The 50,750-nt window shown below is 49.2% G+C and carries 39 protein-coding genes and 1 tRNA gene; 25 read left to right on the top strand and 15 right to left on the bottom strand.

Annotation, left to right across the window (positions count from 1 at the left end; all coding sequences use genetic code 11):
* Positions 1-227: 227 nt before the first annotated feature.
* From P1P86_13025 to P1P86_13000, 6 genes are all read right to left on the bottom strand, one after another.
* On the bottom strand, positions 228-1,355 hold the full coding sequence (locus tag P1P86_13025) for an aminotransferase class I/II-fold pyridoxal phosphate-dependent enzyme (GenBank protein MDF1576103.1): 1,128 nt from the start codon (positions 1,353-1,355) through the stop codon (positions 228-230).
* Positions 1,348-3,258: an AMP-binding protein gene (locus P1P86_13020; GenBank protein MDF1576102.1), complete on the bottom strand. Its 1,911-nt coding sequence runs from the start codon at positions 3,256-3,258 to the stop codon at positions 1,348-1,350. The genes P1P86_13025 and P1P86_13020 overlap by 8 nt, the downstream gene beginning before the upstream one ends.
* 48 nt (positions 3,259-3,306) lie before the next feature.
* Positions 3,307-4,563 carry an adenylosuccinate synthase gene (locus P1P86_13015; protein ID MDF1576101.1) on the bottom strand — a complete coding sequence of 419 codons (1,257 nt, stop codon included), beginning with the start codon at positions 4,561-4,563 and terminating at the stop codon, positions 3,307-3,309.
* Positions 4,564-4,642: 79 nt separating this feature from the next.
* The gene (locus P1P86_13010) at positions 4,643-5,098 is read right to left on the bottom strand and encodes a transcriptional repressor (GenBank protein ID MDF1576100.1); all 456 of its coding nucleotides are present in this window, start codon (positions 5,096-5,098) and stop codon (positions 4,643-4,645) included.
* A 70-nt stretch (positions 5,099-5,168) separates the two neighbouring features.
* Positions 5,169-7,388 carry a RelA/SpoT family protein gene (locus P1P86_13005; GenBank protein ID MDF1576099.1) on the bottom strand — a complete coding sequence of 740 codons (2,220 nt, stop codon included), beginning with the start codon at positions 7,386-7,388 and terminating at the stop codon, positions 5,169-5,171.
* Between the two features lie 84 nt (positions 7,389-7,472).
* Positions 7,473-8,984: a gliding motility-associated C-terminal domain-containing protein gene (locus P1P86_13000; protein MDF1576098.1), complete on the bottom strand. Its 1,512-nt coding sequence runs from the start codon at positions 8,982-8,984 to the stop codon at positions 7,473-7,475.
* Between the two features lie 127 nt (positions 8,985-9,111).
* Here P1P86_13000 and P1P86_12995 point away from each other — a divergent pair, with 127 nt between their 5' ends.
* The 6 genes from P1P86_12995 to qmoC all read left to right on the top strand — a co-directional run bounded on the left by P1P86_12995 (position 9,112) and on the right by qmoC (position 17,757).
* Positions 9,112-10,884, top strand: a complete 1,773-nt coding sequence (locus P1P86_12995) for a chloride channel protein (GenBank protein ID MDF1576097.1) — start codon at positions 9,112-9,114, stop codon at positions 10,882-10,884.
* Positions 10,885-10,967: 83 nt separating this feature from the next.
* Positions 10,968-11,381, top strand: coding sequence for an adenylyl-sulfate reductase subunit beta (aprB, locus tag P1P86_12990; GenBank protein MDF1576096.1), 414 nt, complete (start codon positions 10,968-10,970; stop codon positions 11,379-11,381).
* 16 nt (positions 11,382-11,397) lie between these two features.
* Positions 11,398-13,275, top strand: a complete 1,878-nt coding sequence (gene aprA / locus P1P86_12985) for an adenylyl-sulfate reductase subunit alpha (GenBank protein MDF1576095.1) — start codon at positions 11,398-11,400, stop codon at positions 13,273-13,275.
* Between the two features lie 14 nt (positions 13,276-13,289).
* Positions 13,290-14,507 (top strand): FAD-dependent oxidoreductase, encoded by a 1,218-nt coding sequence (locus P1P86_12980; GenBank protein MDF1576094.1) that lies wholly within the window; start codon positions 13,290-13,292, stop codon positions 14,505-14,507.
* Positions 14,507-16,621, top strand: coding sequence for an FAD-dependent oxidoreductase (locus tag P1P86_12975; protein MDF1576093.1), 2,115 nt, complete (start codon positions 14,507-14,509; stop codon positions 16,619-16,621). The genes P1P86_12980 and P1P86_12975 overlap by 1 nt, the downstream gene beginning before the upstream one ends.
* Positions 16,622-16,656: 35 nt before the next feature.
* Entirely contained in the window at positions 16,657-17,757 is a 1,101-nt protein-coding gene (qmoC, locus tag P1P86_12970) for a quinone-interacting membrane-bound oxidoreductase complex subunit QmoC (protein ID MDF1576092.1), read from the top strand.
* Here qmoC and P1P86_12965 read toward each other — a convergent pair whose 3' ends face one another.
* Positions 17,758-18,570 (bottom strand): N-acetylmuramic acid 6-phosphate etherase, encoded by an 813-nt coding sequence (locus P1P86_12965; protein ID MDF1576091.1) that lies wholly within the window; start codon positions 18,568-18,570, stop codon positions 17,758-17,760.
* A gap of 924 nt (positions 18,571-19,494) precedes the next feature.
* On the opposite strand from P1P86_12965, the gene P1P86_12960 reads away from it, so the two are divergent.
* The 3 genes from P1P86_12960 (at position 19,495) to P1P86_12950 (ending at position 21,841) form a co-directional block, all read left to right on the top strand.
* Positions 19,495-20,223: a FadR/GntR family transcriptional regulator gene (locus tag P1P86_12960; protein MDF1576090.1), complete on the top strand. Its 729-nt coding sequence runs from the start codon at positions 19,495-19,497 to the stop codon at positions 20,221-20,223.
* A 163-nt stretch (positions 20,224-20,386) separates the two neighbouring features.
* A complete protein-coding gene (locus P1P86_12955; GenBank protein MDF1576089.1) occupies positions 20,387-21,103 on the top strand; it encodes a nucleotidyltransferase family protein in 717 nt (238 codons plus the stop codon).
* Positions 21,104-21,121: 18 nt separating this feature from the next.
* Positions 21,122-21,841 carry a phosphoadenylyl-sulfate reductase gene (locus P1P86_12950; protein MDF1576088.1) on the top strand — a complete coding sequence of 240 codons (720 nt, stop codon included), beginning with the start codon at positions 21,122-21,124 and terminating at the stop codon, positions 21,839-21,841.
* A 7-nt stretch (positions 21,842-21,848) separates the two neighbouring features.
* On the opposite strand, the gene mnmA is transcribed toward P1P86_12950, so the two are convergent.
* Positions 21,849-23,030: a tRNA 2-thiouridine(34) synthase MnmA gene (mnmA, locus tag P1P86_12945; protein MDF1576087.1), complete on the bottom strand. Its 1,182-nt coding sequence runs from the start codon at positions 23,028-23,030 to the stop codon at positions 21,849-21,851.
* A 60-nt stretch (positions 23,031-23,090) separates the two neighbouring features.
* Between mnmA and P1P86_12940 the strand changes: the two genes are divergently transcribed.
* From P1P86_12940 to P1P86_12930, 3 genes are read left to right on the top strand one after another with little or no spacing between them, the layout of a single operon-like run.
* Positions 23,091-26,303 (top strand): UvrD-helicase domain-containing protein, encoded by a 3,213-nt coding sequence (locus tag P1P86_12940; protein MDF1576086.1) that lies wholly within the window; start codon positions 23,091-23,093, stop codon positions 26,301-26,303.
* 3 nt (positions 26,304-26,306) lie between these two features.
* Positions 26,307-27,254: a TIGR01212 family radical SAM protein gene (locus P1P86_12935; protein MDF1576085.1), complete on the top strand. Its 948-nt coding sequence runs from the start codon at positions 26,307-26,309 to the stop codon at positions 27,252-27,254.
* Positions 27,254-30,121 (top strand): PD-(D/E)XK nuclease family protein, encoded by a 2,868-nt coding sequence (locus tag P1P86_12930; protein MDF1576084.1) that lies wholly within the window; start codon positions 27,254-27,256, stop codon positions 30,119-30,121. Before P1P86_12935 ends, P1P86_12930 begins: the two co-directional genes overlap by 1 nt.
* Before the next feature lie 27 nt (positions 30,122-30,148).
* On the opposite strand, the gene trmD is transcribed toward P1P86_12930, so the two are convergent.
* Positions 30,149-30,835, bottom strand: coding sequence for a tRNA (guanosine(37)-N1)-methyltransferase TrmD (trmD, locus tag P1P86_12925; GenBank protein MDF1576083.1), 687 nt, complete (start codon positions 30,833-30,835; stop codon positions 30,149-30,151).
* A 109-nt stretch (positions 30,836-30,944) separates the two neighbouring features.
* Between trmD and P1P86_12920 the strand changes: the two genes are divergently transcribed.
* From P1P86_12920 to yidC, 3 genes are all read left to right on the top strand, one after another.
* The gene (locus P1P86_12920; GenBank protein ID MDF1576082.1) at positions 30,945-32,924 is read left to right on the top strand and encodes a DUF349 domain-containing protein; all 1,980 of its coding nucleotides are present in this window, start codon (positions 30,945-30,947) and stop codon (positions 32,922-32,924) included.
* A 38-nt stretch (positions 32,925-32,962) separates the two neighbouring features.
* A complete protein-coding gene (locus P1P86_12915) occupies positions 32,963-34,573 on the top strand; it encodes a CTP synthase (GenBank protein ID MDF1576081.1) in 1,611 nt (536 codons plus the stop codon).
* A 111-nt stretch (positions 34,574-34,684) separates the two neighbouring features.
* Positions 34,685-36,586, top strand: coding sequence for a membrane protein insertase YidC (yidC, locus tag P1P86_12910; GenBank protein MDF1576080.1), 1,902 nt, complete (start codon positions 34,685-34,687; stop codon positions 36,584-36,586).
* A 75-nt stretch (positions 36,587-36,661) separates the two neighbouring features.
* Here the strand turns inward: yidC and ribH are convergent, their stop codons facing one another.
* A complete protein-coding gene (gene ribH / locus P1P86_12905; GenBank protein MDF1576079.1) occupies positions 36,662-37,156 on the bottom strand; it encodes a 6,7-dimethyl-8-ribityllumazine synthase in 495 nt (164 codons plus the stop codon).
* Positions 37,157-37,181: 25 nt separating this feature from the next.
* On the bottom strand, positions 37,182-37,877 hold the full coding sequence (locus tag P1P86_12900; protein ID MDF1576078.1) for a tetratricopeptide repeat protein: 696 nt from the start codon (positions 37,875-37,877) through the stop codon (positions 37,182-37,184).
* A 95-nt stretch (positions 37,878-37,972) separates the two neighbouring features.
* On the opposite strand from P1P86_12900, the gene recF reads away from it, so the two are divergent.
* Both recF and P1P86_12890 read left to right on the top strand, forming a co-directional pair.
* Positions 37,973-39,085, top strand: a complete 1,113-nt coding sequence (gene recF / locus P1P86_12895; protein ID MDF1576077.1) for a DNA replication and repair protein RecF — start codon at positions 37,973-37,975, stop codon at positions 39,083-39,085.
* Position 39,086: 1 nt separating this feature from the next.
* On the top strand, positions 39,087-39,377 hold the full coding sequence (locus P1P86_12890) for a DUF721 domain-containing protein (protein ID MDF1576076.1): 291 nt from the start codon (positions 39,087-39,089) through the stop codon (positions 39,375-39,377).
* Here P1P86_12890 and ndk read toward each other — a convergent pair whose 3' ends face one another.
* The gene (ndk, locus tag P1P86_12885; GenBank protein ID MDF1576075.1) at positions 39,378-39,797 is read right to left on the bottom strand and encodes a nucleoside-diphosphate kinase; all 420 of its coding nucleotides are present in this window, start codon (positions 39,795-39,797) and stop codon (positions 39,378-39,380) included.
* A gap of 100 nt (positions 39,798-39,897) precedes the next feature.
* Between ndk and P1P86_12880 the strand changes: the two genes are divergently transcribed.
* The 3 genes from P1P86_12880 (at position 39,898) to P1P86_12870 (ending at position 42,524) form a co-directional block, all read left to right on the top strand.
* A complete protein-coding gene (locus P1P86_12880; GenBank protein ID MDF1576074.1) occupies positions 39,898-40,917 on the top strand; it encodes a DHH family phosphoesterase in 1,020 nt (339 codons plus the stop codon).
* Positions 40,910-41,437, top strand: coding sequence for an FKBP-type peptidyl-prolyl cis-trans isomerase (locus P1P86_12875; protein MDF1576073.1), 528 nt, complete (start codon positions 40,910-40,912; stop codon positions 41,435-41,437). Before P1P86_12880 ends, P1P86_12875 begins: the two co-directional genes overlap by 8 nt.
* Before the next feature lie 91 nt (positions 41,438-41,528).
* Positions 41,529-42,524 carry an FKBP-type peptidyl-prolyl cis-trans isomerase gene (locus P1P86_12870; protein ID MDF1576072.1) on the top strand — a complete coding sequence of 332 codons (996 nt, stop codon included), beginning with the start codon at positions 41,529-41,531 and terminating at the stop codon, positions 42,522-42,524.
* A 4-nt stretch (positions 42,525-42,528) separates the two neighbouring features.
* On the opposite strand, the gene P1P86_12865 is transcribed toward P1P86_12870, so the two are convergent.
* Complete coding sequence (locus tag P1P86_12865; GenBank protein ID MDF1576071.1) at positions 42,529-43,233, bottom strand: SAM-dependent methyltransferase; 705 nt, start codon at positions 43,231-43,233, stop codon at positions 42,529-42,531.
* Positions 43,234-43,304: 71 nt separating this feature from the next.
* On the opposite strand from P1P86_12865, the gene P1P86_12860 reads away from it, so the two are divergent.
* Entirely contained in the window at positions 43,305-44,066 is a 762-nt protein-coding gene (locus P1P86_12860; GenBank protein MDF1576070.1) for an MBL fold metallo-hydrolase, read from the top strand.
* Here P1P86_12860 and P1P86_12855 read toward each other — a convergent pair.
* Positions 44,039-45,256 carry an MFS transporter gene (locus tag P1P86_12855; protein ID MDF1576069.1) on the bottom strand — a complete coding sequence of 406 codons (1,218 nt, stop codon included), beginning with the start codon at positions 45,254-45,256 and terminating at the stop codon, positions 44,039-44,041. The genes P1P86_12860 and P1P86_12855 overlap by 28 nt on opposite strands.
* A 111-nt stretch (positions 45,257-45,367) precedes the next feature.
* On the opposite strand from P1P86_12855, the gene P1P86_12850 reads away from it, so the two are divergent.
* The 4 genes from P1P86_12850 to P1P86_12835 all read left to right on the top strand — a co-directional run bounded on the left by P1P86_12850 (position 45,368) and on the right by P1P86_12835 (position 50,194).
* Positions 45,368-47,182 carry an aconitase/3-isopropylmalate dehydratase large subunit family protein gene (locus tag P1P86_12850; protein MDF1576068.1) on the top strand — a complete coding sequence of 605 codons (1,815 nt, stop codon included), beginning with the start codon at positions 45,368-45,370 and terminating at the stop codon, positions 47,180-47,182.
* 8 nt (positions 47,183-47,190) lie between these two features.
* The gene (gene asnA, locus P1P86_12845; protein MDF1576067.1) at positions 47,191-48,228 is read left to right on the top strand and encodes an aspartate--ammonia ligase; all 1,038 of its coding nucleotides are present in this window, start codon (positions 47,191-47,193) and stop codon (positions 48,226-48,228) included.
* A 49-nt stretch (positions 48,229-48,277) separates the two neighbouring features.
* Complete coding sequence (locus tag P1P86_12840) at positions 48,278-50,053, top strand: aconitase/3-isopropylmalate dehydratase large subunit family protein (GenBank protein MDF1576066.1); 1,776 nt, start codon at positions 48,278-48,280, stop codon at positions 50,051-50,053.
* A gap of 67 nt (positions 50,054-50,120) precedes the next feature.
* Positions 50,121-50,194: transfer RNA gene (locus tag P1P86_12835), tRNA-Arg, on the top strand.
* A gap of 220 nt (positions 50,195-50,414) precedes the next feature.
* On the opposite strand, the gene P1P86_12830 is transcribed toward P1P86_12835, so the two are convergent.
* The coding region (locus tag P1P86_12830; protein MDF1576065.1) for a hypothetical protein at positions 50,415-50,750 on the bottom strand (336 nt) is incomplete at its 5' end.

Raw genomic sequence — 50,750 nt, 5'->3', positions numbered from 1 at the left:
CGGGCAGAACCCAGGTCAGGATCATGGGCAGAACCCAGGTCAGGATCATGGGCAGAACCCAGGTCAGGATCCCGGGCAGAACCCAGGTCAGGATCCCGGGCAGAACCCAGGTCAGGATCATGGGCAGAACCCAGGTCAGGATCATGGGCAGAACCCAGGTCAGGATCCCGGGCTGAATCCCGCTAAAAGCCGCCCGGGGTGTCCCGATGAAGAAAACAGGTGCCGGTCTATTTCAATGCCTGCTCCAGGTCGGCCTTCAGATCCTCCACATCTTCAATGCCCACCGACAACCTGATCAGCTCTTCAGAGATTCCCTCTTCTTTTCGCCCTTCAGGCCCCAGGTGCCTGTGTGAGGTGTGGGCCGGGGAACTGCAGATGGACTCCAGTCCGCCGAGACTTATGGAGGGTTTGATCAGTTTCAGCCTCTTCTGATAGCCTGTTCCATCCTTACCACTGACTTCGAAGGAGAGCATTCCGCCAAAACCCGTCATCTGCCTGGCAGCAATTTCATGCCCCGGATGCCCGCTGAGGCCCGGATAGTTCACCTGACTGACGGCCTGGTGGGCTTCCAGGAAATGGGCCAGTTTCATCGCATTTTCATTGATCCGTTCCACGCGCAGGTACATGGTTTTCAGGCTGCGTTCCAGCAGGTACAGGGTTATGGCATTCAGAGATCCGCCAAAATTTAAGCCGGTTTGATGGACCTGCTTCATGAGATCTTCCCTTCCTGCCACGGCCCCGGCCTGGATATCGCTGTGTCCGCCCATGTACTTGGTGGCACTGTGAACCACCAGATCAATGCCCAATCCGGCAGGCTGCTGGTTCACCGGCGAAGCAAAGGTGTTATCAATGACCGATATCAGGCCCCGTTTTTTTGCCATCCGGGCCACGGCTAAAATATCTGTGATACGGAGCAGCGGATTGGAGGGGGTTTCGATATAAACCAGCCTGGTATTTTCCCGGATGCAGGACTCCAGGTCGACGGCCAATTGACTGGACGCTATGGTACATTCAATGCCAAAGCGTTCAAATTCCCTTTCCAGAAAATGGGTAGTGCCTCCGTAAAGACCTTTCTGGAAGACTGCATGATCACCCTTTCCCAGGAAGGAGAAGAGCACAGCGGAGATGGCCGCCATTCCGGAACTGAAAACCAGTGCACTATCCGTGTTTTCGAGCGAGGCAATCTTTTCGGCCACTGCCTTCTCATTGGGGGTGTTCAGATAACGGGGATAAATGGTATCCGGCTGATCGATATATCCGAATGAGGTGGAGGTATAAATGGGGGAGTTGATTCCCATATGGACCCCATCGGCTATGGTGCCTGCATGAACGCACCTGGTTGGGAATCTATCCACGGAGCAGTTTTTTCATGGCCGCCACATTACGCGGATTAATCACTTTCTTGGATTCAGCCGTGTAGAGGTACTCAAACAGCTCCTTATAATGCTCCTCCACCCTGGGTCGTATCACCTTGTAGGTGGGATTCATTAATTTGTTTTCAATGGTAAATCCTTCCTCCAGGATCCCGATATTGGCCGGAATCCAGCGCTGGGGAAACAGATCCCCGTATTTCCCGTTTTTCCGGTACTCCCTGATCTCCTTGTCCAACAAGGTGAGGCAGGCTTCAATGCCCTCCTCTGAATCAGCTGAGAGCCCTTTCCCTTTCAGGAACCTGAGCAGGGCATCTTTGCCGGGATGCACCAGCGCGGTGGTATAAGGGTTCTGATTGTTGTGCAGCAGTGCCTGGCTGATATATTCAGACTGGTCCGTAAAGGATTCCTCGATTCCCTCGGGACTGAATTTTTCCCCGTCATCGGCAATAAGAAGGCTCTTGTAGCGGCCCAGAACATAGAGAAAGCCATCCGGATCCAGGTAGCCCATATCGCCGGTAAAGAGCCAGCCGTCCCTGATGGTTTCCGCGGTGGCTTCTTCGTTTTTCCAGTAACCTTTCATTACATTTTCGCCTCTGACCACGATCTCTCCCTTTTCCCCCGGAGGAAGCTCAAGCCCTTCGTCATTACAAATCTTCACCTCCATGCTTTCCGGGATCTTTCCCGATGAGCCCATTTTGTAAGCATCCACGCTGTTGGCACTAATAATGGGACTGGCTTCGGTAAGCCCGTAACCCTGGTACATGGGGATCCCCAGGGCGTAATAGAAGCGCTGTAGTTCAATGTCAAGCAGTGCGCCTCCTCCAACAAAGAATTTCATGTTTCCACCCAGTCCTACCCTGACTTTTTTGAAGACCACGGCATCGAAGAGGGCGTAGAGGGGCTTGAGCAAAACTTTCATGCCCCGCCCCTTGTCCCAGGCAATGCCATTGTACCTGTAGGCAATTTTCATCCCGGTCTGGAACAGTTTCCAGGTGAAATCCCCCTTGGCCCTCACACCGCTTTCAATGTTGTTGCGAAAGTTCTTGGCAATGGTGGGTACGGAGAACATCAGGTCCGGTTTGATCTCTTTAATATTCTTTCCAATGTTCCTGGTGGTCTCGATGGCATTCTTACCCATTTCCAGGGCATACATGCTGGCTCCTACGGCCATGACTGTGAAGATGCCTGCGGTATGTGTGAAACTATGATCCCAGGGCAGGAAAAGAAAGAGCCGGTAATCCGACGGAATGCTGATAACAGTCAGCGCCTGCCCGGTATTGGAGGCATAGTTATTATGACTCAGCATAATTCCCTTTGGATCGGCGGTGGTGCCCGAAGTGTAGCAGATATTGGCCACATCATCTCCGCTCACGGATCCATACACTTTCTTAAAGGATTCCGGATCTTTTTCAAGGAGTTTCCTTCCCTGTTCCATGATGTCCCCCATATAAAGTTCATCCTTCCCGTACTCCTCTTTGGGGTCCATCAGAATGATCTTCTCCAGGAGTGGCAGCTCTTTTTTAATGGTCTCTATTTTCCTGGCCTGGCTGGCGGAAACCACCACCATTCTGGATTCGGAATGTTTGATCCGGAACTTCAGGTCTGCGGGTTCATTCAGCTGAATGGAAATGGGCACATTGATGGCGCCCAGATAGAACATGCCCATCTCGGCCACCACCCACCAGGTGCGTCCCTCAGCAAGCAGGGTTATGCGGTCTCCCTTTTCGATCCCCAGGCTCATCAAGCCGGCAGCGAACTGGTAAACCTGTTCCCGCATCTGGCCATAGGAAGTAGACCGGTAAGCTCCATCGTGTTTCTCCCACATATAAGGGCTATCGGTATATTTATCAACGTTTTCTTCAAAAAACTGAACGAGTGATTTCATAAGCAGATCATTGAAATGTATGAACAAGGAAAGATATGAAGATAGTTACTATAACTCGATAATCTGCTCCCGGTCGGGGCCTACGGATACATATTTCACAGGTACCTTCAGTTCCTTTTCCAGGAAGGCAATGTACTCCTTCAGCTCTCCGGGAAACTGTTCCTTGGAACGTACTCCCGTAAGGTCGGTATTCCATCCGGTCATCTCTGTGTATACAGGCAGGACTTCGGCATTCAGATCAAAGGGCATCTGGTCTGTCAGTTCACCATTAACCGAATAGGCCGTGGCTACTTTAATCACATCAAAGGTGTCCAGTACATCGGTTTTGGTCATAATCAGCTGGGTGACTCCGTTGAGCATCAGGGAATACTTAAGTGCTACCAGGTCAAGCCATCCGCATCTGCGCGGCCGCCCGGTGGTAGATCCAAACTCCTTTCCAAGGTCCCTCAGCCTTTCACCCTCCTCATCCAACAGTTCGGAGGGAAAAGGTCCGCTGCCCACCCGTGTGCAATAAGCCTTGAATATCCCATAAACCTCTCCAATGGCAGAAGGGGCTACACCCATGCCGGTACAGGCGCCTGCACAAATGGTATTGGAGGATGTCACAAAGGGATAGGATCCGAAATCAATATCAAGGAGGGTTCCCTGTGCACCTTCGGCCAGGATACTCTTCTCCTGTTCCATGAAGCGAAAAATCTCATATTCCGTGTCGACCCGTTTGAATTTCCGGATGACTTCAATAGCTTCGAAAAACTTTTCCTCATCGTCCAGGCTGTATTCATAATCGTAAAGCTTCAGCAATTGCATATGCTTGGCTTTAAGTGCTTCATATTTTTGCCTGAAGTTGAGCTCAATATCGCCTACCCTTAAGCCGTTACGTCCGGTTTTATCCATGTAGGTTGGTCCGATTCCCTTCAGGGTGGATCCAATTTTGGACGTGCCTTTGGCAGCTTCGGATGCCGCATCCAGGATTCTGTGGGTGGGCAGAATCAGGTGAGCCTTTTTTGAGATCCAGAGGTTTTTGGTCAGATCTACCCCCATGTTTTCCAGCGATTCGATTTCGCGCCTGAAAACAATGGGATCCAGTACCACTCCATTGGCAATAATATTCAGCTTATCTTCCCTGAAAATCCCGGACGGAATGTTGTGAAGGATATGCTTGATGTTGTTAAATTCCAGAGTGTGTCCTGCATTCGGGCCGCCCTGAAACCGGGTGATTACATCGTAGCGGGGGGTTAATACATCCACTATTTTACCTTTTCCTTCATCTCCCCACTGGAGACCTAAGAGAACATCAATTTTCATAAATTCCGAGATTTCTTTAGCACAAAATTGCCGGGTTGCCGGTATTAAACACGGATAAAATTAAGAAAAAAACCAGTACCTATTTGTTCCCGTCCTGGCCAAACTTGCTCCTTCCGTAGATATAAATCGAATGGTGACTGGGTGTAAAGTTATTGAGTTCGCATGCCGTCTTGATAATCTCTTCGATCCTGGGGTCGCAAAACTCAATCACATTTCCCGAGTCCATGTCGATCAGGTGATCGTGTTGCATGCAACGGTATGCCTTCTCGAACTGGGCAATATTTTTACCAAACTGGTGCTTCACTACCAGGCTGCAATCCAACAGTAATTCAATGGTGTTGTATAATGTGGCCCTGCTAACCCGGTAGTTTTTGTTCTTCATAAAGATATAGAGCGACTCTATATCAAAGTGACCGTCCCGGGAGTATATCTCATCCAGAATGGCATAGCGTTCGGGCGTTTTTCGGTGCCCTTTTCTTTCCAGGTAATCTGTGAAGATTTGTTTGACAGTCTCTTTGGTCTCCTCTTGCACCATACTTAGTCTAAGTATAAATTACATCGCAAGATAATAATAATTTTAATTTAGAACAGATAAAGGGAGAATTTTACTCATTCACATCAACCCGGTGCACCGATTCCACTCCACGAAGCTTTATAAGGTTTAAAATCAAGTTATTAAGGTCTTTAGTGTTGTGTACATAAAGGTCAATGGTGCCATTGAAAATCCCATCGTGCCCATGCAGGTTTATGGTTCGCATGCTGATGTTTAGTTCTTTGGTGATGGTGTTTGTGATGGAATTATAAACACCAAAACGATCCCAGCCATTTATCTGGATCCTGGCCAGGTAGGAGAGTACCTTGTGCTGGGTCCACTTGGCTGCCACCAGTTTGTCTCCCTGGCTCGACATAATCTTCACCGCTGTATTGCAGTCGGTCCGGTGAACCAGTACGGTGCCATCATCCTGACGCACTGCAACTACCTCATCGCCTGGAATGGGGCTGCAGCATTTGGCCAGATAATAGGAACTCTCTTCATTCCCAACACTTTCACGCAGGATCAGGGTCCCCCTGGAATCATATTTCTCTTTGTTCTCTGTTTTTTTCTGAGACCGGCCCACCGACAGGTCCCATACTCTCACCCATTTATTTTTGGTGTTCTTGCTGAGTATCTCCTTCAGATCGTCCAGGGTGATGATTCCGCTTCCTATTTTTGAGTAAAGTTCGTCCTTGTGTGTGGAGTCATAGGCTGGCACCAGCTTCTTCAGGATTCTTGAACTGGGGGTCAGATTGAGTTCTTTCAGCTTGTCGATCAGAATCTGTTTCCCCACCTCTGTGCGGTTTTTGGTCTCCGCTTTCAGAGCATTTTTTATGGAGCTTTTGGCTTTGACCGTGGTAACAAACTGATTCCACTCCATGGTAGGCTTCTGTACATCGGAGGAGAGAATCTCCACCTGGTCGCCACTGCTCAGAATGTGGCTGAGCGGGACCAGCCGGTGGTTGACTTTGGCTCCAATGGCTTTATTTCCGATTTCCGTGTGGATCTCGTAGGCAAAATCCAGGGCTGTGGCATCTTTCGGGAGAGTGATGATGTGGCCTTTGGGGGTAAAGACCATGATCTCCGACGAGAAGAGGTTCAGTTTAAAATCGTCCAGAAACTCCAGCGCATCTGCAGACGGGGTCTCCAGGGTCTCCCTGATTCGCTTGATCCATTTATCCAGTTCCGATTCCGGGGAGCTCTTGTCCTTGTATTTCCAGTGAGCTGCAAATCCCCTTTCGGCAATCTCATTCATTCGCCTGGAACGGATCTGCACCTCCATCCATTTCCCGTTAGACCCCATGACCGTAGTATGCAATGCCTCATATCCATTAGCCTTGGGCGTCGATACCCAGTCCCGGATCCGTTCCGGCTTGGGTGCATAGATATCCGTGATGATGGAGTAGATATTCCAGCATTGGGTCTTCTCCGGAACGTCTGGTTTAGGCTCGAAGACGATACGGATGGCGAAGAGGTCGTAAATCTCTTCGAAGGAGACATTTTTCTGGTGCATCTTCTGCCAGATCGAATAGATCGATTTGGGCCTTCCCGAAATATCGAAAGTAAAGTGGTTCTTATCCAGTGCATCAATGATGGGAAGGGAGAAGTGGTTGATCATGTGCAGCCGGCGCTCTTCGGTCAGTTTTATTTTTTCGGATACTTCGTTGTATACTTCCGGGTACCTGTACTTCAGACTGAGATCTTCCAGTTCTGTTTTTAGCATGTGAAGGCCCAGCCTGTGGGCCAGTGGAGCATACAGGTAGATCGTCTCACCGGCAATTTTGATCTGCTTATTCCGGGGGAGAGAGCCGAGGGTGCGCATATTGTGCAAACGGTCTGCCAGTTTAATAAAGATGACCCTCACATCATCGGAGAGAGTGAGCAGCATTTTCCGGAAATTTTCAGCCTGAAGCGAGTTGGATTCCTTGTCAAAGACTCCGGAAATCTTAGTGAGACCGTCAACGATGGATGCAATCTTCTTCCCAAAGGCATTCTCGATGTCCTCCATGGTCAGATCGGTATCTTCCACCACATCATGCAGGATGGCACATACGGTACTGGTGACTCCCAGCCCTATCTCCTGGCTCACAATAAGGGCTACCTGCAGGGGGTGTATGATAAAAGGCTCACCCGACTTTCTCCGTGTGCCCTTATGTGCCTCATTGGCCATCTTGAATGCCTTCCGGATCAATTTTTCATCTTTGGCCGACTTGCAGTTGGAACAGTTTTGAATTAACTCTTCAAGGAGCTTATTAATCTTTTGTTCTTCTATGAGTACCTGTTCTTCCATATGTGTCTTTCGTCCGGATGGACCTCCCCCGCAAAATTAGTGATTTAAGAGAAAGAGTATGATTAAGTGGATTTTTTTTTGGTATCAGGGATATAACACGGTCACGTTCCCGGTGAGTGTCCTGAACAATCCGGTATAATCGGTATACTGAATATAGTAGACGTAAACGGCTTCATTCACAAATTCGCCACCCTGGAACCGGCCGTCCCACCCATCGCCCGGGTCGGTCGTTTCAAACATCTTGCGGCCACCTCGGTCCATGATCATCATCAGATACTCCCGCGGGGCAAAGTCCATCTGTGGCTTAAATTCAAAATTCATATCATTACTGCCGGGGGTAAAGGCCGTGGGCACCTGCATATGGGTCTCCACAGTAGCCACTGTAATATTGGAATAACTGGCCTCTTCCACTCCCCATCCATCGGGATTACTCAGTGCGATAACCCGGTATTGCACCTCGCCGGGCTGAAATCCGTTCAGAAGCGACTCTACCGGTTCCTGCCACTGAGTGCTGAGTGGCCCGGTTGTTGCAACATCAACAAAATCCCCGTTGCCGTTTCTCCGCTGTATCATATAGGCTGCGAGCCCCGGCTCATAGCTTTCATAAGGGGTCCAGCTAAGGGTAAGCATCTGGTTGTGGATCTCATTAAGCAGTAATATACTATTCCCGGTATTGGATTCTGAAAGCACCAGAGGGGTGGTACATGATTCCGGCAGAAAGACAGACTGCAGGATGTACTGGTAACTCATGTTTGAAGTCGGAACTTCATCCAGAATAACTTGTTTGGATTCACTGATGTTCCAGAGGGTTTCCACCTCCATATACGGGGTGTTCGGATTGCTTCGCCTTAAAACCCTGAAACTTTTTACCGGTCCGCTGATATCTGCTGTAAACTGAAGCTCCACAGTGGCTTCATCCACCACAGTCACATGATCGACCGTCAGCGAGGAAGGGGCCTGGGGGAGGAGTGTTGCCACTGTTTCCAGAGCCGAGAGGGAGGTATCCTGACTGAGGGCATTGATCGTCTCAATGTAGTAGGTGTAGGAAGCATTCCCGGTCACCTGGGTATGTTCGAAAGTATTGGTGCTCGCCTGGACAGCATCGAGCAACTGGAAGGCTTCCCCCGAAATGGCGCCGTATATGTTGTATCCGGCAATCTCTCCTTCCCAGCCCTCATAGCTGGTCCATGTCAGTGTGTTGGTATGTGTACATAAATCAAACTTAATATACAGGTTTACAGCCTGGTGCACATTATCGCTAAAAATACTCCTTCTGCCATCGCTTGTTTCGGCAGTCACCGCATAGGCGAGATTGCTCAAGCCACTGTTCATGTGTTTGAATTCAAGGATATTGGAAGAGAATTCCAGGAGCTGGGAGAATGTTCTGTCGGGATTCCTCCTCCACAGTTGATAGAACTGGATACCGGTGTCGGCACTGGGCTCCCATTTAATAAGAACTCCATTGTCGGCGTGGTCAACGCTTACCACGATCAGATCCGGAATATCGGGCAGGATCTGAGCCCCGGACCGGACAGGAAAAATGAAGAAGAGTACAAGGAATAGTGCCTGAACCAGTTGGGCCGGATATGGTTTCAATCCCTTCATCTTTACAATAACGTAATACCCTTGTTCAATGTTTCGTGATACCCGTAAACAAAGATAATAGTTCTAAATTGAGCATTCCCCATTGTTCTGCAGGGTAAAATGTTAATTTTGTCAATCTATGGCCGAAAACAGCTTTTTTCAGAGGGTCAACAGATTTAGGATCAGGTATTTATCTGGTCATAGATTCCTTTACATTCTTTCCGCTGTTGTGGGCCTGGCTGTGGGTCTTGCCGCAGTGATTATCAAAAACCTGGTTCACTTCATCCACGAAGCATTGCAGAACGGTTTCCAGGGTGATTACAACAGGTATTATGTCTTTATTATTCCCATTGTCGGGATAACCCTGACCCTCCTGTTTATAAAGTATATCAACAAGCGTCCGGTGGGACACGGGATACCTGGTGTGCTATTCGCCATCTCAAAGAACAACGGAATCATCCGCTCGCACAACCTCTACTCCAGCATCATAACCAGTGCACTGACCGTGGGTTTTGGCGGATCGGTGGGACTGGAAGGGCCAACAGTGGCTACGGGGGGTGCCGTGGGTTCTAATATAGGCAGGGCCTTTAAACTGGGCTATAAAGAGGTTGCCTTGCTGATTTCCTGTGCTTCTGCCGGTGCCCTCTCTGCCATATTCAAGGCTCCAATTGCCGGGATCGTTTTTGCCCTGGAGGTGATTATGCTCGACCTCACCATGTGGGCCATCATTCCCTTGTTGATCGCTTCTGCCTCAGCTGCGGTGACTTCTTACCTTTTTCTGGGCCAGAATGTGCTGTATTCTTTTAAGCTCACCGAACCCTTTCATATAGGAGAGATCCATTTTTACCTTTTGCTGGGGATCCTCACAGGTCTGCTTTCCGTCTATTTTACAAAGAGTTATATAAGAATATCCGGGTTCTTTGAGAAAATTGTGAGCCCCTGGAAACGCTTGCTGCTGGGAGGTGGGATTCTGGGGATCATTATCCTGTTTTTCCCTCCCCTGTACGGAGAGGGCTACGAGGTGGTGAATCAGGAGCTCCGGGGAGAATTTTTCATTCTTTTTGAAAACAGTTTTTTTGAGGGCTGGCAGCACAGCTTTGCCCTGCTGACGGTATACATGTTATTAATAATCGCTTTGAAAGTGGTGGCTACCACCGTTACATTCTCTGCCGGCGGCATCGGTGGCATTTTTGCGCCAACACTGTTTATCGGAGCCAATACAGGCATGCTTTTCGGACTTTTACTGAATCAGTTTGGAATCGATGTTTCGGTGAGCAATATGGTGCTTGTGGGGATGGCCGGAATGATTGCCGGAGTGGTTCATGCGCCCCTGACCGCTATTTTCCTGATTGCAGAGATCACCGGGGGCTACGAACTCTTTTTCCCTCTGATGCTTGCCTCTACTATCTCCTTGGGCACCACCCGGTATTTTGTAAAGAATTCAGTCTATACGATACAGCTGGCCAAGCGGGGGGAGCTGATGACCCATCACAAGGACCGTAATATCCTGCTGATGATGAAGGTCTCGGATCTCCTGGAGACCAACTTCAGGACAGTCCGTGAAGAAGAAACGCTGAGGGACCTGGTCCAAATCATCACCAAGTCCAGCCGGAACATCTACCCGGTGGTGGATGAAAAGAATTATTTGAAAGGAATCGTCAAACTGGACGATATCCGTCACATCATGTTCAACCAGGAGATGTACGACAATACCCTGGTCAGAGATTTGATGCATACCCCCAAGTGGGTCATTGAAAGTACGGACCAGATGGAGGAGGTGGCCAGGCAGTTCTCAGAAAGTGGCCGGTTCAATCTCCCTGTCCTTCAAAACGGAAAGTATCTTGGATTTGTCTCCCGTGCCAGGGTTTTCTCCTCCTACCGGGAGATGCTGAAGCACTTCTCGGACGATTGACGCCGGGTCAGACCGGCACCCTGATTTTAAAATAATTCTAAAGTATTAATTAATTATGTTTGTGATTCAACAACGAACTACCGATGCCGAGTTTTGTAATCAATGAAAAGTGCGATGGCTGCAAGGCGCAGGATCGTACTGCCTGCCAGTACATCTGTCCCAACGATCTGATGGTTCTGGATAGAGAGACTAACAAGGCCTTCAACAGGGCTGTGGATATGTGCTGGGAATGCTACAGCTGCGTGAAGATCTGTCCGACCCAGGCCATTGAAATCAGGGGTTACGCCGATTTCATGCCCCTGGGAGGGGTGGTGCAGCCCTTAAGAAGCTCCGACTCCATCATGTGGGCGGTCCGCTTCAGGAACAAGGTAGTTAAACGTTTCAAATTCCCGATCCGGACAAAGCCTGAGGGATCCATTGATCCCGATGCCGGATTTACCACCGGAACAGAGGATCTGAAATCGCCGGTGCTGAGAACAGAACCCGATTCCCTCTAAATAATATTTCTGAACAATGAATGCAGATAATTTTAAGACCCTTGTGGTGGAAACCGACCTGTTGATTTTGGGTGGTGGCATGGCGGCCTGCGGGGCAGCTTATGAAGCATCTTACTGGGCAAAAAAGAATAAACAGCGTGTGACCCTGGTCGACAAAGCGGCCATGGAACGCAGCGGAGCTGTGGCTATGGGGCTGTCGGCCATCAACCTTTACCTGGGCTTGAGCAAGGGAAACAATACCGTGGACGATTATGTGAGTTATGTGAAGAACGACCTGATGGGAATTGCCCGGAAGGATTTGGTGGCCAATATTGCCCGTCATGTGGATTCTTCCGTTCATCTGTTTGAGAAGTGGGGCCTGCCCATCTGGAAGGATGAAGAGGGCAACTACGTGAATGAAGGCCGGTGGCAGATCATGATCCACGGGGAATCCTACAAAAATATTGTTTCCGAAGCAGCAAAAAGCGCCCTGAAGGAGCTTGGTGAGGATGGTGCCTATTACGAGCGAGTCTTTATCACCGAACCGGTGATGTATGAGGATCGCTGCGTGGGAGCTGTGGGCTTCAGTGTCAGGGAGAATGTTTTCTATGTATTCAAAGCCAAGGCGGTCCTGGATGTGATGGGGGGAGCGGTTCATGTATTCCGGCCCAGATCTGTGGGGGAAGGACTGGGAAGGTCGTGGTATCCTCCCTTTAACAGCGGGGCCAGCACTTACTTTACACTGAAAGCAGGGGCCGAGATGACCTGCCAGGAAGTTCGCTTTGTCCCGGTCCGCTTTAAGGACTCCTACGGACCTGTGGGAGCCTGGTTCCTTCTTTTTAAATCCAGGGCCACCAATGCCAAAGGAGAGGATTATATGGAAAAACGGTCGTCGGAGCTTGAAAACTGGGCCCCCTACGGGACCTCTAAACCAACGCCTGCAAATCTGCGGAATTATCTGATGTTGCTGGAACTGGAAGAAGGGAACGGGCCCATTTATATGCGTACCGATGAAGCGATTCAGAAGCTTGTAGCGGAGATACCCGATGAGAAAGAGTCCCGGAGAAAAATGAAGGAGCTGGAATCCGAAGCATGGGAAGATTTTCTGGATATGACTGTGAGCCAGGCTCTGAACTGGGCTTCCCATAATATCATGCCTGAGGAGACTCCTTCGGAAATATCAGCCTGTGAGCCCTACTTTATCAGCTCCCATTCAGGAGCCTCCGGGGCCTGGGTAAGTGGTCCGAAAGATCTGGCTCCCGGGGAACACCACTGGGGATATGATAATATGACCTCCGTGAAAGGATTGTTTGCGGCCGGTGACGCGGCCGGTGCATCCTCTCATAAGTTCTCATCCGGATCCTTCACCGAAGGCCGGATTGCCGGCAAAGCGGCTATAGCATTCTGCGTGGACCATCCCGAAGCATTCGAAATCAGTGAGGAGCAAACAGCCGCAATGAAAGAGAGGGTTCTGCAACCCTTGAAGACCTTCCAGGAGCACCATGCTTATACCAATGATGAGGATGTAAACCCTAACTACATTAAACCCAGGATGTTTATGTTCCGTCTCCAAAAGATCATGGACGAATATGCAGGGGGAGCTTCGGTGGGCTTTAAGACCTCCGGGGCGCTGCTGACCAGGGGACTGGAGTATTTGCAGTTTATGAAAGAAGATGCAGAGAAACTGGCGGCCGCCGATCTGAATGAGCTTATGCGATGCTGGGAGAATGTGCACCGGATGTGGCAGGCGGAATCTCATATCCGGACCATGCTTTTCCGGGAAGAGACCCGCTGGCCGGGCTACTATTTCCGGACGGACTATCCAAGAATGAAAGAGGACTGGGAAGCATTTGCCAATTGCCGCTGGGATCCTGAATCGGGCAAATGGGAGATGATCAAACGCGAAATATTATAAAAAGAGCATTTACTTTGGACTATCCAACCTTAGTTTTAGGAGGTGGAATAAGCGGAATCACCGCTGCTGTGGAGCTGGCGGAGGCCGGAAAGCAGGTAGTGCTGATTGAAAAGGAGAACTATCTGGGCGGCAACGTATCCCGCTTTAATAACTATTTTCCCAAGCTTTGTCCGCCGGCCTGTGGATTGGAGATCAACTACAGGCGAATCCGTTCTAATCCTCGTATCACTTATTATACCGGTGCGAGCCTGAAGGATCTGTGTGGCGCGGATGGCCGGTATATGGTGAACATCCGTCTGAAGCCCCGGTTAATCAATAACAATTGCACCTCCTGTGGCAAGTGTGCCGGGGTATGCCCGGAGGAAAGGCCTGCAAAGATTGGCCGGACCGCAGGGGAAAAAGCTGCCTATATAAACAACGGCCTGGCCTTTCCCATGAAGTACAGCATCGATCCGGATGTCTGTAAAGGGGAGGATTGCGGGAAGTGTCTGGAAGTTTGTGAATACGATGCCATCCAGCTGGATGCCTTGCCCGGAGAGGTGGGGATCCAGGTCGGGAAGATCATCGTAGCCACCGGATGGATCCTTTACGATGCAGCAAAACTGGAGAATTACCGGTACCGGGAAGAGGCTGATGTGGTGACCAACCAGGAGTTTGAACGAATGCTGGCCACCTGCACCAGGGAGCATGGCAAGCTGACCAGGCCATCGGATGGAAAGGTGCCATCGCGCATTGCATTTATCCAGTGTGCAGGATCGCGGGACATGAATCATCTGCCATACTGCTCGACTGTCTGCTGCCCGGCCTCGTTGAAACATGCCTTAAGCCTGGAAGCGGAGTATCCGGAGATGACTGCGGAGATTTTTTATATCGATATTAGACTTGCTGGCAGAAATGAAAAGCTGCTGAAGAAAGCGGAAGAAAAAGAGCGCATAATACTTACCAAGGGAAAGGTGGGACGGATTCTGCCTGCGGAAGGAGGGAGGGGAGTCGTTCTGGAACTGGAAGATATTTCACTTGGTACCAGGCGACGGGATTCATTCGATATGGTTGTGCTGGCTTTGGGATTAACACCTGCTCCTGTTTCAGCTGCATTAGAGATAAACGAATATGGATTTTATCTGCCCGGACAGTCTTCCGGGATAATTCCCGCAGCCTGTTGTAAACGGCCTATGGATGTTTCTTCGTCGGTAAAAGATGCCACGGCCGCGGCACTAAAAGCGATGCAGTAATGACTGGGAATGAAAGGAAAAATATGGCTCTGGCCGTATGCACCGGTTGCAGCATTGGTGAGAGCCTGGATGTGGATAAACTTCTGGATGCGGCCACAGAGGCATATCAGGGGCTTACCTGTATCAAACACCCTTCACTCTGTTCCGAACCGGGATTGGCAGAGCTGAAGGGGAAGGTTCTCGATATGGGGATCGTCCGACTGGCTGTGGCGGCCTGCTCCCCCCGGGTGAAAAGTGCAGAATTTAATATGGACGGGGTTCAGCTGGAGCGGATTAACCTGAGAGAGCAGGTGGCCTGGGTGATGGAGCCCGGGCAGGAGGATACACAGATGTGCGCAGAGGATCAGACACGGATGATCCTGGCCAAGCTGGAAGCCAGGAAAGAAAATACTCCCTATATTCCTGAAACTACCTCCCCGGAAATCCTGGTGGTGGGTGGGGGCATTGCCGGAATCACAGCGGCCCTGGAAGGGGCAAAAGCAGGTTACCGGGTTCACCTGGTGGAAAGATCCCGGAGGCTGGGTGGTTATGCCGGAAGGATCTTTAAAATGTTTCCGGAGCGTGAAGAAGCTTCCAGGCTGAAAGAGCCCGATATAGCTCAGAAGATAGAAGCGCTTGAGCAGCATCCCGGAGTGAAGATCTACCTGGACACCAGGATAGAATCCATCTCCGGGGAACCTGGAAATTTTCGCGTTTCACTGGATCATAAAGGGGCAGAGGAAGTGCAGGTTGGTGCTGTGGTTACTGCGACGGGCTGGAAACCATATAATACAGAGAAACTTGTGTCGCTGGGCTATGGCTCTCCACGGGTGAAAACACTGGAAGAATTTGAGCAATTTGTGCAGGAGCAAGAGCTTCCTGACCGGGTTCTGTTTATATTATGTGCCGGATCGAGGGACCCCGGGCATCTTTCATACTGTTCTTCCTACTGTTGTAGTGCTGCCCTGAAGCAGGCCCTCTATGTCAGGGAACTCAATCCTGGTGCCGAGGTCTATATCATATACCGGGATATCCGTACCATGGGGTTTCAGGAGGAGTTTTACAAAATGGTACAGGCCGATGATGCAATTTTTATGACCAAAGGGGTGGTCGGTACGGTCTCTGACCTGGGAAACGAGATGGAGCTTACAGTAAGCCAGTCGCTGCTGGGAAACCACATCCGGATTACCTGCGACATGGTGGTACTTGCTACAGGGATGGTTCCCAATACGACCACGGATCTTCAGCTGCAGTACCGCCTGGGAAAGGGACTTCCCGAACTGGAATATGATTTTTCCGACTCTCATTTTATCTGTTTTCCTTATGAGACCAGGCGTACCGGTATCTTTGCGGCTGGTACGGTCAGGGCACCTATGGATATGGAAATGAGCGGGGAGGATGGTGCAGGTGCCATGATGAAGGCCATCCAGAGTATCGAGTGTGTAAAGCGGGGAGAAGCGCTCCATCCCCGATCCGGGGATATGACCTGGCCGGAACTGTATATGGAGCGCTGTACCGATTGCAAGCGCTGCACGGAGGAGTGTCCCTTCGGTAGTTATGATGAGACCGAAAAAGGGACTCCGCTGCCTAATCCGGCACGTTGCCGGAGGTGTGGCATCTGTGTGGGCTCCTGTCCGGAGCGGGTCATAGGTTTTGCGGATTTCCATATCCATAGTGTTTCGGCCATGATCAAGGCTGTGCATATACCCGATGAGTTTGAGGAAAAACCCAGAATCCTGGTTTTCGTCTGTGAAAACGATGCCTACCCGGCACTGGATGAAGCAGGAATACACCGGCTTGGCTACAGCCCCTTCGTCAGGATTATCCCGGTACGCTGCCTGGGTTCCATCAACAAGGTCTGGATCTCCGATGCACTCTCCCACGGATACGATGGTATCCTGCAGATAGGTTGCAAGCCAGGTGATGATTACCAATGTCACTTTATTCATGGCAGTGAACTGACCGAACAGCGCGCTGCGAATCTGCAGGAGACCCTGGAGACCATGATGCTTGAACCCGAACGGATCCGGACTGAATTCGTGGAGATCACCGGGCACCACGAGATACGTGAGATCATAAACGATTATGTGGAAGAGATGGAGCTGATCGGCCCCAACCCATTTAAAAGTATGTAAGGTTAGATACAGAACTATGCCAGCTTAGAGCGGACATGAAAGAGACTATTACCATACAACCGGACCTGCTGTTTAAAAGGGAGTTGAGCCGCCTGAGCGGATCCCGGCTGAATCAGTGCATGCAATGCGGGAACTGCTCGGCAGTCTGTTCACTGGCACCCGCGGAACGCCCCTTTCCCCGAAAAGAGATGATCTGGTCCGGCTGGGGTCTGAAAGAAAAACTGATCGGGAACGTGGACATATGGCTCTGCTATCAGTGTGGCGATTGCAGCTCTTATTGCCCCCGGGGTGTAAAACCCGCCGACGTGATTTCCGCCATTCGTCAGAAGACCTACCTGCACTATGCCCGTCCTTCTTTCCTGGGCAGACTGGTAAGCGAACCCCGTTGGCTTCCTCTGGCCATTGCTGTTCCCGTGTTTGTGATTACTGCAATTCTTGTCCTGGGAGGTACTTTCAGGATACCCGAAGGAGCGGTCGATTACTCAGCTTTTTTTCCACACGGCCTGCTGAATATAAGTTTTTCTGCCCTGACCTTCTTCTTTTATCTGCTGGCATCCCTTGGTATCGGAAGGTTCTGGAAAGACATGAAACGGCAGACTCCTCCGGGTGAATCCGGGATGAAGAAACTTCCTGTTTTTAAAGTGCTGGGGGAGATTTTCTCCCATGTCTCTTTCTCTGCCTGCCAGTCGAGGAAATCCGGGAAGCTGGCCCATATGCTGCTCTTTTTCGGATTCAGCCTGTTGATCCTGGTCACCATCTACGCTATCTATGCCACTATTAGTCATAATTACCCCCTTCCCATCAGAAATCCCTTTAAAATCATGGGGAATCTGGCCTCGCTGATGATTTATACTGGATTGGGCCTTATGGTCGGGCAGAGGCTTTTTAATAAGAAAGTATTTGGGAAGAGCAGCTATTCCGATTGGCTCCTGCTGGTGGCCATCGGTCTTCTGACCCTGTCCGGGACTTTGGTGGAAGCCGCCCGTTTTGGCAACTGGAACTGTGCTTACCACCTCTATTTTTTTCACCTGGTGGCCGTATGGTTTGTGATTATGTACCTGCCTTTTACCAAGCTGGGGCATATCTTCTATCGCATTACAGCCCTGCTGTACGCACGCTCCATCGGAAGAAAATAGTCATTTGAAACTGTCCAGCACCTTCCTTACCGATCCGTGCAGCAGCAGGAGCCTTTTCGACTCATCCATATCGAGGCCCAGCTCCTCACTGATCATTCTCGAACCCCGTTCGACCAGTTTGGCATTGGTGAGCTGCATATCCACCATTTTATTGCCCTTCACCCGGCCCAGTTTGATCATGGTGGAGGTGGTGATCATGTTCAGGATCAATTTTTGTGAAGTTCCGGATTTCATCCGGGTGCTGCCTGTAACAAATTCCGGTCCCACCAGGGCTACCAGTGGAAAATCCACAGCAGCAGCCAGTTTGGTGTTGGGATTGTTGGTAATACAGGCGGTAAGCAAGCCGTGTTTCCCGGCATCCTGAACGGCCCCTATGACATAGGGAGTTCTGCCGGAAGCAGCGATCCCGATCACCACATCATTTTTGCCAGGTTTGAATTTAGCCAGATCGCGCCAGGCCCCATGAAAGTCATCCTCGGCCGATTCTACGGCCTTACGGATGGCTTTGTCGCCACCAGCAATAATACCGATTACTATATCATAGGGAACACCAAAAGTGGGCGGGATTTCAGACGCATCGACAATACCCAGTCGCCCGCTGGTCCCGGCCCCGACATAGAAAAGACGGCCTCCTTTCATGATTCTGGGTATTATACCTTCCACCAGCTTCTCTATTTTGGGGATGATGGTATGTACCGCCTTGTGTACCGTGCTGTCCTCCTGATTGATATTCTCCAGCAACTCCCGGACGCTCATCTGGTCCAGGTTATCGTACCGGGAGGCAGATTCGGTGATAGAGACCGTTCCATTCATCTCTGAGGTATGGACCTCTTTATGGTAGGATACCAGGCCTTCGATGGGTGAGGGGATCACCTGGCTGATTTTCAGATGATGCTTACCCATCACCTCGGTCAGGATCTCCTTAAAGTAGAAGGCTACAGATCCTGCAAAACCAATTTCCAGATCCTCGAATTCGCTGTACTTGGAAATATTCTTTTCGATAAAATCTTCAAAAGCCGCATAGACAATCTTCCTGATCTCCCCGTGCTCCATATACTTTGCAGCGATTTCACTTAAGGATGCCAGGTATCTGTTCGCATGCGGCTTGTTATAGACATTTTCAAGGATCTGGTCTATGGAGAGTCCCTCCTCCCTGATAATGGCCTCCCTCAGATCATCGCTCAGGTTTCTCTTATGCAGGGCATTTACCAGCCGTTTTCCGATATCGGCACCTCCCCCCTCATCACCCAGGGAGTAGCCCATGGCCGGAACCTTATCCGAGATCTTTCCATCCTTATACAGGCCTGAGTTGGATCCCGTTCCCAGGATGCAGGCAATGCCGCTTCTGTCCTGGAAAAGTGCGCGTGCCACCCCAAGCAGGTCATCCTGTACCTGGATGTAGGGGTGTACCCCAATGCGCTTTTGAAGAGAGCTGTGTATAATATCTTTCATCGCTTCATTGGCGACTCCCGATCCATAGAAATAGATCTCATGGATGTTAGGCTCATTACCCTGAAAATCGAGTTTATCAAGCTCCTCTTCAATTTCCTTCCTGCTCGAGTGGTAGGGATTGATGCCCCTGGTCGACATGCTGCGGATCTCCTCTCCCTTAATCAATCTCCAGTCGGTCTTGGTGGAACCGCTGTCTGCAATCAGTATCATGGTATAGTAATATGAATGATGTATGACAAATTACCTGAATAAATTTGTAAATTGCAACAATCTAAGCTGCTTGTGATGGATGATATTTTTCAAAATATTGGAAACAAGCTCACCCTGAGTCAGCGCATCGAACGAACGCTCGAGAATGCCATCAGGGAGAAAAAACTTCCGGTAGGTTCTAAACTGCCCACTGAGCGTGAGATGTGTGAATCTTTTGGGGTAAGCAGGACCGCTTTAAGGGAGGCATTAAGACGCCTGAGTGCCCGTGGATTGATAAGCATTCAGAAAGGAAGCGGGATGTATGTCAGCGAAATCCTTATTGAGGACGCCATCGATACACTGAATCTCTACTACGATTTGAAATTCGATAAGAACCTTCTCTCGCAGATCATTGAGGTGAGGTGTATTTTTGAACCGGAAATTGCCAGACTGGCAGCCCTGAACAGGACCAGCAGGGATATCGATGAGCTAAGCAGGAACCTGAAAGAGTTCGAACTCTGCGATCCCGATAACACACAAAAGGAGGCTGATCTGGACAATCACTTTCACCTGGCCATTACCAAGGCCACCCTGAATCCCATTGTCCAGATTACCATGGAACCTATCTACTCTTTACTCCCCCGGATGAGGAACTATATTTACGGGAATATTGAAGGGGAGAAGACTCATACCCTGAAATCGCACCAGGCTCTGGTCGATGCCCTCCGGAAAAAAGAGGGTAAGGAGGCCCATTCGATCATGAGAGAGCACCTGGAGCGGACCCGGGAGATTTATGATCTCCACCTGGACCCGGATTTTAACTGAGTTTAGCCAAAAACAATTTTATTCCTGCTGCGTTATTCTTTGCATAAGAGGAACGGATGAGTAAAAGAATGTGCAGGGAGGAGGATGGACTTGAGGAAAAGATACAGGACAGGCAGATGGAATATCGTTGTAAGAAATGTGACAGACAATCCCCAAAAGAGAAATGGTGCTGCAAGCCAAAGAAAATAAAGCGATGATTCTGGCTGCCGGGCTCGGAAGCAGACTGAGACCGATGACCGATCATAAACCCAAAGCCCTGCTGGAATGGGAGGGCAAACCCCTGCTCGAGCATCTTATACTGAAGTTAAAAGCGGCTGGCTTTACTTCCATCATCATCAATGTGCATCACTTTGCCGACATGATTTTGGAATTTGTAAAACAGAAGGATCACTTCGGGATTGGAATCGAGTTCTCCCATGAAAAGGACGAACTGCTCGACACCGGGGGCGGAATTGCCCATGCGTCCAGTTTTTTCGGTAAGGAACCTTTCCTGGTATATAATGTGGACATCCTTAGTAATATTGATCTCCGCGCTATGTACCGGTATCATCTTGCCAGCGGGGCTTTAGCGACCCTGGCGGTCAAGCAGCGGGTAACCTCCCGCAGCCTGTTGATGAGTGCGGATGGCCTGTTGAAGGGATGGCGCGATAACCGGACCGGGGAGACCATTCTTTCCGGAACCACGCCAGACGGACTTAAGCCCATCGCTTTCAGTGCCATTCATATCATGGATCCCGGGATTTTTGAGCTTTTCCCCAAAGAGAAACGCTTTCCCCTGATGCCTTTCTATCTGGAACTGGCAAATACGCATCCGGTACATCTGTACCGGCACGACCAGGATAGCTGGACTGATATGGGAAAAATGGAGTCTTATACCTGATATTTTTTATATAGCAGCATGGAATTAAGCGCTAAGTTGGAGGTGCAGATCGCACAATGGAATGAGGAGTTGAAGGAGAAAAGGCCTGCGGAAGTAATAGGCTTTTTCCTCCGGCATTTTGGGGAGCATCTTGTTCTTTCAACCAGTCTCGGACTGGAAGATCAGGTCCTTACAGAGATGGTACTTCGTCAGAAGAAAGACACGGAGATTTTTACTCTGGATACCGGGAGGCTCTTTCCGGAGACCTATGACCTGATTGCCCGCACCAATAAGCATTTTGGAATTCGCATGAAGATCTATTTCCCGGAGGCAATAAAGGTGGAGAAGATGGTGGCAGAAAACGGGATCAACCTGTTTTATGACAGTGTGGAGAAGAGGAAACTTTGCTGTTCCATCCGGAAGGTGGCGCAATTGCCCCGGGCTTTCGAAGATAAGCTGGCCTGGATATGCGGACTGCGGAAAGACCAGTCGGTTTCCAGATTTTTCAACAAGCTGGTGGAATGGGATGCGGCAAACGGACTGGTGAAGATCAACCCCCTGATTAACTGGACCGAAAAGGAGGTCCGGGACTATATCAAAGAGCATAATATTCCCTATAATCTGCTGCACGACCAGGGATTTCCCAGCATAGGCTGTGAACCCTGTACCCGGGCTGTTGAACCCGGGGAGGATATCCGTTCCGGCCGCTGGTGGTGGGAAAACGAGCTGCATAAAGAGTGCGGCCTTCATAAAAAGTAGACGCTTTCTATTCATTGATCACTCCCGATCCGAGCAGTTCATTCCCATCGTACCAGGCGGCAAACTGTCCGGGAGCAATTCCCCTCTGGGGCTCTTTAAAGGTGATGTACAGACCTGCATCTGTTCTGTGCAGGGTGCCCTTCTGGAGGGCCTGCCTGTAACGGATGCGCACCAGGTAATCACGGCTCTCCCCGGCCTGCATCTCCAGGTCGCGCCGGACCCAGTGGATTTCTTCAGGCAGGATCTTTAGTCCACGACGATAGAGTCCCGGGTGGGATTGGCCCTGACCCACATAAATGCGGTTGGCCTTCACATCGGTAGCAATTACAAAAAGAGGCTCCTTTTTTCCGCCTACATTCAGGCCTTTACGTTGCCCCACCGTGAAGAAGTGAGCGCCCTGGTGCTTGCCCGTCCAGATTCCGTCCTCTTTGGCATAAAGCCAGGGAGCACTGATGGCTTCCAGGTCCGCGAAATCCTGTTTCTCCGCAGTATATTGAGCCAGTCCGGCCGGGATCTCAAAAATATTGCCTTCCCTGGCTTTTAGTTTCTGCTGCAGAAAGACCGGAAGGTGCACCTTACCCACAAAACAGATTCCCTGCGAGTCTTTTTTTCCGGCAGAGGCAAGCCCCTGTTCTTTTGCAATCCGCCTGACCTTTGGCTTATGCAGGTGACCAATGGGAAACAGGGTTCTGGCGAGCTGTTCCTGCGAGAGCTGGCAGAGAAAGTAACTCTGGTCCTTGTTGGGATCCGCTCCGGCCAGGAGATGCTGGATCTCCACTCCCTCCCGAATACTGGTCATCTTTCTGCAGTAGTGACCAGTAGCCACGTAATCGGGTTTATAAGCCTCAGCTGCTTCCAGAAAGGCATCAAACTTAATCTCCCGGTTACAGAGTACATCCGGATTTGGGGTCCGGCCTTTCTGGTATTCAGAAAACATATAATCAATCACCCGTTCCCGGTAAGGCTCACTCAGGTCTACCACATGGAAGGGAATATCCAGTTTCCTGGCCACCAGTTCGGCAAAGACCACATCCTCATCCCAGGGGCAATCGGCATCTATCACTCCGGTCTTATCGTGCCAGTTGATCATAAATAGCCCGATAACTTCGTAAGCCTCTTTCTTTAACAGGTAAGCGGCCACACTGGAATCCACTCCTCCCGATAATCCAACAACAACGCGTAGTGCCAAGGTCTGTAATTTGGTACAAAAATATGAAATTCTAAGGAATCCAATTTCTATCTTTACATAATGCCTCCCCTGAACATATATAAAGCATCTGCAGGATCGGGTAAGACCTTTGCCCTGACTATGGAGTATTTGAAATTGCTCTTTCAGCGGGAAGGCATTCACAGGCATATTCTGGCCGTTACCTTTACCAATAAGGCAGCGGGGGAGATGAAGCACCGGATTCTGAGCAGGCTTTCCAAACTTTCGAATTACCGGGAGGACGAGCCTATGGAAGAGATGAGGCAGCTTGTTAAGGCAAGCGGACTGGATGAAGCCTCCATCAGCAGGAGGGCGGGAGAACTGCTGGAAACCATACTGAATGACTACTCCGGATTTTCCGTGGGGACCATCGATAAATTTTTCCAGTCCGTGATCCGGGCTTTCACTAAAGAGATTGGTATTCAGCCTGGCTATAACCTGGAGCTGGACCACTCCCGGGTACTCTCCCTGGCGGTGGACCGTCTTTTTCAGGATCTGGGTAATCGCCCGGAATTACAGGCCTGGTTGATCCGTTTTGCCGAGGAGCGGATGGAGGAGTCCAGATCCTGGAATTTCAGGGAGGAGATCATCCAGCTTGGCATGCAGCTTTTCAAGGAGTCGTTCCAGAATCTTTTTCTGAAATATGACATCTCACTCCTTAGCAAGGAGAACCTCGATTTTTTTTACCGGGAGCTGAATCAAATGGAAGAGCAAACCCGTCGTGAAATGTCGGCCATTGGAAACAGGGCCCTTCAGCAAATGGAGAGCCTGGGCCTGGGACCAGAGGACTTCTATTTAAAAAGTAAATCTCCGTCGAGCCTTTTTGTGATTGCAGGAAAGGGGGAAGACGTTCCCTTCAGCGAATCGAAATTACAGGCTCTGGAACTATCTGAGAAATGGCTTAAAAAGGACTCATCTTCTGCCATGAGGGCCCTTACGGAAGATCAGCTGATGCCCCTGCTGAATGAGGTATATCGCCTGCAGGTGGATTTAAATACCGTGGCCATGGTCCGTGACAGTTTCTATACCCTGGGAATCCTGGCTGATACCTGGGAGTATGTACGTGAATATACCCGGGAAAGAAATCTTTTCCTGATTGCCGATTCGAGTCGTTTTCTCCGGGGGATCATCGGGGGAAACCAGGTTCCCTTCGTGTATGAGAGAACAGGCAGCCGTTATAATCATATTATGCTGGACGAGTTTCAGGATACTTCTTTGTTTCAATACGATAACTTCAGGCCTTTGCTGGACAACTCTCTGGCTGCAGGGCAGCAGAACCTGGTGGTCGGGGATGTGAAGCAGTCCATTTACCGCTGGAGGAATTCAGACTGGAAGATTCTTGCAACGGAGCTGGAGAGAGATTTTGCCCACCAGGAAGTTCGTATTGATACACTGAAGAGGAACTATCGCAGCCGGGAACAGATCATCCGCTTTAACAATACGGTTTTCCGGCTTTCCTCACAGTTGCTTGCTGAAATGATTGAAAGGGAGCTGCTTGCCTCACCCATTTCCAGGGATGAGGCGATGCTGGAGGTAGAACGCTTCAGGCTGGCATATAAGGACGTGGTTCAGGAGATTCCGGAACAGAGCCGGGAGACAGGCGGATTTGTCAGGGGACTGTTGTTTGATGATGAGGAGCTTTCCTTCCGGGACCAGGTCCTGGAAGCCCTGCCGGGCTGGGTAGAGGAGATCCGTCAAACAGGTATAGAGCCGGGAGAAACAGCTATCCTGGTTCGCACCCGCAAAGAGGGGGTGGCTGTGGCAAACAGACTGCTGGAACATGCCAGGCAGAGCGGGAATGCAGGAGAATTCAGGCTGATCTCCAATGAGTCCCTGCTATTGGTCCAGAACAGTTCGGTGACCATTCTTGTTTCCCTGCTGCGATACCTGGTGCAGCCCGATCACCGGATCAATAACCTGCTGCTAAAATACCAATGTTCCCTGTTGGGAATGGGAGCTGAGATTGATACGGATCAGCTTTACCAGGCGGATACCCCAACTGAGCTCTTTTTTCCGGAGACTTTCATGAAGGAGAGGGAATTGTTGAAACAATTGCCCCTGTATGAGCTTATTGAATCGCTGATCAGTCTGTTTTCACTGGGAGATCGTGCGGAGGATCTTCCCTATATCCAGGCATTTCAGGACACCGTCATCGATCTGCACCGCAGAGAACCGGTTGGCATCAAGGATTTCCTGGATTACTGGGAGCAGCATGGGAGCAAACGAGCGATTTCTGTCTCCGAAGAGTCCAATGCCCTCAGGATCCTGACCATACATAAATCCAAAGGACTGGAGTTTAAGGCGGTCATTGTTCCCTTTTGTGACTGGGAAGTAACGACGGTGCACCGCAACTCGGAAGTCCTATGGTGCGAAACGGAAGGGACCCCCCTGGACAGAATACCCATCGTTCCGGTAAAATTCATCTCCAGAATGATCCATACTCGATTTTCCCGATCGTACTACCGGGAAAGAATGAAGGGTTATATGGACAAGCTAAATCTCATGTATGTGGCTTTTACCAGGGCCAGGGACCTGCTTTATATCGGCATTCCCAAACGGGAAGTTCACGGAGTCAAAAGCACCGGGGACCTTTTGCAGGCGATATTGAACAAGAATCCTGGAGAAGAGCCCTGTACGGCTCCCCTTCACACCTGCGTGGATGCCAATGTACTGACCATTGGGGAACTTCCTGCTTATTCCCGGAAGCGCGCTGAGAAGGACCCCTGGCTCTTCCGTAGCTATCCGGTGAACAGGGATAAGCGTGCCGTGAAAGTGAGGCTCAGAAGTGATCAGTATTTTGTGGATGAGGAAGGGGTGTTCCGGACGGGGCGTATGTATGGCAATATGATGCACCTGATCTTTTCCAGGATTGTATATGGCAGGGATCTCGCCGGAGTACTGGATGCCATGCAGAGAGAAGGACAGATACCCGGAAATGAGCGGAATGAACTGGAGAGGTTGATACGCCGGAAACTATCGGGACCACTGGTCAAAGAGTGGTTCTCCGAAGGGGAGAACAAGCGAGTGTTTAATGAGCGCACCCTCCTGTGCGGGGACGAGAGTATTCTCCGTCCCGACCGGGTCATCCTTGAGGGGAACCGGCTTACGGTGATTGATTTTAAATTTGGTGACCTTGAAAAAAGCGCTTATAAGAGTCAGGTCAGCAATTACATGGAGAAACTGGAAGAAATGGGTTTTGAGCATATGGAGGGATACATCTGGTATGTGATGCTGGATAAAACTGTTAAAATCTAAGTTATGGCGTATCCCTGGGGAACCGAGAGAAGATTGAATGCGTACAGCGACTATTTCAGGACGCATTTCGGGGAGCGTGTCCAGAAGATAACTATTGACGCAGGTTTTACCTGTCCCAACAGAGACGGGACCTGTGGAACGGGGGGCTGCACCTTCTGCGACAACCGGGCCTTTAATCCATCCTATAATCGGCCTGAAAAGTCTGTAGCTGAGCAGATCAGGCAGGGCATGGCCTTCCACAAAAGGCGATACCGGAAAGCAAGCCGCTACCTGGCCTATTTTCAGGCCTATACAAATACATATGCTGATCCGGAGGTACTGAGTTCTCTCTATGATCAGGCCCTCGCTGTTCCCGGAGTGATCGGAATTGTGGTAGGCACCAGGCCCGATTGCGTGGATGGGGCTATCCTGGATTATTTCAGGGAGTTATCGAAACGGGTCTATGTGGTGGTTGAATACGGGATTGAATCGGTGTTCAACAGGACCCTTCTGCGGGTTAACCGGGGCCACGATGTGCAAAAAAGCCGCTGGGCGGTTGAAGAGACCGCTGCACGCGGAGTACGGGTCGGAGGGCATGTCATTATCGGCCTTCCCGGCGAGGACCGGGATGATTTTCTGGCTATGGCCTCCGAACTGTCAGCTTGGCCTCTTAATAATATTAAATTTCATCAGTTACAGCTTATCCGGGGAACGGCCATGGCCCGGGAGTTTGTCGAAAAAGCGGAGGATTTCCAGTTCTTTTCCCTGGAGGAATATCTTCACCTGATCATGGAAATTCTGGAACGGCTTAATCCGGCATTTGTGGTGGAGCGGATTGCCGGAGAGGTGACCCCGGGAATGGGGGTCCGGGAGGGCTGGGGGCTCCGTTACGACGGCGTTTTACGGGCTTTTGAAGAGCTGCTGCTCAAGCACGACAGCTGGCAGGGGAAAAACTATAAACCGGGAAGATAATGAAGCCCCTGCTCGAAACACTGGCCATACATCTTGTTAAAACAGCTTCCGATAAGCTGGGTGATACCCGCATCATTTTGCCAAACAGACGTGCTGGGCTTTTTCTGCAAAGGCATCTCTCCAGGCATATTTCCAATACCGGGTGGGCACCGCGGATCTATTCCATCAGTGATTTTATTGATGAAACGAGCTCTCTGGAACGGTCCGATCCCCTGGATCTGTTTTTTACCCTTTACGATATTTACTCCGGATTTGCAGAGCAGCCCGATTCACTGGATGAATTTTATCTCTGGGGAGAAATGATGCTCAGGGATTTCGATGAGCTGGATAAATACCTGGTGGATGCGGACATGTTGTTCCGTAACATGGTCGACCTGAAGGCGCTTGAAGAGCCTTTGGCGGGACTGGAACCTGAGCAGCTTGAGTTTATCAGGCAATTCTGGACCGGGTTTCACTGGGGCGGGCAGACCCCCGAAAAGGAGCAGTTTATCAGAAGCTGGGTCCTGCTTCCTGAATTATACAAGCGTTTAAGGAGCGTCCTTACGGCGAGAGGGGAGGGGTATCAGGGGATGCAGTACCGGCAGATCGCGGAGCGGATAGCCGGGGGAGAGATGGAATTTGGCTGGGAAGGACCTACCGTGATTGCAGGATTTAATGCCCTGAATCAATGTGAAAAGCGGATTTTTTCCTGGATGCAGAAGCACGGAGCGGAGTTTTTCTGGGATTATGACCATCTCTACACGGATACGGCCGGAAAAGAGGCCGGAAGGTTTTTAAGAGACAATATGGAGCACTTCCCTGCGTCCGAAAGCCTGGAGGATTTCCGCGGTTTGGAAAAGGATAAGGAAATAAGGATTTTTGAGCTCCCCACAGATGTTCTGCAGGCCAAAACGCTGCACAGGATTCTGGAGTCAAAAGGGCCGGATACACGGCACGATTGCACAGATACGGCTGTGATTCTCTGTGATGAAGAGTTGTTGTTACCGGTCATGATGTCACTTCCGGAGGGAAGCGGGGAGATCAATGTGACCATGGGCTATCCCATGAAAAATACTCCGGTCTACAGTTTTATAGATCAGCTGCTGCGCATGCAGCATAACACCCGCAAAGCTTCCGGCGGGAAAGTCCGCTTTTATCACAGGGATGTGATGGCAGTCCTGTTGCATCCCTATTACAGGAAGATGAAGCCTGATTCAACGGAAGACCTGAGCCTTCATATGGTGCGGAACAACCTCATCCTGGTGGATCAGGAAGTATTCAGCGGGGAGCTGGAAAAGGTCATATTCAAACAGGTGGGTGGATCGGCCGGCTTGATTCGCTACCTGAGAACTCTTTTCAATCATATACTGGAAGCCCTCTCCGGGAGGGAAGAAACCATGCAGGATGCTCTGGACCGGGCATTTATCTTTCAGCTCCTGACCTACCTGAATAAATTTGAAGGGATGATCACCCGGCGCCCCGGCATTTCTGAGATGATCTTCGAACGCTTGCTGAAAAAGTCTCTGGGGGCCCTCCGGATTCCTTTCGAAGGCGAGCCCTTGTCAGGACTGCAGCTAATGGGAATTCTGGAGACCCGCCTGCTTGATTTCAGACATGTGATTCTGCTTTCCATGAATGAAGAGCTTATGCCGGCCGCCCACGAGACAAACTCCAATATTCCCTATTCCCTGCGATTGGCATTCAGAATGCCTGCCAGGGAGGATATGGATGCCATTTATGCCTATTATTTCTATCGTTTGCTTCAAAGAGCAGAGCGGGTTGACCTTTTGTTCAACGGGGGTACAGAAGGAATTCGTACCGGAGAAATGAGCCGTTACCTCCACCAGTTGGTTTTTAACAGGAAGCTGGAGATAATCAGGCCCGGGCTGGAGGTGAAGGCCCGAAAAATTCCGGACCTGGAGATACCGCATACCCGGATGGCGGATATAAAGCTGGAGCGTTATCTGAAAGACGGGGAAGAGGGACGATTTTTATCTCCCTCTGCGGTAAACACCTATATGGATTGTTCCCTGAAGTTTTATCTCAGGTATATCGCCGGCATCGGGGAAGCGGATGAGATCAGTGAGGAGCTCGATCCGGCTGGATTTGGTACTGTGGTGCATGATACGCTGAAAGAACTGTATAGAGAGATAGCCGATCTGGGCGGAGCTCAGCTGACCCGGAACGGTCTGACAGGACTTTTGGAATCGGACAGGCCCGGGAAGGTTCTCCTCCGGGTCTTCAGGGATCACCATTATAAGGGAAGGAGGCAGGAAGTGCTTGAAGGCAGGAATATTATTATTTTCCGGGTGATGCTCCGCTATCTGGAAAAGATTATCCGGACCGACCTGGCCATAGCTCCTTTTGAACTGGTAAGTGCCGAGATGAACTACCAGCGTAAACTGAATATTAAGGTGAAGCAGGATCATCTGGAGGTCCGCCTTGGCGGGAAAATTGACCGGATCGACCGGGTGAACGGCCTGCTCCGGGTTATTGACTACAAAACGGGTCAGAGCAGTCAGAAGTTTTCTACGCTTGAATCTCTCTTCGACAGAGACCATGTAAGCCGCAACAGCGCAGCCATGCAAACCCTGTTTTATGCCTGGCTGGTAGGAGAAGTCTATGCCGAAGAGAAGGTGATGCCCGGACTCTATGCCATGAAAGAGCTTTTTGAGGAGCACTTCGATCCTGCTCTGATCATGACAAGCCTTAAGAAGGAGGGGAGAATTGAGTCGTTTGAGGTCCTGGAAGAGCCATTCCTCAGGCTTTTGAAAGAGGTCCTGCAGCGATTGTTCGATCCGGATGTCCCGTATGTGCAAAGAAATAATGATAAGAAATGCTCTTATTGCGATTTTGCATCGCTTTGCCAGAGACAAATCATAGAATGAGCTTGTAGTCCGGCAAGTTTCCGGTAACTACTCCTTCTGTCCTTTCAGAAGGTCGGGCCTTAGTTTGCGGGTGCGTTCCAGGGACTGTTCGTGTTTCCATTGGTCAATTCTGGCCGCATGACCCGACAGAAGTATTTCGGGAACCTTCCATCCTTTGTATTCTGCCGGCCGTGTATAAATAGGAGGAGCCAGCAGACCGTCCTGAAAGGAGTCGCTCAGAGCAGAGGTTTCATCGGAGATGGCTCCCGGAAGAAGACGGATGACGCTATCAGTAATTACAGCGGCAGCAAGCTCTCCACCGGTTAGCACATAATCCCCTATGGAGAGCTCCCGGCTTATCAGGTGATCCCTGATTCGCTGATCAATCCCTTTGTAGTGACCACACAGGATGATCAGGTTTTCAGTCAGGGCCAGTCGGTTGGCTTCCGGCTGATCGAACCGGATTCCATCGGGAGAAGTGTAAATAACTTCGTCATATTCCCGTTGTGAAGTGAGTTGAGTAATGGCCCTGTGGATGGGCTCGATACTCATGACCATGCCTGCATCGCCCCCAAAGGCATAATCATCCACTCTCCGGTGTTTGTCAGTAGAAAAGTCCCTCAGATCGTGAACATGGATCTCAACAAGCCCTTTTTCCCTGGCTCTTTTCACAATGGAGTGATTGAGGGGGCCTTCCATTAAGGGAGGTAACACCGTGATAATATCGATGCGCATGTGGCTTTGCATTTACACGAAGATAAAACAGTTTTTTTCTGAAATGGACCCTGTTTCATGAAAAATCATTAATTTGTAGCTTAGGCGACCTACTAATCCTCTACCTGTTATGAAAAATTCTGAATCGAAAGACCCTCTTAAGGAGCACTTAAGTGAAAATAAAGAATCAGAAATCAGGCATCCAAAACCTCCGGATGAGGAAATACAGAAAGATTTAGATAATCATTCTGATACCCCCGCCCCAAAATCTTCCAGGGGCAAACCCAGAACTGAAGCCCTGATCGATGACAGCGAAGAAGAGCTGAAAAACGCTTCTTATGATCATGATTTTAATATGGAGGATGATGAACCCGGAGAGGAGGAGGTCAACTACGCACTGTTAAGTAAAGAGGTCCTGATCAAACTCCTGAAAGAAAAGCTGGATAAACCCGGCACAGGGAACATCAGGAAAGAGGTGGAAGATATCAGGCAGGTTTTTTATGAAAAGGTGGATGCTGTGCTGGAGGAAAAGAAGAAAAACTTTCTGGACGAGGGCGGAAATCTGGAAGATTTTAAACCTGCCGAGGAGCCCGTGGAGACGGAAATGAAAGAGTTGTTGTACAAGTACAAAGGATTGAAGGCAGAGTTTACTCGGCAGCTTGAGAAATCCAAGAAGGAGAATCTTCAGAAAAAACAGGAGGTGCTGGAAGGATTCAGGATATTGATGGAGGGTCAGGAAAGTTTTGATACAACCTTTAAAAAGTTCAAGGAACTTCAGAAACAATGGTTTTCTGCAGGTGTGGTACCTCATCAGAACCTGAAGGACCTGTGGGACTCATACAATTATTTTGTTGAAAAATTCAACGATTACGTTCGAATTAACCGGGACCTTCGCGCCCTGGATCTGAAAAAAAACCTGGAACTCAAAATCCAGCTCTGTAAGCGAAGCGAAGATCTTGATAAGGATCCCAACATTGTTCATGCCTTTAAACTACTCCAGAAGAATCATACGCGCTGGAGGGAGATTGGTCCCGTTCCCCGTGAAAACAGAGATGAGATCTGGGAGCGCTTCAAGCAGGCCACCTCAGTAATTAACAAAAAACACCAGGAATATCATTCCAGGCTGAAAGAGTCTTTGCAGGAAAATCTGGATAAAAAGTTGATGCTGTGCGGGAAGGTCGAACAAATTGCAGCCAGGGAGTATGATACTCATGCTGACTGGATAGATAAGACCAACCAGGTTCTGGAAATTCAGAAAACGTGGAAGACCATTGGATATGCTCCCAAGAAAGACAACAATGCCATTTATTCCAGGTTTCGGACAGCATGTGATGTTTTTTTTGGAAACAAAGCCAAATTTTATGCTGCAGTCTATGAGGATCAGAAGGAGAACCTCAGGCTGAAGCTGGAGATTGCGGAGCGGGCAGAAGCACTTAGTAAAAGCCAGGAGTGGAAGGAGACAACCAACGAGCTGATACAGCTTCAGAAGCGATGGAAAGAGATCGGACCGGTACCCAGAAAGGATTCCGACAGATTATGGAGGAGGTTCAGAGCCGCGTGTGATACATTCTTTCATAAAAAATCCAGGTATTTCGAAGATATTGATTCCACTTTTGAAGAGAATATGAAGGCCAAGGAGGCTATTGTGGCTGAAATGGATGCATTTACCGTTCACAAGGACCATAAGAAGAATCTGGAGGCTCTGAGTGAATTCCAGACAAGATTTAATGCCATTGGATATGTGCCAAGCGGAAAGAAGGAGTGGATCAAGGATCAGTTCAGGCAGTCTCAGGACAAGCTGCTGGAGAGATTCGGCATGGACGAGTCGCAGCGCAGTCTGTTCCGGTTTCGTTACCGGATTACCAGTATTGCTAATGCTTCAAGGGCCGAAATGAAATTGAGTTTTGAAAGGGATAAACTGCTTAACAAGCTTCAACAGCTTCGGAATGATATGAGTTTATGGGAAAACAATATAGGCTTCTTCAAGCAATCCGACAGTTCGGAAGAGACCATTCAGGGATTCCAGGAAAAAATTGACGCCGCTCATAAGCGCATCGAAGTTCTTGAGGAGAAAATCCGTATCCTGGATGATATGGAAAATGAAAATTAAATCTTTACTTTTATCCCCGAAACTAAATCTGAAACATTTTGGGTAGTACAAAGTATGTATTCGTAACAGGAGGAGTTACCTCTTCCCTGGGTAAAGGTATTGTTTCTGCTTCACTGGGACGACTTTTGCAAGCCAGGGGATACAAGGTGACCATTCAAAAACTGGACCCGTATATCAACGTGGATCCGGGAACCCTGAATCCATACGAACACGGGGAGTGCTATGTAACGGACGATGGTGCTGAAACAGACCTGGATCTGGGACATTATGAGCGTTTCCTGGATATCCAGACTTCCCAGGCCAATAATGTCACCACCGGCAGGATTTATCAGTCGGTGATCAATAAAGAGCGAAGAGGTGATTATCTCGGGAAAACCGTTCAGGTTATTCCGCATATTACGGACGAGATCAAGCGGAGGATCACCCTGCTGGGAGAAAGTAATAAGTATGATATTATTATCACCGAAATCGGTGGAACCGTGGGTGATATTGAATCTCTTCCCTACATTGAAGCGGTCAGGCAGTTGCGCTGGGACCTGGGGCTTGGGAACACTGTGTTTATCCACCTGACCCTGGTTCCCTACCTGTCTGCATCCGGTGAGCTGAAGACCAAGCCCACCCAGCATTCGGTCAAGGTTCTTCTGGAGAACGGGATTCAGCCTGATGTGCTGGTGCTTCGTTCCGAGCACGTGCTGGACAGGGACCTCAGATCGAAAGTGGCTCTTTTCTGCAACGTGGAACTGGAAGCGGTTATTCAGTCGATAGATGTGAAAACCATTTACGAAGTGCCTCTGCTGATGAAAGAGGAGGGACTTGATGTGATGGTCATGAAGAAATTGCATATTACACCTAAGGAGTCGCCCGATCTGGAGGAATGGAAAAGCTTTGTTGAGAGGTTAAAGAGTTCTGAAAAAGAGATCAGGATCGCGCTGGTTGGCAAATACGTGGAACTTTATGATTCCTACAAATCTATTATTGAATCATTGTCCCATGCAGGGGCGAGGAACCAGGTAAAGGTGGTGGTGGTTTGCTTGCACTCTGAGGAGATTTCTGACCAGAATGTCTCTGAAATGTTACAGGGTTATGATGGTATCCTGGTAGCGCCGGGATTTGGAGACAGGGGGATAGAGGGTAAGATTTCATCGGTGACTTTCGCCCGGGAGAACAAGGTGCCTTTTCTGGGAATTTGTCTGGGACTGCAATGTGCAATTATTGAATTTGCCCGTCATGTTCTGAATTATAAGGACGCCCATTCTACCGAGATGGACAGTCGCACCAGTCACCCGGTCATCGATTTAATGGAGGAACAGAAAGGGGTCACGGAGAAAGGCGGAACCATGCGTCTGGGAGGTTATGCCTGTGCACTTGAAAAGAATTCGCTGGTGCATTTGGCCTATCAGGAGGATCTGGTCAGGGAACGACACCGTCACCGGTACGAGTTTAATAACCATTACCTGGAAGCCTTTAAGGAACACGGGATGGTCCCAACCGGGATTAACCCGGAGAGCGGACTGGTGGAGATCATGGAACAACCCGGACATCCCTGGTTCGTAGGAACACAGTTTCACCCTGAATACCGGAGCACCGCACTGAACCCCCATCCCCTGTTTATCGCTTTCATCCGGGCAGCCATTAATTACAGTAAGTAACTGTTTGTACCCATCCTCTGTTTATTCACCAATATCTGGCGGATTTTCCTTGAAATTATATTGATTTCAAGGTGAAACCATTACTTTTGTGCCTGAATTTAAAAGCTGAAAATGGACAGAAATACAATTATAGGTCTGGGTATTATCGGGCTGCTTCTTGTGGGCTACAGTATCTTTACCAAACCCCAGCGGGAGGCCCAGATGGCCGAACGCCAGAGACTCGATTCCATTGCCCGTGTTGAGCAGGTAAGGGCCATGGAGGCAAGCCGCCAGGCTCAGGCTCAGATTACAGCCGGTGATACAGGAGCCCTGGTGGATAGTGATTCGCTGTCGATCGAGAGATTAACCGGTGAGCTTGGCGATTTTGCGAACGCCGCATCCGGAACGGAGGAGAAGGTGGTACTTGAAAATGATATTCTGAAGCTCACCTTCTCGACTTTCGGGGGCCGTCCCTATACCGCTCAGCTGAAAAAGTATCAGACACATGATTCCCTTCCACTTTACCTTTTCGATGGAGACTCCACCATCTTTGCCCTGCAGTTTTTTGCAGATAATAGGGGTATCAACACCGGTGAGCTCTATTTCCGGCCAAGCATCGAGAAACTTACCAGTGATGAGGGTCGTTCCTACCAGCAGCTTACCATGAAGATGGATGTCTCTGAAACGGCTTCCATCTCCTATATATACAGACTGTTTGACGAGGATTACATGCTCGATTTTGATATGCATTTCGAAGGGTTGGATCAGTATCGTACCGACAGGATGGAGTTCAATTTCGATTTCTATACGCCTTCCCAGGAGAAGGGTTACCAGAATGAGGCCATGTACACCACTCTTTACTATAAGTACCATGGCGGCGATGTGGAGAGTTTTAAATCGCGGTCCAAGAAGGAGCTGGAAGAGGTAACCGAGACTACCCGCATCAGCTGGATTGCCTTCAGCCATCAGTTCTTCTCCACCATCCTGGTCGCCGATGAGTACTTCGACGGGGCCTTCATGTTGCAGGAGCGTTTTAGTGAGCCGGGTAAATATGTGCGCCGTTATTCCAGCTCTATCGATATGCCCTACGATCGTACCGGAGACCAGCTTATCGGGATGCAACTCTATCTCGGGCCAAATAAATTCAAGTCGCTTAAAAGTTATGGCGACCTGGGCCTTGAAAATGTGGTAACAGTTGGCGGCTCCATGATCCGTTGGATCAATGCCTTTGTGGTTATCCCGATCTTTGACTGGCTGGATAATTATTTCGTGAATTTCGGGATCATTATCCTCTTGCTGACCCTGATCATTAAAATGGCGCTTTTCCCTCTTACTTACCGTTCCTTTAAGTCGCAGGCGGTAATGCGATTACTGAAACCTCAGGTAGATGAGATCGGCGAACGTTACCCCAGGAAGGAGGATGCCATGAAGAAGCAGCAGGCAACCATGGATCTTTATAAAAAGGCCGGAGCCAACCCGATGGGCGGATGTCTCCCCATGTTGCTGCAGTTCCCCATCCTGTATGCCATGTTCCGCTTCTTTCCAACCTCCATCGAATTACGCCAGGAGGGATTCCTTTGGGCACATGACCTTTCTACCTATGATTCTATTCTGGACCTGCCCTGGAATATCCCCATGTATGGGGACCATGTAAGTCTTTTCACGCTTCTGATGACAGTGACCACCATGCTTTCCATGCGTTATAATAACCAGGCAGGTGCAGGAAGCAGTCAGATGCCGGGTATGAAGACCATGATGTATATTATGCCGGTGATGTTTATGTTTATTCTGAATAATTTCTCGGCAGGACTGACCTACTATTACTTCCTGGCCAACGTGATTACCCTGGGGCAAAACCTGATCTTTAAAAGGTTTATCGATGAAGATAAGATCATGAGGAAAATTGCTTCAAAGCAGAATAAGCCGGTCAAAAAATCGAAGTTTGCACAGCGCCTTGAAGCGATACAGAAACAGCAACAGAACCAGCAGTCGTTGGGTGGGCGAAAACCGCAGCCAAAGAAAAAGAGCCGCTAATACAGGCGAACGGAAACAACAAAGGGGCGTTTCTCATTTCCAGAAACGTCCCTTTGTTATATAGTATTCAGACAGTTAGTGCAAAAGAACATTTCTTAATGCGGCCATTTTCAGTGCGGTAACCGCAGCCTCAACCCCTTTGTTACCATGCTTACCGCCTGCCCGGTCCAGGGCCTGCTGTTTATTTTCTGTGGTCAATATCCCGAATATAAAGGGGATATCATAGTCCAGATTCAACTCGGTAATTCCCTGGGTGACCCCCTGGCAGATATAATCAAAATGACTGGTTTCGCCCCGAATTACACAACCCAGGCAAATGACTGCATGAGGAGAGAATTGTTCTGCCACAATCCGGGACCCATAGGGCAGTTCAAAACTCCCGGGGACAGCTCTCGTACTTATATTCTCCTCTCTTACACCATGTTTTTTCAAGGTCTTCAGGGTGCCTTCAAGCAGTGCTGCCGTAATCTCCTCATTCCATTCGGAGACAACAATACCAAACTTCATGAACGATCCGTCGGGGACGGAAGCCGGATCATGATCGGACAGATTCTTCAGGCTGGATGACATTACAGGTGATAATGTAAACGTTGTTTTACAGGGACATCTTTGATTCTACCCTTCCGATGTATTTTTTGATCTCATTACCTTCAGGAGTTTCCGGATACCTGGATTCAATCCTCCGGTAGGTGATCAGAGCCTCCTCCAGCTTGCCAAGCTCCTCGTAAACGATACCCAGTTTCTTCAGTATAATAGGAGTGGAGAAATTATTTTCGTAATTGTCAATGCCATTATTATAAGAAGAAATTGCGTTTTGCAGGTCGCCCAGCTCCACGTAGGCATCACCCAGAGTGCTGTATTTAGCAGCTCCCACAAGCAGGTCATCCGTTTTAAATTTCCGTAAAAGCTCTATCGCAGCTTCGTGATCGCCCAGCTGGTGGTAACATACACCCGCATAATACCTTGAAAGTTTGGCCGATTTACTGACACCGTAATCATCCATTACATTCAGGAAACCAGGGTAGGTTCCATAGCCGTTTAAAGCCAGATTGAAAGAGTCCATCTCGAAAAAACGCTCTGCGTAATACATATCGGCAGCTGCTTCCTCGTTGAGTGGCTTCAAATAGTACCTGTTTCCGCCTATGATGATGAGCAGTATAACAATAAGACCGCCCAGGAGTAAAGTGAGGGTTTTCTGATTATCTTCAATGAACTGCTCGGAACGGGTTAATGCTTGTTCAATACCTTCCAGATTCTTATCGCTCTGCTTCACATTTTTTTTCTTCGACATCACTCTAATTTTGTTGGTTTTCAAAAACTTCCGCAAAAGTAACCCTTTTTTGGAAAAATGTCGTTTGTAGCGCTACAAAAATAGTAATTTTGTATATGCATCTGAAAACACTTTCCCTGGTCAATTTTAAGAATTATGAACAGGCAGATCTCCCGCTTTCAGCAAAGATCAACTGTTTTGTGGGGGAGAATGGAGTTGGGAAGACCAATCTCCTCGATGCGATCCATTACCTGTCGCTCTGCAAAAGCAATCTGAATCCTGTCGATAGTCAGAATGTAAAGTATGAGGAGGAGTTTCTGGTGGTACAGGGTGTATTTGAGAGGATGGGTAAAGAGGAGAATATTTATTGCGGTATCAGAAAGCAGAAAAAAAAGCAGTTCAAACGGAATCAGAAAGAGTATACCAAGCTTTCCGATCACATCGGACTGATCCCACTTGTTATGATCTCTCCGGCCGATGCCATCCTGATCAACGGGGGAAGCGAGGAGCGAAGGAAATTCATGAATGGAGTGATCGCTCAGTACAGCCGGGTATACCTGGAAAACCTGATCCAGTATAACCGGGCTCTGAGCCAACGGAACAGTCTGCTCAAAGATTTTTCTGCAAGCCGGAATTTTGATCCTGGCATGATCGAGGTATGGGACGAACAACTGATCCGTTACGGAGAACCGATTTTTGAGGAGCGAATTCGCTTCGTGAATGAGCTTCTGCCCGTTTTTAACTCTTTTCACGCTTATATTTCAGGTAAGCGGGAGCAGGTAAACCTTACATACGAGGCCCATCTGAAGACGGAAGACTTCAGGGAGGGCCTCAGGGCATCCCTGAACAAGGATCGCATCATCCAGTATACCACTTTTGGCATTCATAAAGATGATCTGGGTATGGACCTGGGGGGGCACAGTCTGAAGAAGAGTGGTTCCCAGGGTCAGCAGAAGACCTTTCTGGTGGCGCTGAAGCTTGCCGAATTTGAGTTTATCCGAAAACTGACAGGCTTACCCCCTATTCTCCTTCTGGATGATATTTTTGATAAATTTGATGCTGTCAGAGTTAAACAGATCATCAGCCTGGTGGCAGAAAACCAGTTCGGACAGATATTTATAACTGATACCAATGAGCAGCGTTTGCAGGGAATCCTGCAGGAAATACCGGCCGATCATAAGGTTTTCAGGATTAACACTGAAGCCAGGCTGGAAGAGATGCATAGCTAAGATGGAGAGAAAAGAGGTCCGGAAAATTGATACGCTGCTTCAGCAGTTTGTGAAGTCGAACCGCCTGGAAAAGGGGCTTGCTGAGTACAGGCTGATGAAATCATGGAAAGATCTGCTGGGTATCTCTGTGGCCAAAAAAACCAAGACCCTCCGGATACAAAACCGGAAACTTTATGTGACTCTGCACTCCTCGGTGGTCAGAAACGAGTTGAGTATGATCAAAGAATCTCTGATCCCAAAACTCAATGAGGCAGCGGGAATGGATGTAATTGACGATGTCGTGCTCAGATAATCAGAATCTTTGCAGGCCTGAGAAAAAGAAGGAGGCTTCCACATTTGCATTCTCATCCGAATCCGAGCCATGTACCGCATTTTCACGCATGCTCCTTGCAAATTCCTTCCGGATGGTGCCTTCTTCCGCTTTTTCGGGATCCGTGTCACCGATTAACTTCCTGTAATCTGCCACGGCATTCTCTTTTTGCAGGATTGCAACCACAATGGGACCGGAGGTCATGAATTCAACCAGGTCGTTGTAGAAGGGACGCTCCTTATGGACTTCGTAAAAACGTTCTGCCTCTCCCCTGGTCAGCCAGAGCATCCTCATGGCGGAGATTCTGAATCCGGCAGCATGAATCTTGTTCAGGATCGGTCCGATGTGCCCTTCGGAGACAGCATAGGGCTTGATGATGGTGAATGTGATGTTTCCAGACATAAATTTCAGATTTAACAATGCATATTAACAAATAATATTGGGCTTTGTTAAGCCCCTTTCAATATTTTTTAACTTTGGTCTCTCAAACAATGCAGGAACTATGGTAGAAGAGGGAGTTGCAGCAAGCATTCGTGATTGGATCGGGTCGTCCACCCATGTTGCAGTGCTTACCCACGCCAATCCGGATGGAGATGCCATTGGCTCGAGTCTGGCCCTGGCGCTGACCCTGGTCAAGCTGGGGATTAATGCGCAGGTGGTTATCCCCGATGGATTGCCCGACTTCCTGCGTTGGCTCCCCGGAATAGAATACTCCACCACTTTTGCCTATAAACGGGAGAAAGCCATTGAAATCCTGGAGAGTGCGGATTTGATTTTTTGTCTGGATTTTAACGATCCGAAACGTCTTAACGGCGTAGAAGAGCACCTTCATAAATCACAGGCAAAAAAAGTACTGATCGATCACCACCAGGACCCGCATAATTTTACTGATATCTTAATTTCTGAAACCTGGCGAGGATCCGTTGGCGAAATGATCTACGTGTTCCTCCGGGAGGTATTTGAAGAAAATCTGATGGACAAAGATATTGCCACCTGTCTTTATGTGGCCATCATGACAGATACAGGCAATTTTAATTATGCCAGCAGCTATCCTGAGATTTTTCATATCGTCGGTGAACTGATGCAGTATGATATTGAGAAAGACAGGATCTATTCCAATGTATACGATGCTTTTTCGGAAGACCGGATTCGCCTGCAGGGTTATTGCATGCAGGAAAAGATGGTGGTGCTTCCTCAGTTTCATACTGCCTACATCAGCCTGACCGATGAGGAACTGAAAAGATTTAATCACCGGAAGGGGGATACAGAAGGTTTTGTAAATATTCCATTTTCGGTAAAGGGTGTGAAGTTTACGGCCCTCTTTATCGAGAAAAAGGACAGGATCAAAATATCTTTCCGGTCACGCGGCAATTTCCCTGTGAACCGGGTGGCTTCGGAACATTATCAGGGAGGGGGGCATATCAATGCGGCCGGGGGGGACTCCTTTCTGAGCATGAAGGAGACTCTGGCCGGATTCGAATCTTTGCTTCCGGGGTATTCAAAGTTACTTAAGGATGTGTAGACTTTGCAGGGAAACCTTTGTAGTAATGATCGCTCTCATGCTCGCTGCCTGCGATCCACCCGTACAGGAACCCGCTGAGGTAGCGGACAACCGGGTTTCTGAACAATTTATCCGGGTCAATCAGTATATGCACCAAAGGCACCAGGATCAGATATCGGCCTTCCTGGAGAGGGTGGGATGGAAGGCTGAAGTGACACCCTCGGGCCTGTGGATTGTGGTGGAAAACCCCGGAGAGGGGAGACGGATTACTGAAAATATGCGCGTTCGCTATGCTTTTGAATCCATGTTGCTGGACGGCACCCCCTGTTACGAAGCCAGTGTCAGTCGGCCCAAAGAGATCGTGGTGGGTAAGGGAGGAGTGGAGTCTGGTGTCGAGCAGGGCCTGCAACTTTTGTCTGAAGGTGCAGAGGCCATATTTATCATTCCTCCGCACCTGGCTCACGGAAATTTCGGGGATCGTGAAAAAATTCCCGGGAATATGGTCCTGATTTATCATGTGCAGGTTCTGAAGGTTGATTAGGGTTCATTAATTATATTAATTTTGCACAATATTTTAAATGCAGTGAGGTTTGAATTGATAAAGCACAGCTGTTTGAAGAGGAGAAGATAAAATGAAGAATCTAAGAAAAATACAATCCGTTCTGTTATTGGCAGCAGGCCTTCTTGTGTTGACTTCCTGCACGGAGGAAACTGAGGATCAGGACGCTTTGGAGCAGGAACAGCGATTTTTCAGCATCTTTATGGCGGCTAACTATCCCGATGCTGTTCGTCAGCCAAGCGGTCTCTATTATATCGAGAATAAGGAAGGCACCGGCGATATGCCCGGAGACAGTGCCTGGCTTCTGGTAAATCATGTAGCCTATACCATCCCTGATGAGGTGGTTTACGAAACATACATTGAGAATGTGGCCTATGACAATTTCCTGGGGGATGATGATGCCCTGTACGGACCCTATAAGATCAGGAATGGTTTGCACAATGAAGGATTTACCGAAGGGTTGACAATGATGCGGGAGGGGGGAGAAGCCACTTTCCTGTTTACCAGTGAACTGGGTTACGGTTCCAAGAATGCTGGAAGCGTGGGGGCATACAGGTCTTTGAAATATGAAGTGATTCTTCTGGAAGTTTTGGGTGATGATATCGAGGAATATGAAGCGGCTAAAATAGTGGCTTATACCGATACCATTCCGGGAGTGGATACGGTTTACAATGCGGAAAATGATATCACCATGTATTATGTGGTGGATGAACCCACGGATGGACCTCCTGTTGCGATGGATTCAACCATAGCGGTAGCCTACAGGGGATACCTGACCGATGGAAGGGTCTTTGATGAATCCCCGGAGGATAGTTATTACCAGTTCAAAGTGGGGGATTATGAAGCAGAAACCTCTCCCATCATAGGGTGGCATCTGGGACTGGAAAGATTTAAAGAGGGAGAAAAGGGTCGCCTGATTATTCCCTATAAATTTGCCTATGGGGAGACAGGAAACTATTCCAGTAAGGGGAATGTCTCTATACCTCCTTATGAAACCCTGGTATTTGAAGTGGAGGTGATTAGCGTGGATCCGGATACCGATGAGGAGGATCCGGGACAGGAGCAGTAGCCTTTCACTTTCCTATGAGAAACAGAACCGGTCTTTTATGCAGGGCCGGTTTTTTCTTTTTCCATGCGCCCGCCGTCATGGTACAGATGAATTCAGAGTCCAGGGTAATATCAGCTGCAATACAGAGGAGTGTGGAGGGGTGGCAGGTTTCCAGAATATCGGACAGAAGAGCATCGTTGCGGTAAGGGGCTTCAATAAACATCTGAGTTTCATTCTTGTGTAAAACGGACTGCTCCAACTCCCTGATTTTTCTGATCCGCTCCGCTCTTTTAACCGGCAGATAGCCATGAAAACAGAACGACTGTCCGTTCAATCCGGAAGCCATCAATGCCAGCAGAATTGAGGAGGGTCCTGTTAAAGGAACCACCCGGATTCCCCTCTCATGTGCAACCCGGACCACTACCGCTCCCGGATCTGCCACACCAGGAACGCCAGCTTCGGAGATGATGGCTGCATCCAGGCCCTTCTCGACCTGATCCAGAAAACAGGGAATATCTTCAGGCGGTGTATGTTCATTCAGTTCAAAAAAGGTCAGGGAATCAATATCCATCTTCCGGTTCAGGCTTTTTAAATAGCGCCTTGCGTTTCGCAGATTTTCCACAATAAACAGGCTGATATGGTTTACCCGTTCCTTGATTCCTTCGGGAATGGTTACAGCGGTATCCGGATTTCCCAGGGTATTTGGGACCAGGTACAGAACTCCTTTCATGGGCGGCATTTAGAATGAATTAATAAAAATAGTTATAACTTCGTGATTAGCGTCATGCAATAACTTAGCATTTGAAAATTACTTTTCTTGGTACCGGCACTTCCCAGGGAGTTCCGGTGATCGGATGCAGATGTGCCAGCTGCATGTCTGAAGATGAACATGATAAGCGCCTGCGATCCTCTGTACTTATTGAACAGGATGGGCAGGTGGTGGTGATCGATACAGGTCCGGACTTCAGGCAACAGATGCTCCGGGCAGGAGTTTCTAAACTGGATGCTGTTCTTTATACCCATGAGCACCGCGACCATATAGCCGGACTGGATGACATACGTGCCTTTAATTATATTCAGAAGAGTCCCATGGATGTGTATGCGGAAGACCGGGTAAAGCGTGCATTAAAAAATGGATTCCCTTATGTTTTTGCCGAGAAAAAGTACCCTGGAGTGCCCCAGGTGATGATGCATGCCCTGTCAAAGGATCCCTTTAAAATCGGAGACTTGGAGATTGTACCGATCCGCTTGATGCACTACCGCCTTCCTGTACTGGGATTTCGCATAGGGCATTTTGCCTACCTGACGGATGGGAATTATATTTCCGAGGCTGAAAAGGAGAAGTTATACGGGGTTAAATATCTGGTGGTTAATGCCTTAAGAAAGGAACCGCATATCTCCCATTTCACACTTTCGGAAGCTGTCAGATTAATGGAAGAATTAAGTCCCCGAATGGGCTACCTGACCCACATTTCTCACCAGATGGGCCCGGCTTTGGAACTGGAAAGGGAACTTCCTCCGCAGATACGGCCCGCCTATGATGGACTGGTTCTGGAAGTATAGTTTCTCTCCCGGTTCATTTCCTTTCCTGAGCTGATAAACAGAATAGCGGTAAGTCCGCTGAATATCAGGAAGATGATTCCTGCAAGCATAAGAGCCTGAGGCAGGGAATAGACATCTTTTATCCAGCCCAGAAGTGGTCCGGTCAATGCAAAGAGCAGGCGGATAATAAAATTTCTCACCGAAAGTACAGTGGCTCTGATATGGGAAGCAGTAATCCGGTTGATATAATCTTTAAGAACGGGTGTGGCATAGCCCCGTACCAGGTAAAACAGATAGAGCACCACCAGACCGGTGGGGAGATTAAACCTGCTCAATGCCAGATATCCCATTGGAATCAGGGTGGCTATGAGCAGAATGGAACCTTTCTGTCCCAGTCTTTTTTCAAGCCTGTGTGCCGTGTAAGAAGTGATAGCCACCGTCAGGTTCAGAGTCGTCCAGAGTATCCCGAACCACGCGATATCGATCTTTGTATATTCGAAGAAGGGTTGAGCAAACCACGCCATGGTCAGGGTGGCAGTTCCGGTTATGGCGCTGAAAAGGATGTTGCGCCTGAGGGGGCGGTCTGTAAAAAGGGCAAACCTGGTAATTTGCAGGATTTCTCCAATCCTGGCCTTGATCAGTGGTATTTTGCGTGTGGGTTCCACTAGCGTAATGGCAGCAGGAAGTGCTATAAATGCCACAAAAATCTGAGCCATATAGGGGGTCCTGATCGTGATGCCGGCCAGAAAGCCCCCCGCAATTCCTGCCAGGGCCTCGGCTACATTGCCCAGGGCCGTGATCCTGCCTTCAAACCGGGTGTATTTCTTTTCTTGTCCCTTGTCCAGCAATGAATCATATAACATGGCCGAATCGGCTCCCGAAATACAACTCTGGCCAAAACCCAGTATGATTTCAGCAAGGAGAAATCCCATAAATCCATAGCTTAGCGAATAGGTGGTGAATCCAAGTGTGCCGAATACTGCGCCGATGATCAAGGTCTTTCTGCGCCCGATCACATCGGCCAGATAGCCTGAAGGCACTTCCAGTACCACTATGGCAATGGAGTAAACGGCCTGCAGGATCATTATGTCTTTCATAGAAAGGCCGTTACTTTCGTAGAATGGAACTACAATGGGCATGTAGAGCATGAACCATTTAGCGGTTTTGATCAGGTAAAGCCGGATGATGTTTGGATGGATCGATTCAGGCAATTGCAGGAATTTGGAGTAAAACTATAAAAAGAGGTGAAATCACACAGAGATGTTTTAGAAAATATTTAATCAAATAGCTTTGTAGCTATCTTTGGAAATAAACAGCAGTATATGGGTATGACGGTTATTGAGAAGATTCTTGCAGCTCATTCCGGACGGGATCAGGTGCATCCCGGAGAAATTGTGGATGTGAGGATAGATGCACGTGCAGCACGTGATTTTGGAGGGGCCAATGTGGTCAGGCATCTGGAGGAGCATCACCTGACCATTGATGATCCTTCTTCCACCTTTTTCACATTTGACTGCAATCCTACGGGATCGGATCAGAAATATGCTGCAAATCAGCACAGATGCAGGCAGTTTGCCCGGAAAGAGGGGATTAAGGTCTATGATATTGATAAGGGTATCGGTACCCATATTCTGATGGAGGAGGGCCTTTCCTATCCTGGATCTACTGCGGTTTCGACCGATTCTCATGCCAATATCCTGGGCGCCGTGGGAGCCTTTGGACAGGGCATGGGCGATAAAGATATTGCCGTCGCCTGGCACAAGGGTTCCACCTGGTTCAAGGTACCCCCAAGTGTAAAAATTGTGCTGGAGAGCTCCATGGATTCCGGGCTGACAGCTAAGGATATGGTGCTGAACCTCCTTGACAAATTCGGGGCCAGTACCCTCCTGGGATGTTCTGTGGAAATGGTGGGGGAGGCAGCTGAAAAACTAACTCTGGATCAACGCATCACCGTGGCTTCAATGGCGACAGAGATGGGGGCCATTATTATTTTTTTCAATCCCAGTAAAGAAGTGATCCGGTATTGTGAATCCAGGACAAGGAAAAAAGTGGAGCCGGTGCTGGCCGATGCGGATGCCCAGTATGAAAAGATCTATCAGGTGGATGTTTCCGGGTTTAACTCCAGGATCTCCCTTCCCGGAAAGCCCCATGATACGGCTGAACTGCCCGCCGAAAAGGTGTGGATCGATTCCGCCTTTATCGGCAGTTGTACCAACGGAAGAATTGAAGATATGAGAGCCGCGGCCGAGGTTTTGAAAGGAAGAGTTTTGGCAGAGGGTGTGGTCCTGAAGATTGTACCGGCCACGGACAGGGTCTGGCAGGCCTGCATGGAAGAGGGCTTGCTTAATGTCTTGAAGGAAGCAGGGGCCCTGGTCTCCAATGCGGGATGTGCCGGATGTGCAGCGGGTCAGGTGGGCCAGAACGGGCCTGGAGAGTGTACTATAAGTACCGGGAACCGGAACTTTCCAGGAAAACAGGGGCAAGGGGAGGTATACCTGGCTTCTCCTTCTGTCGTGGCCGCATCTGCGCTTGCAGGTTATATTACCAGTGTGGATGCTTTACCTGAGGTTCCGGAAAAAAGGGAATTCAGGAGTGCTGCCGGCCACAGGGCCGAAACAAAAAAGAAGGCCCGCGCGGCCGGCACCCCCGGCCGCCCCAATGAAATTGAGGGCCGGGCCTGGTATATTCCCATGGATAATATTGATACTGATATGATCTTTCACAACAGGCATCTCTCCATCACCGATATAGAGGAGATGGGTCAGTATACTTTTGGAAATCTTTCGGGTTATGAGGACTTTGCGAAGAAAGTGAAGCCAGGCGATATTGTAGTAACAGGTAAAAATTTCGGATCGGGAAGCTCGCGGCAGCAGGCCGTAGACTGTTTCATCTCCCTGGATGTCCGGTGTGTGCTGGCGGAATCGTTTGGAGCTATTTATGAAAGAAATGCCATAAATGCAGCATTTCCCATTATGAATTCAGACCGCATTGCCTCCCTGGAACTGGAAGATGGGGATGTGATCAGCCTGAATTTTGAAACGGGTGCCATACGCAATGTGACTAAAAATATCATGCTGGAGTCAACTCCATTTTCGGAAGTGCAGATGGAAATTTACCAGAATAACGGACTGTTTTAAAAAAAAAGATTATGAGATTAATCATTCCAGAAGGGTATAAATCCCTGATTACTTTAAAGGAGACAGAAAAAATTCTCCAGATGTTGAAAGACCATTTTGAGGCAGGACTCTCGGCCGATTTCAGGTTGCGCAGGGTGACTGCCCCGCTTTTTGTGCTGAAAGGTACCGGTTTGAATGATGATCTGCACGGTTATGAAAAACCGGTGGTGTTCCCCATCAAGGATATGCGCGGACAGCAGGCTGAAGTGGTTCAGTCGCTGGCCAAGTGGAAACGGATGATGCTCAGGGATTACGATATCTCCATGGGATACGGGGTCTATACAGATATGAACGCCCTCAGGCCTGATGAGGAGCTGGATAATCTTCACTCGCTCTATGTGGACCAGTGGGACTGGGAGAAGGCCATCTATCCGGAAGAGCGAACCCTGGATACTCTGAAGGATGCCGTGATAAGGGTCTGGCAGAATATTAAGAGGACAGAGTTTTTTATACATACTTTCCATGCCAATCTCGAACCGGTCCTGCCGGAGGAGATCACTTTTATTCATTCGGAGCAGCTCTTTGAAATGTATCCCGACCTGTCGCCTAAAGAAAGGGAGAACAGGATAGCCGAGAAACACGGTGCGGTTTTCATCATTGGAATCGGGTATACCCTGCCAGATGGGAAACCCCATGATTTAAGGGCCCCGGACTATGATGACTGGAGTACGGAAACGGTGGACGGATACCGGGGAATGAACGGGGACATTATTATCTGGAACGAGATCCTGGAGTGTGCTGTGGAGCTTACTTCCATGGGAATCCGGGTAAATAAGGCCGAGCTGATGACCCAGCTGGAACTCACCAACAAGCTGGCTGATGCTGAATTGCTGTTTCACAGGCGGCTTCTCAACGACGAGCTTCCCTCTTCCATTGGCGGGGGAATCGGGCAGTCCCGCACAGCCATGCAATTGCTGAGAAAAGCCCATATTGGAGAGGTTCAGTCGGCGATCTGGCCGGGTGAAATGGTGGATCATTGCCGCCGCTGCGGTATTCAGCTTATTTAGAAGAAATGGTTTATCCTGTTAATCCTGCTGATCCAATAACTGCTTAGCTATGCCCTCTACCTTTGTTGAAAAGATCTTCCGCGCCCCTGCCGGTTCCATTGTTTTCCACCGCCCGGATCTGATTCTGACCCACGATAATACCGGCAGCATCCGAGAGACCTTCGAGAAAATGGGCGGACAAACGCTTCCTGACCCTGATCAGCTGGTAGTGGTGCTGGATCATAATGCTCCTCCAACAAGTGCAGCCCTGGCCAACACTTATCAGTCCATTCGCGATTTTGTGGCGGAGCAGGGTGTAAAAAAGTTTCACGATGCAGGGAGCGGTATTTGTCACCAGCTGATGGCCCGCTATGCAAAACCAGGAATGGTGATCTTAGGGAGTGACAGCCATACCTGTACCTCGGGAGCCTTCAATGTCATGGCCGCCGGAATTGACCGGACTGAAGCCGCCGGACTATGGTTGAGGGGCGAGACCTGGTTCCGGGTCCCCGAATCGATGAAAATCACTCTCACGGGCAGGCTGAAGCAGGGGGTTTATGCAAAAGACCTGAGCCTTTGGATTATCGGGATCCTGGGATCTGCCGGGGCCAATTATATGTCTATTGAGTACCATGGGGAGGCGGTCCGGACCCTGAATATTTCCGACCGGATGACCCTGGCTAACCTGGCCTCCGAGATGGGGGCTAAAAATGCAGTATTTCCAGCCGACCAGGTTCTGAATGATTTTCTGGGAGAAGAAATGGAAGGGGTATGGGCCGATGAGGGAGCTGCTTACCAGAGAGAATTGGAGATCGACCTTGGAGAAGTTTTTCCCTTGGTGGCTGCACCCCATCATGTGGACCATGTAAAGGGACTGTCCGAGGTTTCCGGTCTGGATATACACCAGGGAATGATTGGCACCTGTACCAATGGCCGGATCGAGGATCTGCGTGAGGCTGCGGCCATACTTAAGAATAAAAAGGTAAAAACAGGGGTTCAGTTGCTGGTAATCCCGGCATCCCGGGAAATCTATCAGCAGGCCATTGAGGAGGGTCTGATCACCATTTTCCTGGAGGCAGGGGCCAATGTGCTGAGTTCCTCTTGCGGGCCCTGCCTGGGAACGGGACAGGGCATACCGGCCGACCATATGCGCGTAATCTCCTCGGCCAACAGGAATTTCCTGGGCAGAATGGGGAATAAGAACGCCGAAATATACCTGGCCTCTCCGGCAGCTGTGGCCCTGAGTGTAATCCATGGGAAGATTACTGATCCGAGAATAGCAGATAAGGGAACGGAGAAATTCCCATTCCGTAAGCCACAACCGGGAAGTATAAGTATTGAGGAGGGAGACCGGCGCAGGAAAAACGGGGTCTGGAATTACGGAGATATCGACAATTTGAATACCGACCAGATGTTTGCCGGTAACCTTACCTATGAGATCCAGAGTTCTGATCCTGAAGCCATCCTCCCTCACCTTTTCAAGGGCTTTGACCCCGGCTTTGCAGAAGAGCTCAGAGCCGGTGATATCATACTGGGCGGAGATAATTTTGGATGTGGAAGCTCCAGGGAGCATCCTGCAGTGGGTCTGGCCCATAAAGGAGTGAAGGCCGTTATCGTGAAATCGGTAAACCGGATCTTTTACCGTGCTGCGGTAAACCAGGGCTTAGCGCTTATCGTTTTACCCAGAGCGGTAGTTGCTTACCAGGTGGGCGACCCTGTTGGCATTGACTTTGCGGCAGGTATTGTAGAAGTGGGTAAGCAGCAATTCGGTTTTGAGCCCCTACCCGGTAAATTGCTGGAGATTCTGGAAATGAAGGGTCTGGTCAACTGGATCAGAAATCAATAGTCCGGATTAGCGGGACCACTTCAGAAAAGGATTCTTTTTTATATCTTTGCATCGCGAAAAGCAACTCGGTTCCGTAGCTCAGTTGGACAGAGCAACAGCCTTCTAAGCTGTGGGTCGCGCGTTCGAATCGCGCCGGAATCACATAAAACAAAAAAGCCACTCTTTAGGGTGGCATTTTTGTTTTAGGGGCGCGATGAGAACAGTTCGAACCGAGAAAGCGAAGCTTTCGAGCTCATGAGACTGCGCAGCAGTCGAATAATCGCGCCGGAACCGAATCCACCTTTGGAATTGATTTAAATCTTTCTTAACCCAACTTGGTAATTTACGAAATTATCTATCTTAATTTCAGCGGATTAAGAAATTAATGGTACACTACATATTTTTTCTTATCAGGAACCATTGATTTTGTTCGAGTAGCCTGATATATTTCCAGAGCTTCCATAATAGGTTTAGAGGGTTTTCGGATGCTGAACTTTTTTGTCTCACCATTCAGGATGATTGATTGTATGGTCTGGGTATTCATTATCCTGACTATATTCCTCCAGTCATGTGTAATACCTTTCGCTTTAGTCATATGCCTTATGGTGTTCACCAATTGATAAGCCAGGATGGACAGGTATATATGTGATTCTACCCGTTCATCCTTCTGGTGAAAAACCGGTCGTAATTGTAGATCTGTTTTCAGGCACCTGAATGT

The organism is Bacteroidales bacterium, assembly GCA_029210725.1.
Classification (GTDB): Bacteria; Bacteroidota; Bacteroidia; order Bacteroidales.
The sequence above is the reverse complement of the archived record's forward strand: the minus strand, read 5'-3'. Positions and strand labels throughout refer to the sequence as shown.

Excerpts from the sequence above, each read along its gene's own strand:
- P1P86_12950 (MDF1576088.1), top strand. The coding sequence starts at position 21,122 with ATGGAATTAAGCGCTAAGTTGGAGGTGCAGATCGCACAATGGAATGAG.
- P1P86_12960 (MDF1576090.1), top strand. The coding sequence starts at position 19,495 with ATGGATGATATTTTTCAAAATATTGGAAACAAGCTCACCCTGAGTCAG.
- P1P86_13020 (MDF1576102.1), bottom strand. The coding sequence starts at position 3,258 with ATGAAATCACTCGTTCAGTTTTTTGAAGAAAACGTTGATAAATATACC.
- P1P86_12935 (MDF1576085.1), top strand. The coding sequence starts at position 26,307 with ATGGCGTATCCCTGGGGAACCGAGAGAAGATTGAATGCGTACAGCGAC.
- P1P86_12940 (MDF1576086.1), top strand. The coding sequence starts at position 23,091 with ATGCCTCCCCTGAACATATATAAAGCATCTGCAGGATCGGGTAAGACC.
- recF (MDF1576077.1), top strand. The coding sequence starts at position 37,973 with ATGCATCTGAAAACACTTTCCCTGGTCAATTTTAAGAATTATGAACAG.
- P1P86_12870 (MDF1576072.1), top strand. The coding sequence starts at position 41,529 with ATGAAGAATCTAAGAAAAATACAATCCGTTCTGTTATTGGCAGCAGGC.
- P1P86_12975 (MDF1576093.1), top strand. The coding sequence starts at position 14,507 with ATGACTGGGAATGAAAGGAAAAATATGGCTCTGGCCGTATGCACCGGT.
- trmD (MDF1576083.1), bottom strand. The coding sequence starts at position 30,835 with ATGCGCATCGATATTATCACGGTGTTACCTCCCTTAATGGAAGGCCCC.
- ndk (MDF1576075.1), bottom strand. The coding sequence starts at position 39,797 with ATGTCTGGAAACATCACATTCACCATCATCAAGCCCTATGCTGTCTCC.
- P1P86_12880 (MDF1576074.1), top strand. The coding sequence starts at position 39,898 with ATGGTAGAAGAGGGAGTTGCAGCAAGCATTCGTGATTGGATCGGGTCG.
- P1P86_12995 (MDF1576097.1), top strand. The coding sequence starts at position 9,112 with ATGGCCGAAAACAGCTTTTTTCAGAGGGTCAACAGATTTAGGATCAGG.
- P1P86_12840 (MDF1576066.1), top strand. The coding sequence starts at position 48,278 with ATGCCCTCTACCTTTGTTGAAAAGATCTTCCGCGCCCCTGCCGGTTCC.
- P1P86_12850 (MDF1576068.1), top strand. The coding sequence starts at position 45,368 with ATGGGTATGACGGTTATTGAGAAGATTCTTGCAGCTCATTCCGGACGG.
- P1P86_12900 (MDF1576078.1), bottom strand. The coding sequence starts at position 37,877 with ATGTCGAAGAAAAAAAATGTGAAGCAGAGCGATAAGAATCTGGAAGGT.
- P1P86_13005 (MDF1576099.1), bottom strand. The coding sequence starts at position 7,388 with ATGGAAGAACAGGTACTCATAGAAGAACAAAAGATTAATAAGCTCCTT.
- P1P86_12890 (MDF1576076.1), top strand. The coding sequence starts at position 39,087 with ATGGAGAGAAAAGAGGTCCGGAAAATTGATACGCTGCTTCAGCAGTTT.
- P1P86_12920 (MDF1576082.1), top strand. The coding sequence starts at position 30,945 with ATGAAAAATTCTGAATCGAAAGACCCTCTTAAGGAGCACTTAAGTGAA.
- P1P86_13015 (MDF1576101.1), bottom strand. The coding sequence starts at position 4,563 with ATGAAAATTGATGTTCTCTTAGGTCTCCAGTGGGGAGATGAAGGAAAA.
- P1P86_12930 (MDF1576084.1), top strand. The coding sequence starts at position 27,254 with ATGAAGCCCCTGCTCGAAACACTGGCCATACATCTTGTTAAAACAGCT.
- P1P86_13010 (MDF1576100.1), bottom strand. The coding sequence starts at position 5,098 with ATGGTGCAAGAGGAGACCAAAGAGACTGTCAAACAAATCTTCACAGAT.
- qmoC (MDF1576092.1), top strand. The coding sequence starts at position 16,657 with ATGAAAGAGACTATTACCATACAACCGGACCTGCTGTTTAAAAGGGAG.
- P1P86_12955 (MDF1576089.1), top strand. The coding sequence starts at position 20,387 with ATGGTGCTGCAAGCCAAAGAAAATAAAGCGATGATTCTGGCTGCCGGG.
- aprA (MDF1576095.1), top strand. The coding sequence starts at position 11,398 with ATGAATGCAGATAATTTTAAGACCCTTGTGGTGGAAACCGACCTGTTG.
- aprB (MDF1576096.1), top strand. The coding sequence starts at position 10,968 with ATGCCGAGTTTTGTAATCAATGAAAAGTGCGATGGCTGCAAGGCGCAG.
- P1P86_12875 (MDF1576073.1), top strand. The coding sequence starts at position 40,910 with ATGTGTAGACTTTGCAGGGAAACCTTTGTAGTAATGATCGCTCTCATG.
- ribH (MDF1576079.1), bottom strand. The coding sequence starts at position 37,156 with ATGTCATCCAGCCTGAAGAATCTGTCCGATCATGATCCGGCTTCCGTC.
- P1P86_12865 (MDF1576071.1), bottom strand. The coding sequence starts at position 43,233 with ATGAAAGGAGTTCTGTACCTGGTCCCAAATACCCTGGGAAATCCGGAT.
- P1P86_12965 (MDF1576091.1), bottom strand. The coding sequence starts at position 18,570 with ATGAATGGAACGGTCTCTATCACCGAATCTGCCTCCCGGTACGATAAC.
- yidC (MDF1576080.1), top strand. The coding sequence starts at position 34,685 with ATGGACAGAAATACAATTATAGGTCTGGGTATTATCGGGCTGCTTCTT.